This window comes from Mesorhizobium sp. B2-8-9, assembly GCF_006439475.1.
GTDB lineage: Bacteria > Pseudomonadota > Alphaproteobacteria > Rhizobiales > Rhizobiaceae > Mesorhizobium.
On sequence record NZ_VFTQ01000004.1, the window covers coordinates 54,273 to 110,223 of the forward strand.

At 62.8% G+C, this 55,951-nt stretch carries 56 protein-coding genes and 2 tRNA genes (1 of these 58 running past the window's edge); 25 read left to right on the plus strand and 33 right to left on the minus strand.

Annotation, left to right across the window (positions count from 1 at the left end; genetic code table 11):
• Positions 1-459: a RidA family protein gene (locus FJ423_RS06440; RefSeq protein WP_095765180.1), complete on the plus strand. Its 459-nt coding sequence runs from the start codon at positions 1-3 to the stop codon at positions 457-459.
• A 22-nt stretch (positions 460-481) separates the two neighbouring features.
• Here the strand turns inward: FJ423_RS06440 and sufA are convergent, their stop codons facing one another.
• The 8 genes from sufA to FJ423_RS06480 form a co-directional block, all read right to left on the minus strand.
• The gene (sufA, locus tag FJ423_RS06445) at positions 482-862 is read right to left on the minus strand and encodes a Fe-S cluster assembly scaffold SufA (RefSeq protein ID WP_140840198.1); all 381 of its coding nucleotides are present in this window, start codon (positions 860-862) and stop codon (positions 482-484) included.
• Between the two features lie 95 nt (positions 863-957).
• On the minus strand, positions 958-1,350 hold the full coding sequence (locus tag FJ423_RS06450; protein WP_140840200.1) for an SUF system Fe-S cluster assembly protein: 393 nt from the start codon (positions 1,348-1,350) through the stop codon (positions 958-960).
• A gap of 5 nt (positions 1,351-1,355) precedes the next feature.
• A complete protein-coding gene (locus tag FJ423_RS06455) occupies positions 1,356-2,597 on the minus strand; it encodes a cysteine desulfurase (RefSeq protein WP_140840202.1) in 1,242 nt (413 codons plus the stop codon).
• 104 nt (positions 2,598-2,701) lie between these two features.
• On the minus strand, positions 2,702-3,973 hold the full coding sequence (gene sufD / locus FJ423_RS06460) for a Fe-S cluster assembly protein SufD (protein WP_140840204.1): 1,272 nt from the start codon (positions 3,971-3,973) through the stop codon (positions 2,702-2,704).
• A 25-nt stretch (positions 3,974-3,998) separates the two neighbouring features.
• Positions 3,999-4,754: a Fe-S cluster assembly ATPase SufC gene (sufC, locus tag FJ423_RS06465; RefSeq protein WP_140840206.1), complete on the minus strand. Its 756-nt coding sequence runs from the start codon at positions 4,752-4,754 to the stop codon at positions 3,999-4,001.
• An 11-nt stretch (positions 4,755-4,765) separates the two neighbouring features.
• A complete protein-coding gene (locus tag FJ423_RS06470) occupies positions 4,766-5,449 on the minus strand; it encodes a hypothetical protein (RefSeq protein ID WP_140840209.1) in 684 nt (227 codons plus the stop codon).
• Positions 5,446-6,963, minus strand: coding sequence for a Fe-S cluster assembly protein SufB (gene sufB, locus FJ423_RS06475; protein ID WP_140840211.1), 1,518 nt, complete (start codon positions 6,961-6,963; stop codon positions 5,446-5,448). Before sufB ends, FJ423_RS06470 begins: the two co-directional genes overlap by 4 nt.
• A 239-nt stretch (positions 6,964-7,202) precedes the next feature.
• The gene (locus tag FJ423_RS06480) at positions 7,203-8,363 is read right to left on the minus strand and encodes a cysteine desulfurase family protein (protein WP_140840212.1); all 1,161 of its coding nucleotides are present in this window, start codon (positions 8,361-8,363) and stop codon (positions 7,203-7,205) included.
• A gap of 267 nt (positions 8,364-8,630) precedes the next feature.
• Between FJ423_RS06480 and FJ423_RS06485 the strand changes: the two genes are divergently transcribed.
• Positions 8,631-9,305, plus strand: coding sequence for an alpha/beta hydrolase (locus FJ423_RS06485; RefSeq protein WP_095765174.1), 675 nt, complete (start codon positions 8,631-8,633; stop codon positions 9,303-9,305).
• Between the two features lie 27 nt (positions 9,306-9,332).
• On the opposite strand, the gene FJ423_RS06490 is transcribed toward FJ423_RS06485, so the two are convergent.
• Positions 9,333-10,196, minus strand: coding sequence for a phosphatase PAP2 family protein (locus tag FJ423_RS06490; protein ID WP_140840213.1), 864 nt, complete (start codon positions 10,194-10,196; stop codon positions 9,333-9,335).
• A 42-nt stretch (positions 10,197-10,238) separates the two neighbouring features.
• A complete protein-coding gene (locus FJ423_RS06495) occupies positions 10,239-11,882 on the minus strand; it encodes a glycosyltransferase family 39 protein (protein ID WP_140840214.1) in 1,644 nt (547 codons plus the stop codon).
• A gap of 289 nt (positions 11,883-12,171) precedes the next feature.
• On the opposite strand from FJ423_RS06495, the gene tyrS reads away from it, so the two are divergent.
• Positions 12,172-13,425 (plus strand): tyrosine--tRNA ligase, encoded by a 1,254-nt coding sequence (tyrS, locus tag FJ423_RS06500; protein WP_140840215.1) that lies wholly within the window; start codon positions 12,172-12,174, stop codon positions 13,423-13,425.
• 11 nt (positions 13,426-13,436) lie between these two features.
• On the opposite strand, the gene FJ423_RS06505 is transcribed toward tyrS, so the two are convergent.
• Positions 13,437-16,859: a DUF3971 domain-containing protein gene (locus tag FJ423_RS06505; RefSeq protein ID WP_140840216.1), complete on the minus strand. Its 3,423-nt coding sequence runs from the start codon at positions 16,857-16,859 to the stop codon at positions 13,437-13,439.
• A 95-nt stretch (positions 16,860-16,954) separates the two neighbouring features.
• On the opposite strand from FJ423_RS06505, the gene FJ423_RS06510 reads away from it, so the two are divergent.
• Positions 16,955-17,422: a peroxiredoxin gene (locus FJ423_RS06510; protein WP_140840217.1), complete on the plus strand. Its 468-nt coding sequence runs from the start codon at positions 16,955-16,957 to the stop codon at positions 17,420-17,422.
• 41 nt (positions 17,423-17,463) lie between these two features.
• Here the strand turns inward: FJ423_RS06510 and FJ423_RS06515 are convergent, their stop codons facing one another.
• Positions 17,464-18,600 (minus strand): GNAT family N-acetyltransferase, encoded by a 1,137-nt coding sequence (locus FJ423_RS06515; RefSeq protein WP_140840218.1) that lies wholly within the window; start codon positions 18,598-18,600, stop codon positions 17,464-17,466.
• Entirely contained in the window at positions 18,597-19,598 is a 1,002-nt protein-coding gene (locus FJ423_RS06520; protein WP_140840219.1) for a sterol desaturase family protein, read from the minus strand. Before FJ423_RS06520 ends, FJ423_RS06515 begins: the two co-directional genes overlap by 4 nt.
• Positions 19,599-19,896: 298 nt before the next feature.
• On the opposite strand from FJ423_RS06520, the gene FJ423_RS06525 reads away from it, so the two are divergent.
• Entirely contained in the window at positions 19,897-21,177 is a 1,281-nt protein-coding gene (locus tag FJ423_RS06525; protein WP_140840221.1) for a M23 family metallopeptidase, read from the plus strand.
• Positions 21,178-21,266: 89 nt separating this feature from the next.
• Here the strand turns inward: FJ423_RS06525 and FJ423_RS06530 are convergent, their stop codons facing one another.
• Positions 21,267-22,445 carry a M24 family metallopeptidase gene (locus FJ423_RS06530; RefSeq protein ID WP_140840223.1) on the minus strand — a complete coding sequence of 393 codons (1,179 nt, stop codon included), beginning with the start codon at positions 22,443-22,445 and terminating at the stop codon, positions 21,267-21,269.
• Positions 22,446-22,628: 183 nt separating this feature from the next.
• Here FJ423_RS06530 and FJ423_RS06535 point away from each other — a divergent pair, with 183 nt between their 5' ends.
• From FJ423_RS06535 to FJ423_RS06565, 7 genes are all read left to right on the plus strand, one after another.
• Positions 22,629-24,065 (plus strand): FAD-binding oxidoreductase, encoded by a 1,437-nt coding sequence (locus FJ423_RS06535; RefSeq protein WP_246680099.1) that lies wholly within the window; start codon positions 22,629-22,631, stop codon positions 24,063-24,065.
• Complete coding sequence (locus FJ423_RS06540) at positions 24,062-24,796, plus strand: FadR/GntR family transcriptional regulator (protein ID WP_140840225.1); 735 nt, start codon at positions 24,062-24,064, stop codon at positions 24,794-24,796. Before FJ423_RS06535 ends, FJ423_RS06540 begins: the two co-directional genes overlap by 4 nt.
• A 2-nt stretch (positions 24,797-24,798) precedes the next feature.
• Entirely contained in the window at positions 24,799-25,233 is a 435-nt protein-coding gene (locus FJ423_RS06545; protein WP_181174733.1) for a VOC family protein, read from the plus strand.
• Positions 25,234-25,300: 67 nt separating this feature from the next.
• The gene (locus FJ423_RS06550) at positions 25,301-26,353 is read left to right on the plus strand and encodes an ABC transporter substrate-binding protein (protein WP_181174734.1); all 1,053 of its coding nucleotides are present in this window, start codon (positions 25,301-25,303) and stop codon (positions 26,351-26,353) included.
• Entirely contained in the window at positions 26,353-27,126 is a 774-nt protein-coding gene (locus FJ423_RS06555) for an ABC transporter ATP-binding protein (RefSeq protein ID WP_140840229.1), read from the plus strand. The genes FJ423_RS06550 and FJ423_RS06555 overlap by 1 nt, the downstream gene beginning before the upstream one ends.
• Positions 27,123-27,878 (plus strand): ABC transporter permease, encoded by a 756-nt coding sequence (locus FJ423_RS06560; RefSeq protein ID WP_140840231.1) that lies wholly within the window; start codon positions 27,123-27,125, stop codon positions 27,876-27,878. Before FJ423_RS06555 ends, FJ423_RS06560 begins: the two co-directional genes overlap by 4 nt.
• Before the next feature lie 129 nt (positions 27,879-28,007).
• Entirely contained in the window at positions 28,008-28,547 is a 540-nt protein-coding gene (locus FJ423_RS06565; RefSeq protein WP_140840233.1) for a hypothetical protein, read from the plus strand.
• 82 nt (positions 28,548-28,629) lie between these two features.
• Here the strand turns inward: FJ423_RS06565 and FJ423_RS06570 are convergent.
• Positions 28,630-28,705: transfer RNA gene (locus FJ423_RS06570), tRNA-Val, on the minus strand.
• A gap of 219 nt (positions 28,706-28,924) precedes the next feature.
• Between FJ423_RS06570 and FJ423_RS06575 the strand changes: the two genes are divergently transcribed.
• The 3 genes from FJ423_RS06575 (at position 28,925) to FJ423_RS06585 (ending at position 30,659) form a co-directional block, all read left to right on the plus strand.
• A tRNA-Asp gene (locus tag FJ423_RS06575) sits at positions 28,925-29,001 on the plus strand.
• Positions 29,002-29,296: 295 nt separating this feature from the next.
• Positions 29,297-30,202 (plus strand): ankyrin repeat domain-containing protein, encoded by a 906-nt coding sequence (locus FJ423_RS06580; protein WP_181174735.1) that lies wholly within the window; start codon positions 29,297-29,299, stop codon positions 30,200-30,202.
• A gap of 253 nt (positions 30,203-30,455) precedes the next feature.
• On the plus strand, positions 30,456-30,659 hold the full coding sequence (locus FJ423_RS06585; protein ID WP_042644456.1) for a hypothetical protein: 204 nt from the start codon (positions 30,456-30,458) through the stop codon (positions 30,657-30,659).
• Positions 30,660-30,675: 16 nt separating this feature from the next.
• Here FJ423_RS06585 and FJ423_RS33870 read toward each other — a convergent pair whose 3' ends face one another.
• The 4 genes from FJ423_RS33870 to ugpC all read right to left on the minus strand — a co-directional run bounded on the left by FJ423_RS33870 (position 30,676) and on the right by ugpC (position 33,371).
• Positions 30,676-30,774 carry a putative RiPP precursor gene (locus FJ423_RS33870; RefSeq protein WP_208648418.1) on the minus strand — a complete coding sequence of 33 codons (99 nt, stop codon included), beginning with the start codon at positions 30,772-30,774 and terminating at the stop codon, positions 30,676-30,678.
• A 109-nt stretch (positions 30,775-30,883) separates the two neighbouring features.
• On the minus strand, positions 30,884-31,828 hold the full coding sequence (gene rbsK / locus FJ423_RS06590; RefSeq protein ID WP_140840237.1) for a ribokinase: 945 nt from the start codon (positions 31,826-31,828) through the stop codon (positions 30,884-30,886).
• Positions 31,829-31,832: 4 nt separating this feature from the next.
• Positions 31,833-32,285: an RbsD/FucU family protein gene (locus FJ423_RS06595; RefSeq protein WP_140627511.1), complete on the minus strand. Its 453-nt coding sequence runs from the start codon at positions 32,283-32,285 to the stop codon at positions 31,833-31,835.
• A 27-nt stretch (positions 32,286-32,312) separates the two neighbouring features.
• Positions 32,313-33,371 (minus strand): sn-glycerol-3-phosphate ABC transporter ATP-binding protein UgpC, encoded by a 1,059-nt coding sequence (ugpC, locus tag FJ423_RS06600; protein ID WP_140840238.1) that lies wholly within the window; start codon positions 33,369-33,371, stop codon positions 32,313-32,315.
• Positions 33,372-33,651: 280 nt separating this feature from the next.
• On the opposite strand from ugpC, the gene FJ423_RS06605 reads away from it, so the two are divergent.
• From FJ423_RS06605 to FJ423_RS06615, 3 genes are all read left to right on the plus strand, one after another.
• Positions 33,652-35,316: a sugar ABC transporter substrate-binding protein gene (locus tag FJ423_RS06605; RefSeq protein ID WP_095765158.1), complete on the plus strand. Its 1,665-nt coding sequence runs from the start codon at positions 33,652-33,654 to the stop codon at positions 35,314-35,316.
• A gap of 194 nt (positions 35,317-35,510) precedes the next feature.
• Positions 35,511-36,626: a sugar ABC transporter permease gene (locus FJ423_RS06610; protein ID WP_140840240.1), complete on the plus strand. Its 1,116-nt coding sequence runs from the start codon at positions 35,511-35,513 to the stop codon at positions 36,624-36,626.
• Positions 36,627-36,634: 8 nt separating this feature from the next.
• Positions 36,635-37,552, plus strand: a complete 918-nt coding sequence (locus FJ423_RS06615; protein WP_095765156.1) for a carbohydrate ABC transporter permease — start codon at positions 36,635-36,637, stop codon at positions 37,550-37,552.
• Between the two features lie 45 nt (positions 37,553-37,597).
• On the opposite strand, the gene FJ423_RS06620 is transcribed toward FJ423_RS06615, so the two are convergent.
• On the minus strand, positions 37,598-38,341 hold the full coding sequence (locus FJ423_RS06620; protein ID WP_140840242.1) for a creatininase family protein: 744 nt from the start codon (positions 38,339-38,341) through the stop codon (positions 37,598-37,600).
• Between the two features lie 4 nt (positions 38,342-38,345).
• The gene (gene hxlB, locus FJ423_RS06625; protein ID WP_140840244.1) at positions 38,346-38,912 is read right to left on the minus strand and encodes a 6-phospho-3-hexuloisomerase; all 567 of its coding nucleotides are present in this window, start codon (positions 38,910-38,912) and stop codon (positions 38,346-38,348) included.
• 171 nt (positions 38,913-39,083) lie between these two features.
• Between hxlB and FJ423_RS06630 the strand changes: the two genes are divergently transcribed.
• A complete protein-coding gene (locus tag FJ423_RS06630; RefSeq protein WP_140840246.1) occupies positions 39,084-40,106 on the plus strand; it encodes an aldo/keto reductase in 1,023 nt (340 codons plus the stop codon).
• 71 nt (positions 40,107-40,177) lie between these two features.
• Here FJ423_RS06630 and hupB read toward each other — a convergent pair whose 3' ends face one another.
• The 4 genes from hupB to FJ423_RS06650 form a co-directional block, all read right to left on the minus strand.
• Complete coding sequence (hupB, locus tag FJ423_RS06635; RefSeq protein ID WP_027166452.1) at positions 40,178-40,450, minus strand: DNA-binding protein HupB; 273 nt, start codon at positions 40,448-40,450, stop codon at positions 40,178-40,180.
• 196 nt (positions 40,451-40,646) lie between these two features.
• Positions 40,647-43,058 (minus strand): endopeptidase La, encoded by a 2,412-nt coding sequence (gene lon / locus FJ423_RS06640; RefSeq protein ID WP_140840248.1) that lies wholly within the window; start codon positions 43,056-43,058, stop codon positions 40,647-40,649.
• Between the two features lie 275 nt (positions 43,059-43,333).
• The gene (gene clpX / locus FJ423_RS06645) at positions 43,334-44,608 is read right to left on the minus strand and encodes an ATP-dependent Clp protease ATP-binding subunit ClpX (protein ID WP_040981372.1); all 1,275 of its coding nucleotides are present in this window, start codon (positions 44,606-44,608) and stop codon (positions 43,334-43,336) included.
• 291 nt (positions 44,609-44,899) lie between these two features.
• Entirely contained in the window at positions 44,900-45,535 is a 636-nt protein-coding gene (locus FJ423_RS06650; protein WP_095765152.1) for an ATP-dependent Clp protease proteolytic subunit, read from the minus strand.
• Positions 45,536-45,881: 346 nt separating this feature from the next.
• On the opposite strand from FJ423_RS06650, the gene FJ423_RS06655 reads away from it, so the two are divergent.
• Entirely contained in the window at positions 45,882-46,469 is a 588-nt protein-coding gene (locus tag FJ423_RS06655; protein WP_140840249.1) for a hypothetical protein, read from the plus strand.
• 70 nt (positions 46,470-46,539) lie between these two features.
• Here FJ423_RS06655 and FJ423_RS06660 read toward each other — a convergent pair whose 3' ends face one another.
• The 3 genes from FJ423_RS06660 to FJ423_RS06670 all read right to left on the minus strand — a co-directional run bounded on the left by FJ423_RS06660 (position 46,540) and on the right by FJ423_RS06670 (position 48,586).
• Positions 46,540-46,743 (minus strand): DUF3126 family protein, encoded by a 204-nt coding sequence (locus FJ423_RS06660; protein ID WP_027166457.1) that lies wholly within the window; start codon positions 46,741-46,743, stop codon positions 46,540-46,542.
• A 149-nt stretch (positions 46,744-46,892) separates the two neighbouring features.
• Complete coding sequence (cysE, locus tag FJ423_RS06665) at positions 46,893-47,741, minus strand: serine O-acetyltransferase (protein ID WP_095765150.1); 849 nt, start codon at positions 47,739-47,741, stop codon at positions 46,893-46,895.
• Positions 47,742-47,956: 215 nt separating this feature from the next.
• Positions 47,957-48,586, minus strand: a complete 630-nt coding sequence (locus tag FJ423_RS06670) for a VOC family protein (RefSeq protein WP_140840251.1) — start codon at positions 48,584-48,586, stop codon at positions 47,957-47,959.
• 131 nt (positions 48,587-48,717) lie between these two features.
• Here FJ423_RS06670 and FJ423_RS06675 point away from each other — a divergent pair, with 131 nt between their 5' ends.
• Both FJ423_RS06675 and speB read left to right on the plus strand, forming a co-directional pair.
• Entirely contained in the window at positions 48,718-49,323 is a 606-nt protein-coding gene (locus tag FJ423_RS06675; protein WP_140840252.1) for a hypothetical protein, read from the plus strand.
• Between the two features lie 94 nt (positions 49,324-49,417).
• Positions 49,418-50,383, plus strand: a complete 966-nt coding sequence (gene speB, locus FJ423_RS06680) for an agmatinase (protein WP_140840254.1) — start codon at positions 49,418-49,420, stop codon at positions 50,381-50,383.
• Positions 50,384-50,427: 44 nt separating this feature from the next.
• On the opposite strand, the gene FJ423_RS06685 is transcribed toward speB, so the two are convergent.
• The 3 genes from FJ423_RS06685 to FJ423_RS06695 all read right to left on the minus strand — a co-directional run bounded on the left by FJ423_RS06685 (position 50,428) and on the right by FJ423_RS06695 (position 52,411).
• Complete coding sequence (locus FJ423_RS06685; protein WP_140840256.1) at positions 50,428-51,195, minus strand: alpha/beta hydrolase; 768 nt, start codon at positions 51,193-51,195, stop codon at positions 50,428-50,430.
• Positions 51,196-51,210: 15 nt separating this feature from the next.
• Entirely contained in the window at positions 51,211-51,705 is a 495-nt protein-coding gene (locus FJ423_RS06690; protein WP_140840257.1) for a DUF192 domain-containing protein, read from the minus strand.
• 112 nt (positions 51,706-51,817) lie between these two features.
• The gene (locus FJ423_RS06695) at positions 51,818-52,411 is read right to left on the minus strand and encodes a cold-shock protein (RefSeq protein ID WP_095765583.1); all 594 of its coding nucleotides are present in this window, start codon (positions 52,409-52,411) and stop codon (positions 51,818-51,820) included.
• Between the two features lie 262 nt (positions 52,412-52,673).
• Between FJ423_RS06695 and gloA the strand changes: the two genes are divergently transcribed.
• Both gloA and FJ423_RS06705 read left to right on the plus strand, forming a co-directional pair.
• A complete protein-coding gene (gene gloA / locus FJ423_RS06700; protein ID WP_095765146.1) occupies positions 52,674-53,114 on the plus strand; it encodes a lactoylglutathione lyase in 441 nt (146 codons plus the stop codon).
• A 114-nt stretch (positions 53,115-53,228) separates the two neighbouring features.
• Complete coding sequence (locus FJ423_RS06705) at positions 53,229-53,516, plus strand: DUF2218 domain-containing protein (protein ID WP_140840259.1); 288 nt, start codon at positions 53,229-53,231, stop codon at positions 53,514-53,516.
• Between the two features lie 34 nt (positions 53,517-53,550).
• Here FJ423_RS06705 and FJ423_RS06710 read toward each other — a convergent pair whose 3' ends face one another.
• On the minus strand, positions 53,551-54,102 hold the full coding sequence (locus tag FJ423_RS06710) for a DUF1697 domain-containing protein (protein ID WP_140840261.1): 552 nt from the start codon (positions 54,100-54,102) through the stop codon (positions 53,551-53,553).
• Positions 54,099-55,355, minus strand: a complete 1,257-nt coding sequence (gene ilvA, locus FJ423_RS06715) for a threonine ammonia-lyase IlvA (RefSeq protein WP_140840262.1) — start codon at positions 55,353-55,355, stop codon at positions 54,099-54,101. Before ilvA ends, FJ423_RS06710 begins: the two co-directional genes overlap by 4 nt.
• 232 nt (positions 55,356-55,587) lie before the next feature.
• Between ilvA and FJ423_RS06720 the strand changes: the two genes are divergently transcribed.
• Positions 55,588-55,951, plus strand: the start of a protein-coding gene (locus FJ423_RS06720; RefSeq protein ID WP_140840540.1) for an alpha/beta hydrolase. 713 nt of this gene lie beyond the right edge of the window; the window shows 364 of its 1,077 coding nt (coding positions 1-364); it begins with the start codon at positions 55,588-55,590; the stop codon falls past the right edge of the window.

Here is a 55,951-nt window from a genome sequence, read left to right on the forward strand (position 1 = left end):
ATGAACCTCACGACGCACAAGAAGTTCAAAGGCGATCGTTTGATGCCTTGGGGCAAGGGCACGGTCGTCTCGGACGCCAAGGGATATGTTTTTCTGTCCGGCAACACCGCCACCGTCGACGACTACGATCCCTCGAAACACCAGGGCGGCGCTGTCGGCGACGCGGCAACGCAGTGGCGCGAAATCCTGGCCAACATAAAGTCGGATCTGGAGGAACTTGGCAGCTCGCTTGACCATTTGGTCAAGGTGACGTTCTACGTCAAAGGACCTTTTCCGTCCGGCGGCGTCCTCAGCTCACCAAACTTCCGCCTGGACGTGCTGGACGAATTCTTTGCCGAACATTGCCCGAAGCACTGCAGCTACAACAACCCGCCGCCATCGGAGGTGATCGGTGTCGCCGCCCTGGCGCAGCCTGACCTCGTCGTCGAGCTTGTTGTCATCGCCGCGCTGCCGGACTGAGTGGAAGCGCTGGCGGGCCTGGTCAGGCCGAGGCGCGTGCCTCGGCAAGCGCCTTGAGATCGGCCGGCTTCAGCTCGACGGATTCGCCGCAGCCGCAGGCCGAGCTCTGGTTCGGATTCTTGAAGGTGAAGCCGGTGCGCAGCGTCGTCTGCTCGAAATCCATCTCGGTGCCGAACAGGAAGAGCGCGGCTTCCGGCGCGACATAGACATGCGCGCCGTCACGCTCGATATGGTCGTCCTTGGGATTCGGCTCGGTCACAAGGTCAACCGTGTACTCCATGCCGGCGCAACCGCCCTTCTTGATGCCGAGCCGGATGCCATGCGCGCTATCGCGCGCAGCCACGATCTCGCGCACGCGGTCGGCGGCCTTTTCGGTCATCGTGATGACGGCGAAGCGTCCCATATTTTTCCTACTCCATTCCATGCAGGTTCAAGGCCTGCCCGAATGATTCTCACCTAAAATGGTGAAGTTTTACAACTGGCGCAAGGGTATCGGCCTCAATACCACCCGACCGCGACCTGCGCCTCTTCCGACATGCGGTCGGGCGTCCATGGCGGATCGAACACCATGGCGACCTCGACGCCGGACACGCCCTCGACGGCGCCGACGGCGTTCTCGACCCAGCCAGGCATCTCGCCGGCCACCGGGCAGCCCGGCGCGGTCAGCGTCATGTCGATCTTGACTGACCGGTCGTCCTCGATATCGATCTTGTAGACGAGGCCGAGTTCATAGATGTCGGCCGGGATTTCCGGGTCGTAGACCGTCTTCAGCGCCGAAACGATGTCGTCGGTCAGCCGCGCCAACTCGTCGGCGGGAATCGCCGAGGCCGAAACGATGCCGTTGGCGACCGTTTCCGGCGCTTTTTCCGCGGTGGTGCTCACGTCGTCCATCATCGTCACCCGAAGAACTTTCGCGCCTTTTCCAGCGCCTCGGCCAAAGCGTCCACTTCGGCCCTGGTATTATACATGCCGAACGATGCCCTGCATGTGGAGGTGACGCCGAAGCGTTTCAACAGCGGCTGGGCGCAATGCGTTCCGGCCCGGACCGCGACACCTTGCCGATCGATCACCATCGACACATCATGCGCATGGATACCCTGCAATTCGAACGAGATGATGGCGCCCTTGCCGGGCGCGTCGCCGAAGATGCGCAGCGAGTTGATGGCGCGCAGCCGCTCATGCGCGTAAGCCTTGAGGTCCGCCTCGTACGCGGCGATCCGCTCACGGCCGACCTTCTCCATATAGTCGAGCGCGGCGCCCAGGCCGATCGCCTGGACGATCGGCGGCGTACCGGCCTCGAAGCGGTGCGGCGGCTCGTTGTAGGTGACGATGTCTTCCGTCACTTCCTCGATCATTTCGCCGCCGCCCATGAAAGGCCGCATCTCTTCCAGCCTGTCCTTCTTGCCGTAGAGCACGCCGATGCCCGACGGGCCATAGACCTTGTGGCCGGTGAAGACGAAGAAATCGCAGTCGAGATCCTGCACATCGATCGGCATGTGCACGGCGCTCTGGCTGCCGTCGACGAGGACAGGAATTCCACGCGCATGCGCGATGCGCACGATCTCCTTGATCGGCGTCACCGTGCCCAGCGCATTGGACATATGGGTGATGGCGACCAGCTTGGTGCGGTTGCTCAGGCGCTTTTCGAATTCCTCGATGTGGAAGGCGCCGAGATCGTCGACCGGCACCCAGACGAGCTTCGCGCCCTGCCGCTCGCGGATGAAATGCCAGGGCACGATGTTGGAGTGGTGCTCCATGATCGACAGCACGATCTCGTCGCCCTCGCCGATCCGCGGCATGCCCCAGCCATAGGCGACGGTGTTGATCGCCGATGTGGTGTTGGAGGTGAAGACGATGTTATCGGTGCTCGGCGCATTGAGAAACCGCCGCACCGACTTGCGCGCATTCTCATAGGCGTCGGTCGCGGCGTTCGACAGGAAATGCAGGCCGCGATGCACGTTGGCGTATTCCTGGGAATAGGCGTGCTGGATGGTGTCGAGCACCACCTGCGGCTTCTGCGCCGAGGCGCCGTTGTCGAGATAGACCAGCGGCTTGCCATAGATCTGGCGCGACAGGATCGGGAAGTCGCGGCGGATCGCCTCGACATCATAGGGAGTGGTTTCGATCTTCTGGTCCATTTCGAAGTCCTTGTCGGCCGAAGCCGCGATCCTTCCAACACCCCTCATCCGTCTTGGCGCTTCGCGCCAATCCACCTTCTCCCACAAGGGGAGAAGGTTAGGCGCTAGCCGTGCGTCGAAAACCAGCCGTCGAGCCGCGCTTCCAGCGCTTCGACCAGCGCCTCGTCGTCCAGTTCCTCGATCACTTCGGCGACGAACGCCTTCACCAGGAGACCCCGCGCCGACTTCTCGTCGATGCCGCGCGCCATCAGGTAGAACAGATGGTCGTGGTCAATCTCGGTGACGGTGGCGCCATGGCCGCAGACGACGTCGTCGGCGAAGATCTCCAGCTCCGGCTTGGTCGAGAACTCGCCGTCGTCCGACAGAAGCAGCGTGTTGCAGGCCATCTTGGCGTTTGTCTTCTGCGCGTATTGATGCACGTTGATGCGGCCCTGGAAGACGCCGCGCGCCTTGCCGGTTACCACGTTGCGGATCACTTCGGTCGACGTGGTGTGCGGCACGGCATGGTCGAGCACCATGGTCACATCGGTGTGGGTGTCGCCGGCGAGAAGATTGATGCCGCGCAATTTGAAGTCGGCGCCCTCGCCGGTCGTCCTGACGACGACCTCCTGGCGAACAAGCCTGCCGCCGGCGTTCATCACGAACAGCGTCAGCTTGGCGTCCTTGCCAATATGCGCCTTGAACTGGGCGAGATGCGTGGCCGTGTCCGGCTGTTCCTGCACGATCAGCCAGGTCACTTCCGCGCCGTCGCCGATCATGAGCTGGCTGACCGAAGAGGCGAGCGCCTCGTCGCCCTCGCCTGCCTGGCGCTCGACGACGACTGCCTTGGCGCCGGCCCCGACACGCGCCAGCAGCCGGACATGCGACTGGCCGCCGGCCTGCAGGTTCTGCAATTCGATCGGCATTTCCAGCTCGGCGCCGTCGGCGATATCGACGAAATAGCCGTCGGCGACGAAAGCCGTGTTCAGCGCGCCGATCGCGTCGTCGCTGCCATAGGGATCGAGCCCGGGCGCGACGCTGCCGTCGGTCAGCTTCTCCGACAGGCGCTGCACCGTCACGCCGCCGATCTCCGGTAGCTTCGTCTGCGAGACGCCGTTCAGCACCGGCAGGACCGCCGACCCTTCAAGAACGGGCGCAAGCGTCTTTGTGACGGCGCCGGCCTCGAAAGCCGGCACCGAAGTCAGCAGCCGGCGCAGGTCCGTATAATGCCAGGATTCGACGCGGCGCGTCGGCAAGCCGTGCTTGATCGCCTCGATCGCATCGTCGCGCTTGACCATCACCGCGCCGTCGCCGGGCAGCAGCGACAGCCGCTCGCCGAAGGCGTCGATCAGCGCCGTCTCGGCCAAGGTCCGCTGGGGCTGTGCATGCATGTTCATGACTTTTGCCTCGACCGCTCCCATGTCACGCGGCTTGCCCGATCACGCCGGCATAGCCATTGGCCTCGAGATCGAGCGCCAGCGACTTGTCGCCCGACTTGATCACCTGGCCCCTGTAGAGCACGTGCACCGTATCAGGCACGATGTGCTCGAGCAGGCGCTGGTAGTGGGTGATGACGACGATGGCCCGGTCCGGCGAGCGCAGTGCGTTGACGCCGTCCGAGACGATCTTCAGCGCGTCGATGTCGAGGCCGGAATCGGTCTCGTCGAGCACGCAGAGTTTTGGCTCGAGCAGCTTCATTTGCAGGATCTCGGCGCGCTTCTTCTCGCCGCCCGAGAAGCCGACATTGAGCGGCCGCTTCAGCATGTTCATGTCCATGTTGAGCGAAGCGGCGGCGTCCTTCACGCGCTTCAGGAATTCCGGGATCTTCAACGGCTCCTCGCCGCGCGCCTTGCGCTGCTCGTTCATCGCCACTTTCAGGAATTCCATGGTCGCGACGCCCGGTATCTCCATCGGATACTGGAAGGCGAGGAAGATGCCGGCGGTGGCGCGCTCGGCCGGGTCCATTTCGAGGATCGACTGGCCGTTATAGAGGATGTCGCCCTCCGTCACCTCATAGTCCTCGCGGCCGGCGAGGATATAGGAAAGCGTCGACTTGCCCGAGCCGTTCGGCCCCATGATGGCGGCGACCTCGCCGGCTTTCACCGTCAGATTCAGGCCGCGGATGATCTCGGTGCCGTCGTCGACGATGCGGGCGTGCAGGTTTCTGATCTCAAGCATTGTTCTTTTCTCTAGTTAACTCGCCAGGGGGTGAGGGCAAACTTCCCCTGATCGTCCAAGTGGATCCATTCACCGAACTCCATAGCCAAATCGATCACGTTGTGCACATAACTGTGCCGGACCTTAAGATCGGCGGATTTGCTCGCCTCAACGGGATCGACTTGGGTACGAAGCCTACGGCCATTTAGAAAAATTGATTCATCGACAAAGTAGAAGAACGTCATCCTGAAGTTGCCGGTGTAGTCACCACCAAACCGCTCTGCGGCTTGTCCGTGATCATAGTCGAAACCTAGCGATTTCAACCTATCGTACCAAGTAAGACAGGTTCCCTTTGCAGGCAGATAGTTGCTGACAAGGTGCAACGTATCCACGTCAAATCTATCTTCCCGCTTGGTAGCGGATTTGGTAGCCACGCTGGATAAACCACCCAGTGTACCGCTCACGTAGTCGGGCCATTCCCGCCATTCCCCCCACCACGAGGTGCTGTGAAAATAGCTTAGCTCAGATGCGTCTACGCCTGACCGGAAAGCGCAGAATTGACGCCAAATTTCTATGAAAATCCGTTCCCGGCCTCCGAAATCCGAGGCAGGTCTTCCAGCCAGGGACGAAAACCACGCAGCCATAGGAGATTCAACGTCTTGCTGAACCCCTTCCGAGCTTTGCAGTGCCGCCGTTTTACGGCCGAAGAGTTTCACCCCACGCTCCCCTCTAGGCTGATTCCGATCAGCTTCTGCGCCTCGACAGCGAACTCCATCGGCAGCTGCTGGATGACGTCCTTGACGAAGCCGTTGACGATCAGCGCGATCGCCTCTTCCTCGGGGATGCCGCGCTGCATGACGTAGAACTTCTGGTCCTCGGAGATCTTCGAGGTCGTCGCCTCGTGCTCAAACTGCGCCGTCGAATTCTTGGCTTCCATGTAAGGCACGGTGTGCGCGCCGCACTGGTCGCCGATCAGCAGCGAATCGCAATTGGTGAAGTTGCGCGCGTTGGTCGCCTTGCGATGCGCCGAGACTTGGCCGCGATAGGTATTCTGCGAAAAGCCGGCGGCGATGCCCTTGGAGATGATGCGGCTCGACGTGTTCTTGCCGAGATGGATCATCTTGGTGCCGCTATCGACCTGCTGATAACCGTTCGACACCGCGATCGAATAGAACTCGCCGCTGGAATCGTCGCCGCGCAGGATGCAGCTCGGATATTTCCAGGTGATGGCCGAACCGGTCTCGACCTGCGTCCACGAGATCTTCGAGCGATCGCCGCGGCAATCGCCGCGCTTGGTGACGAAATTGTAGATGCCGCCCTTGCCCTCGGCGTCGCCGGGGTACCAGTTCTGCACCGTCGAATATTTGATCTCGGCATCGTCGAGCGCGATCAGCTCGACCACCGCGGCGTGCAGCTGGTTCTCGTCGCGCTGCGGCGCCGTGCAGCCCTCGAGATACGAGACGTAAGCCCCCTCCTCGGCGATGATCAGCGTGCGCTCGAACTGGCCGGTGTTCTTCTCGTTGATGCGGAAATAGGTCGATAGCTCCATCGGGCAGCGAACGCCCTTGGGCACGAAGACGAACGAGCCGTCGGTGAACACTGCCGAATTCAGCGTCGCGTAGAAATTATCGGAGGTCGGCACGACCGAGCCGAGATATTTTTTCACCAGCTCCGGATGCTCGCGGATCGCTTCCGAGATCGAGCAGAAGATGACGCCCGCCTGCGCCAGTTCCTTCTTGAAGGTGGTGACCACCGAAACGGAATCGAACACGGCATCGACCGCGACGCGGCCCGATTTATAGACGTTGTCGCTGGCTTCCTCGAGCTCCGAGGCATCGGTCTTCTGCACGCCGGCCAGGATTTCCTGCTCCTTGAGCGGAATGCCGAGCTTCTCATAGACCTTGAGCAGTTCAGGGTCGACCTCGCTCAGCGACTTCGGCCCCGGCGTGCTCTTCGGCGCGGCGTAGTAGTGGATGTCCTGGAAGTTGATCTTCGGATAGTGGACGCGCGCCCAGGTCGGCTCTTCCAGCGTCAGCCAACGGCGATACGCCCCCAGACGCCATTCCAGCATCCAGTCCGGCTCATCCTTCTTTGCCGAGATGAAACGAATGATGTCTTCGCTAAGGCCCTTGGGGGCCTTGTCCATCTCGATCTCTGTCTGGAATCCATATTTATACTGGTCGACGTCGATCTTTCGAACCCGATCGATCGTCTCCTGCACAGCAGGCATAAGCGTTCTCCATCCACGCCGGGGTCAAGGCCCGGCAGTTTTCAAACTATGGCACCGCCGAAATCGCGTCCCAGGGAGGGACTCGCGGCGGAGTAAGTTTCATATAGTGCGTGTCCGCCGGAAATTCACCCGGCCAGGACAAAACGCACGGCTCTACCAGGCCCTAAAGCCTGAATTCGTTTTCGAGCAGCGGAAATCCGGGAAACGCGAGGCGTTTCCCGCTCCGATGCTTTGCCGCGTCAGGCGGCTTCTTCCTTGCCCGCCCGGCGCGCGACGATGCCGGCCAGCGCCGCCCGGAACGTCGCGATATGCTCGGCGCCTGTCGCATGGCCGATCGAGACGCGCAAGGCGCCCAGGCTGTCGCCATGCCCCATCGCCTTGAGCACATGGCTTGGCCCGACCTTTCCCGACGAGCAGGCTGAACCCGCAGACAGCGCGACGCCGGCGAGATCGAAAGCGATCTGCGCCGTTTCGGCCTTGACGCCGGGAATAGCGAAGAATGTCGTGTTGGCAAGCCTGGGAGCGCCATTTCCGAAGATTTCCGCGTCCGGCGCGAGGTCGCGCACGATCGCCTCGACCTCGTCGCGCCGGCTCGCGATGGCGTCCATGTCGGCGAGACTGGCCAGCGCGACACGCGCCGCGGCGCCGAAACCGGCGATCCCGGCGACGTTTTCCGTGCCGGCGCGGTGGCTCTTCTCCTGGCCGCCGCCATTGATCAGCGGGCGCGGCATCATCAGGTCGGATGCGGCCACGATCGCGCCGACACCCTTCGGGCCGCCGATCTTGTGCGAGGACAGGATCAGATAATCGGCATAAGGAATTGACATATCGAGCGGAATCCGCCCGGCAGCCTGCACGGCGTCGACGACCAGCGCCCCGCCGGCGGCCTTGACGATCTCGCCGATGCGCCCGATCGGCTGGATAACGCCGGTCTCGTTGTTGGCGGCGTGGATCGCCACCAGCGGCAGACCAGCGGCCTTGTCATGCGCGGCAAGCGCGGCGGCCAGCGCCTCGATATCGGCAATGCCGTGCCGATCGACGCCGATCTTCGTAACCTGCGCCGCCGCGAAGCGTCCACCATTCAGTATGCAGGGATGGTCGGCTTCCGAGACGTAGAGATGGCTCATGCGGATAGCCCCGCGCCCCATCTGCCAGTCGGGCGTAAGCAGCGTCGAGGCGGCTTCGGTCGCGCCGGACGTGAAGACAATATGTTCAGGCTTGGCATTGACCAGCCGCGCCACGTCGCGGCGCGCGTCCTCGACCAGCCGGCGCGAGCCGCGCCCTTCCGTATGGACCGATGACGGGTTGGCGGCATCGAGCGCGGCGACCATCGCTGCCCGCGCTTCCGCAATGAGCGGCGCGCTGGCGTTGTAGTCGAGATAGGCGCGGATTGCGGCCATTTTCGCTCAGTTCATCCTTCCGCCGACTATCCCGCGAGGATAGCGCGTTATTTCCTTGAAATTGCAAGGCAAGCCGTCCTATTTACCCGGCTTGCGGCGCGGGCGGCCGGACCATCGGGTTTCGGCCTCCCAGTTTTGAACAATTCTAAACTAGCTTCTAGGAACACGCTCGCCCGGCGTCAAGGCCACAGAAGATGTGGGGCCGCGGGTGAGTCGGGATCAGGAAAGTTCCGGGCGAGCGCATTCATATGCCATGTGGAGTATTTTATGCCTGAGGTCATTTTCGCCGGTCCGGCTGGTCGCCTGGAGGGACGTTATCAGCCTTCGAAGGAAAAGAGCGCCCCGATCGCCATCGTGCTGCATCCGCACCCGCAATTCGGCGGCACGATGAACAACAAAATCGTCTACGACCTCTTCTACATGTTCCAGAAGCGCGATTTCACCACGCTGCGTTTCAATTTCCGCGGCATCGGCCGCAGCCAGGGCGAGTTCGACCATGGCACCGGCGAATTGTCGGACGCGGCCGCCGCGCTCGACTGGGTGCAGTCGCTGCATCCGGATTCGAAGAGCTGCTGGGTCGCCGGCTATTCCTTCGGCGCATGGATCGGCATGCAGCTCCTGATGCGCCGGCCGGAGATCGAGGGTTTTATTTCGGTCGCGCCGCAGCCCAACACCTACGACTTCTCGTTCCTGGCGCCCTGTCCGTCGTCCGGCCTCATCATCCATGGCGATGCCGATAAGGTGGCGCCGCCGAAGGATGTGCAGGGCCTGGTCGACAAGCTGCACACGCAAAAGGGCATCACCATCACGCAGAAGACGATCCCAGGCGCCAACCATTTCTTCGCCAACGATTCCGAACTGCTGATCCAGGAGTGCGCCGACTATCTCGACCGTCGCCTGGCGGGCGAGCTGGCCGATCCGAGGCCGAAGCGGCTGCGCTAAGCGCGGAAGGCCGCCAGTCAGGGCGTCTTAAGGAATCTGGGTTTGATCGACTCCGGCCTCGACCGTATCGGCTGTCGAAGCCCTGCCTCTTGGCGCGCGGGACGGTACCAACCGGAACGTCCGCTTGCGCACCGGCAGCTTCGAACCGGCCTGGCCGAAGATGAAGCCGAGCCGGGCAAACACCAGCCCCGATAGCACCGCGAACGCCAGTCCGAGCCCGAAGCCCGCGACCGTGTCGCTGGGATAGTGCGCGCCGACGAAGATGCGTGTCGAAGCGATGCAGGCCGTGACCGCCAGCGCGATATACCAGCGCCGCGGGAACAACAGCAGCAGGATGCCGAAAACGGCGCCCATCGTCGTGGCATGGCCGGACGGGAAACCGGCAAAGCGCGCGTCCATGGCGAAAGGATGCAGCGACAGGACGCCAAAGCTGTCGAAATAAAGCGGCCGGGCGCGGCCGATTCCGTATTTCAGCACGTTGACCGCAAGACCGGACAGGCCGACGGCACATAGCACCAGGAACGCGAAACACGTCCAGTTGTAGACGATCATCCGGCCATGCCGGGGCAGGCCGCGCCAATCCGTCAGATTGGCGGCAACAAGGCAGAGCGCCGCTGGAATGAGATACCAGCCGCCGAGGCCGAATTGCGTGAAGAAATCGGTGAAGCGCGCAAATCCGGAGGACCATTCGCCGCGCATCTCGCCCGCGCTGATATCGAGGCGCAGGAAAGTCGCAACAGTGAGCAATATCCAGGCTATGAGCCAGACGCTCCACAGAATTCTCGGATAGCGCGCCGGCCGCACGGCAAAGCGTCGCTTCACGATCGACATCGTGTCGCGGAAATTGCCGAGCGAGCGGCGGTAGAGGGCAAGGGGCGGCGCGTCGGACATGGCTGAGCGCTTATAGGGACATTCGATGCCCGACGCTATTCATCACGGCGCCACCCGGTAAAGCCCGAGCGACAGCTTGTCTCCCGACGAATAGTTGATGCCGTCAATTTCGGTCAGCCGCTTCGCCGACTTGCCCTTGGCGGTCAGCACATCGGCAAGCTTCTGCTCGTCCTTGATCGGCGCCAGCCCAAGCGCGCAGGACGGATCGTTGAGCAGATGCCGCGCCACCCCCTCGACATCGGTGAGCACGGTCTTGGTGCCGACCAGGAAGACCAGGCTCGGCTCCTGGAATTTCGCCGAGGCGAGTACCGTGGTGTCGCACAGCCGGTTGGCGTCGACGGCGGTCTTGACGGCGGGGCTGAGCCAGATCGGTCTCAGCGACGGCGCAATGACGCCGAACAGCAGGCTGAAGGTGATGCCGGCGCCGACGGCGATAGCGGCGATGCGCGGAAGCGGCACCTGCAGCTGCCTGGGGAAAGCAAGATAGCCGGTGACCAGAGCGGCGATCGCCGCCGGCATGCTCCACCAGGAGAAGGTCTTGGCGAGGTAAAGCGGCGCGCCGACGCAGACCACGGCAAGGCCGATCGCCACCACGGCAAGGCCGAAAGCCGTCGCCCACCACAGCCATGTTTGCCAGCGCTTCAGCGGCGCGTTGGCCTTGTCCGCCGGCAAGGTGAGCAGCCAGCCGACCAGAAGCGCCATGCCCGGATAGGCCGGCATGACATAATGCGGCAGCTTGGTCGGGATCGCCTCGAAGACCAGCCAGAACGGGATGTACCAGGCCAGGCAGAAGCGCAGGCGCGGATCGTCCCAAAACCGGTTGATGGCCTGGAGCCCGGCGCCGACCGCGATCAGCCCGAAGGGCCACATGAACAGCGAATAAGTCAGCATGTAGAAGCCGGGCGGCAGGCCGTGCGATTCCTCGCCCTGCGCCACCTTGTTCAGCATGTCCTTGCCGACCGCTTCCTGGAAGAAGGCCCCGCCGCTCTTCCAGGTGATGAGGATCAGCCACGGCAGCACGATCGCCAGCACGATCAGGACGCCGCGCACCAGCTTCATCTTGAGGAGCCAGCGCCAGTCGCGGTCGAAGGCAAAGAGGGCAGCGGCGGTCAGCAGCGACAAAAGCGGCGAAACCGGGCCCTTGATGAGTATGCCGAAGCCTTGCGCGATCCAGAAGATCCACGGCAGATGCCCGGGAACCGGATCGTTGCGCTTGGCTGCCCAATACACCTGCGCCAGCGCGCCTTGCGCTATCACGCAGCAGGCGAGAAGCATGGCATCGGTCTTGGCGTCGCGCCCCTCGAAGGCGGTGGCGAAGATCGCCGCCATCATCAGGCCGGCGGCCAGCCCGGCACTGGCGCCGAAGAGTTTCGTCCCGGTCCAGCCGATGCCGACGACAGCGAGCGCGATGCCCAGCATCGAGACCAGGCGATAGACCCAGATCGGCGCCGCAGCCCCCTCGCCGCTCAACGCCACGGCGGCCGACTGCAGCCAGTAGATGCCGATCGGCTTCTTGTAGCGCGTGACATCCTGCAGGCGGATATCGACATAGTCGCCGGTCTCGACCATCTGCTTGGTCGACTGGACGAAACGGGATTCATCGCGGTCGACCGGCGGCAGGCTTGCCAGCCCGCTGACGGTCATGACGATGCTGAACAGAAAGAGGATGAGGGTGTTCCTGTTCATCGCGGGAGCTTTTCCGATCTGAAACTGCGGGATGGCCCCGTCGCGGTGCATGGCGCCGTGTCTTTGCGCGGCGCCTCATTACGCCAGCAAAAAGGGCGAAGCAAGGACGCGCCGCGCCGTATGCGATTCCAAGCAAAACCGGAAACCACTTTTGCTGATCGCGTGTTTGTTGGTTGAAGCGCGATCGGACGCAAAACCGGAAACCACTTTTGCTGATCGCGCTTGGATGCTAAACGCGCGCCTTCATATCAAGCATGGCCAAGCGCCCGGCGACCTCCAGGAAGAAAAAATGTCCGCCTTCAAATCCGATTTCCTGCGCATCATGAGCGAGCGCGGCTTCATCCATCAGATTTCGGATGAATCCGCCCTCGACCAGCTCTTCGCCAAGGAAACGGTGAGCGCCTATATCGGCTTCGACGCCACCGCCAAAAGCCTGCACGCAGGATCGCTGATCCAGATCATGATGCTGCATTGGCTGCAGCAGACCGGCCATCGGCCGATCGCGCTGATGGGCGGCGGCACCTCGATGATCGGCGACCCGTCCTTCAAGGACGAGGCGCGCAAGCTGCTCACCCCGCAGGACATCGACGACAATCTCGTCGGCATCCGCCGCAATTTCGCGCCTTACCTGAAATTCGGCAGCGGCCCGGGCGACGCGGTCATGGTCAACAACGCCGACTGGCTGATGCAGATCAACTACGTCAATTTCCTGCGCGATGTCGGCCGGCATTTCTCTGTCAACCGCATGCTTGCCTTCGATAGCGTGAAGCTGAGGCTCGACCGCGAGCAGTCGCTGTCCTTCCTCGAATTCAACTACATGATCCTGCAGGCCTACGACTTCGTCGAGCTCTACAAACGCGTCGGATGCCGGCTGCAGATGGGCGGTTCGGACCAGTGGGGCAATATCGTCAACGGCATCGATCTCGGCCACCGCATGGAGGGCGTGCAGCTCTTCGCCATGACCACGCCGCTGCTCACCACCTCCTCCGGCGCCAAGATGGGCAAGTCCGCCTCGGGCGCGGTCTGGCTCGATGGCGACATGCTCTCGCCTTACGAATTCTGGCAGTACTGGCGCAACACCGAGGACGCCGATGTCGGGCGCTTCCTGAAGCTCTACACGACCCTGCCGCTCGACGAGGTGGCGCGCCTTGAAAAGCTCGGCGGCTCGGAGATCAACGAGGCGAAGAAGATCCTCGCCACCGAGATCACCGCCATGCTGCACGGCCGCGATGCGGCCGAGACCGCAAGCGAGACGGCGCGCAAGACTTTCGAGGAAGGCGCGCTCGCAGACACTCTGCCCAGCATCGAAGTAGCCAAATCGGACCTCGAAGCCGGCATCGGCATCCTGGCGCTGTTCGTAAGCGCTGGTCTGGCCGGCTCGAACGGCGAAGCGCGTCGGCATGTCCAAGGCGGCGCCGTACGCGTCAACGACCAGCCGCTGACCGACGACCGTCGCGTCGTCACGCTTCAGGATCTCGGCCCGGAAGGCCTCGTGAAGCTTTCGCTCGGCAAGAAGAAGCACGTGCTGGTGCGGCCGAACTGATCGGCCGAACCTTACTGCGCAGTTTGGGACGGTTGCTGCCTGTACTCGAAGATCGAGCGGAATATGCCCGGCGCCACCACCGATAGCGGATTGATGTTGAGCGTCGGCTTGTTGGCATTGCCGCGCAGCCGGTAGGTGACGCCGATCAGTCCGCGGTCGCGTCCGTTGCCCAGCAACGGCCCGAACAGCGGCAGTTCGCCGAAGATGCGGTTGAGGCCATAGACCGGCATGAAGGTGCCGGTCATGTCCATGTTGTTGTTTGGATCGTAAAGCGTGCCCTGGAAGGTCGTACCGATGCGCGGGCCGCGCAGCAGGCCGTTCGCCAGTTTCAGATAGCCGGAGCCCTTGTCGATCTCGGCAAAGCCACGCTCGAACTGCACCCTGGACGTGTCGATGTTGCTTTTGACGGCTTGGTTCAGGCTGCGTGTATCGCCAGCCGGCGTCGTCGACACGATCGAGGCCAGCTTGGGCTCGTTGACGACATAGAAGTTGCGGGCATCCACCTGTCCCTTCATCGGCCCGTCGCCGGCGCCCGAGAGCGACAGCGTGATCGCGCCGCCTTCCATATGCTCGTAGACATTGAGGAAACGCAGGATCGCGCCGGCATCGGCAGACTTCACCCTGAGCACGCGGCCGCCTTCGCTGGTGGTGTTGTTGATCGTGATCGCGGCGCCCGAGCTTGCCGCGGCGGTGACGTTTAGCCCATTCACCCGCGATCCGGCGGCGCTGTATTCGAGCTTGAGATTGGAAAGCACCTCGTCATGAAAACCGGTCAGCGATGCCACATCGGCGCTCACCGAGATCGCGTCGCTGCCGGCGCCCTTCGTGGCTGTATCGACATCCGAGGTGAACTGCTTGATCAGCGAGCGGGCGTCGAGCGACGCGCCGCTGACATCGACAGCGTAGCTCTTGCCGGAACGCTTGACCGAAACGGCGATGTCGTCGCCTCTGTTCAACGCGACTTTGCTGAAGCGGGCCGCGGACAGCGAGCCGTTGACCAGCGTCACATTGCCGTCGATCGAGAAGCTTTTTCCGTCGAGAGCGAAATCGGTCAATGTGGTGGTGCTGCCGGACTTCGCCATGTCGAAAGCGACCTTGGCGGGAATGCCGGCGCCCTTGCTCCAGCCTGCCCACGGAATGTCGAGCCTGGCATTGGTCAGGTCCGCCGAAACCTGCTGGGCGCCCTCGCCGCTCTTGTCGATCGCCACCTTGATGGTTCCCGAAAGCAGGGCCGACAGTCCAGGCATGCTGGCGTTGCGCGTCTTGTCGTCGAGGACCAGCGTAACCTTGCGGCTTCGCGCCGGCCCGTCGTCGGCGAGCGGCTCGACGAGATCGAGCTCGGCCGGAATGCCGTTGAGCTTGGCCTCGGCGGAAATCACCGCCTGCTTTGGCCCGACGGTGATCGAGCCATCGGCCTCGGTCACGGTCTGGTCCTCGAAAGGCTTCGCCAGCGACAGGTCCCGGCAGTCGAGCGAAACCAGCCAATCGAGCTTCGAGGTGTCCATTCCCTTGGTCAGCGGAATGTCCGCCCTGACATGGCCGGTGACGGTGCCTGACAGGTCTTCCGGTGCCAGTCCGACATGGCGCATGGCATTGATCGGCTCATAGGAGGCCAGCTCGGCGATCGCCGGCGCCTCGCCCGCCACGTCGATGTCGAGCCCCCCGATGACAATCGGTCGGTTTGCATTCTTGACCGTCAGCGTGCCGCCGCTTGCCGCCACGGTGCGGCCGCTCGGCATATAGACGCTGCCCGAGGAGAGCGCGATATCGACATCGTTGCCATGGAACGCAACCGCGCCGACGGCGTCGCGGACCGGCGGGATGCGCCCGGCGGTATCGAAGCGCGATCCTTCGATCTGGAAACGGCCGAACACTTCGTCACCGGTAAGCGGCACGCCGTTGCCGAGGCGCCCCGGCGCGACCTGGAACTGCAGATTGGCGTCGGTCACCGTGCCGCCGAACAGGTTGCCTAGCACCCAGAGCCGCGCGTTGCGGGCCGAGAACCACGGCCACAATTGCTTGACATGCGAGACCGGCATGTCGTGCACGTTGAGCGACAGCGATACCCCTGGCGGGCCGTTGTCGATGAAGGCGACGGTGGCCGCGCCCAGTACCTCGCCCGGTCCGCCCGAGCGCACGCCGATCTGCTCGGCAACGAGCTTGCGGCTCTTCGGTTGGTAGACCCCGGCGATACGGGCCAGGAACTGAAGCGCCGGTTCCGGCGATTCCGAAGGCGCCAGCGTCGAGCCGTCGCTGGTGAGATCATAGCGGTAGGCGGGCTCCTCCCCCGCAGCTGCCGGCTTCGGCCCGATCGATCCGGCAAAGTTGAAGCTGGAGCGGCTGCTCCTGATCAGCAGCCGGTCGACCGAGATCTTGTTCGAACCGGCGACCAGCGTGGCATCGGCATCGACATCGGTCGGCAGCAGCCCGCGCTCGTCCAGGTCGAGCACCGAACCGTTGAGGGAGAGCGAAGCCGCGAGGCGCGACGGGTTGTCGCCCGACGCTTCCGAGCCCGAAAGCTTCAATGCGATCGAACCCAGCTTGGCGCCATCGGCCGGGGCGGCCTCGGTCGAACTGCCCTTGCCGGGGGCGCCTTCTATCTCGAGATTGGCGTCCAGCGACGAAATGCGCCTTGCCGTCGCATCGCGCGTCGCCGAGGCGGTCAAAGTCGCGTGCCGGCCATCGACATCGGCATCGTAGGAAACCTGCATGCGTCCCGCGCCTGTCTGCGCGACGGTCGCCGAGGCGATGGTCACGCGCTTGACCGGTCCGGCGTCCGGCAGCTTGAACTCGACATTGCGCAGATCGATCTGTCGCATCGAGTCCTCGCGCACGGCATCAAGCGCGCCGTTGACGCCTGAAAACACCGCCGCCGACACTTTCTCCGGGTCGACAAGGCCATCCGCGTTGCGCAGCGCCGCCGTCCAGTCGCTGCCTCCGGAGGGCATGGTCCCCACCACGATATGGGCATCGGAAAATCTGGCGCTCGTCAGCCGGACGTCGCCCGAAAGCAGCGGCAGAAGGCGCATGCCGAAACGTACGCGTCCGATATCGGCCATCGGCTTGCCGTCGGCCGTCTTCAGGCTGACATCGTTCACCTGCAGGGCGACGAAGCTCGACCCGTCGAGCGTCAGCCGAGCCGGGCCGACGGCGACGTTGACATCGATGCCGGCCAGCTTCTCGATGGCTGTCTCCGCCTCAGTCCGCAGGCGCTCCGTGCCGATGCCGGAGGCGCCGAGGACATAGACACCCGCCGCCGCCAGAAGCATGAGCGCGCAAAACCCGGCAAACACCCGGCCGAGGACGCGGAAACGCCGCCGCACGGCTGCCCGGCCGAGCGGCGGCACGCTGCACGCGGACGGAAGCCTCGCCAGGTCGGTGATCTCGTCACGCCTGAACCTGATCTTCTCGTGCTGCGGTTCTTCCTGATCCAAGCAATATTCCGTTGTGACGAACTCGTCGTGGACGAATCCCCGCCTCACGTTATATCGATGATTTCCCGCGCGTAACCGCAAACAAGGGCATCGATATGGCTGACCTCGAGGTGGGCGACGCAGCGCCGCAATTCGATCTTCCGCGTGACGGCGGCGGCTCTCTCAGCCTCGCGGCGTTCCTGGGCAAGCCAGTTGTACTTTACTTCTATCCGCAGGACGACACCACAAGTTGCACCGCCGAGGCCATCAGCTTCTCGCAGTTGAAGCCGGAGTTCGAGAAGGCCGGTGCCGTGGTGATCGGGCTGTCGCCTGATAGCGCGAAGAAACACGACAAATTCAAGGCGAAGCACGATCTCACGGTCGATCTCATCGCTGACGAGGAGCGCAAAGTGATCGAGGCCTACCGTTTGTGGGTCGAAAAGACGATGTATGGGCGCAAATATATGGGTGTCGAGCGCGCCACCTTCCTGATCGGGAAGGACGGGCGGATCGCCCGTATCTGGCGCAAGGTTCGCGTCAAGGGCCATGCCGAGGCCGTGCTGGAAGCCGTTCGCGCGCTCTGAGCGTCGCCAAAGCCCGCCAAAGCAATCGACAATTATGGTCGTTACTCGTCAGATGCCTCAGGCTTCGGCTGCCGCCGCGTCCTCCAGGATTTCGAACGATGGCTCACCTGATCGGCCAGCGCGGCAAGATGGCCACGCAAGCCGCGCGCGCCCATCATGGACGACAGCGTGACTGATTGCGTGGCAAAGCGCCGCTTGAAATCCTCGCCGCCGCAGAGAAAATCAATCGTGGCAAGGCCGCGGTCGAACGACCATTGGATATAGTCCATCATCAGTACCATACCCGGCGAGGCGCGCTCGTATTCGGGATCATAGGTGGTGACGAAAGCCATCATCGTGCCGTGCTGCTCGAAATTGATCGAGACGGCGACGATCGTGTCGTCAAGCTCCAGCACGAAGATGCGCAACAGCCCGAGATCGGCCAGCACCGAAATAAGCGCGGCGAGAACCGGCGAGCCCTTGTCGAACAGATCCGAGGCACGACCATGGCGAGCGAGCCAGAGGCGCTTCAGCGTCGCGACGCGCTCGAGCACCGGTTCGCGCGGGTCCTCCGCATCCAGCAGCCGGAAACGCAATGCACCGCTTTCTTCCATGAACTTGCGGCCGCGACGATAATTCTGCCGGCCCTTCTTGGACAACGTCTCGAACCATTCCGCGCCACCCTGCCAGGAGCCAGCAACACGATAGCTAAGTTCAGTGCGGTGGTTGGGCCGAAGCGCCTTGCCATGAGCCGGTTCCAGCAGGGCATGAACACCGGCATCCGGTAGCAGTCGGTTGAGATAGATCAGGTCGAAGCCACCCTGGTCAAAAACATACTGCCAGAGGCGGAAGATCGCCCGCGGGTCGCTGTCAGGTGCAACCAGCGCGTCGCCATAGTCACTGTGATCCTTCGCCGCCCATTCGAGTACGCGGATGCCGGAACGCCTGAAGGTCGCGAGCGCTATCACGCCATCGAGCCGGTCGCCGTTCCAGGCAAGCCCAATCCTGAGCGCGCGCCGCTCCTGCTGCGGGGTGGTGCGCCACCAGGCCGCGATCCAATCCGGGTGCTGGAAGACAAGCCCGCCAGCCCGGTGCCAGAGCGCGCTCCAGGCCGGTGCGATCTCGGCAAGGCGCGCCGCCGTTGTCACGACTTCGAAGGTGCGTGTCCGCGGGATTGCGAGAACAACGGGAGCGTTCATGGCCGTGTCCCCTCCGAGGCTCGCGAGGTGCGTGACCGTGGCTTTCCGGGCCGGACGCGCCTGGCGATATGTCCCCATATCCGCCTCAGCGGCATGAGGTAAAGGCCTGCGAGCGACTGATAGTCGCGCACATCGCGATCGACCAGTCCGAACTTGAAGTCCTCGTCAGGCCTCGGCACACACAATGTTCCGAAGAGCCGGTCCCAGAACGAGAAGAGCAGCCCGAAGTTCTTGTCGTAGTGGCGCGGATCGACGCTGTGATGCAACTGATGCCAGTGAGGACACAGGATCAAATTGTTGAGCGGGCCGAACGAGATCTTGAAATGCGTGTGCCTGACGAAATCCATCATCAGGATGTTACGCATGACATAGACGTTGACGCCAAAAACGGTCAGTTCGACAAGGTTCAGCGAAATCAGCGACCAGATGCCGAAGCAGAGCCCCACGACGATGCCGTCCCAAGCTCGGTTCATCAACTCGTCGAGCGGATGGACCCGGTCCTTGGTGATCCCGACCATCACCTCGGCCGAGTGATGCACCTTGTGCAGTTCCCAAAGCAGCGGATAGCGATGCTGGGCGACATGATAGAGGTAATAGGAAATGTCGTAGGCCAGGAGCATGCTGACGGTGAAGATCAGAACCGTCACCGGCCCTGCCGGCCCCTGGGTCAGAGGCGGCTGGAAGTGGAACAGTGTCGAAAACAGCCAGTTGGTCCCGTACCCCACCACCGTGACGAAGACGATTCCGGCGGGCAGCATCAGGAAAGGCATCAGGGCCTTCTTCGTGATCCAGAACAGCAGGTCGGCCTTCGCGGAAGGATGGGTGATGACCTCACGCGGAATGGCGAACTCGAAAAACTCCTTCCAGCTCTTCTCCTCGACCGCGCGCCAATAGGCCACAAGCGCGCTGACAAAGGCAGTCAGCAGCAAAAGCCCGGTCGCCAGCAGACTGGTGCCCGAAATCTTGTCGAGGATCTTGCCAACCAGATCGCCCAGCATTCCCACCGCCACGTTGAATCCCAAATACCAACACGCCTTTACTCTAAAAACGTCAACTAAACGCAATCGAAGACAGTTAAGAAACCCGAGCCTTGCTCTGCGAGCTCCAGGCTGCTCCTGGCAGAACTTTGGTGCTCATCGCCAACGCGACATGGCGTCCGCGTCCTAAAGATTTTCGCGCAACCTCGTGCCCGCACTGCGTGCATCCGGCGCCGCGCGGTCGACACGGCAAGCCTTTGTTAACCCTAATAATGTGTAATCAGGCTTGTCGTTGGTCCGTAACGAAAGCTTGGTCCCCGTGAAACCAACCGGTCAGTCAGCTGTCTTCGGCAGGCGTAAGGAACCGCACACGGTCATCATCGCCCGGGGCGACGAGATCAGGCATTTCACCATCCGCCCCTGGGTCGCGGCCTTCATCGGCTCGGCTCTGGCGGCGATCGCCATCGGCTATCTGCTCGCGACTTCCTATCTGGTGCTGCGCGACGACCTCATCGGCGCCACGACGGCAAGGCAGGCGCGCATGCAGCAGGCCTATGAGGACCGCATCTCGGCCCTGCGTGCCCAGGTCGACCGCATCACCAGCCGCCAGCTTCTCGATCAGCAGCTGATGGAGACCAAGGTCAGCGAGCTGCTGGCCAGGCAGACCCAGCTCAGCGAGCGGCACGGACGGCTTGGGCCGATCCTCGAGCGCGCCGAGAACGAGGTCGGCGACATGCCCGCGACGGGCTCAACGGCACCCAAGCCCGACGAGCACGCCGAGGTCACCGGCAGCCTTTCGCAGGCGCCGACCTATTCCGTCGCATCCTTGGACGCCGGCGATACAAGGTCCTTCTCGCTCTGGTCGACACGGTCCGATCCGCTTGACGGCGAAACGGCGGCCGATCGCGCCGACAAGCTGTTCGTCTCGATCAATGCCTCGTTGAAGGCCATCGAGGGCCAGCAGCTTTCGCGCATCGCCACGCTTGCCGACAATGCCTACAAGAATGCCGATGCCATAGCGCAGGCACTGGAAGCGGCCGGCCTGCCGGTCGACGGCGAACTGAACAAGAGCGATGTCGGCGGCCCGCTGGTTCCGCTTGATCCCTCCACGGGTTTCGACAGCAAGGTCAAGGAGTTGGACGAGGCGCTCGATGCGCTCGACCAGGTCAAGAAAGAGGCGCGCAAGCTGCCGCTCGCCAATCCCGCCCCGGGTCGCGCGGTGACCAGCCCCTTCGGCGTGCGCACCGATCCGATCCTGGGCAGCGCCGCCCTGCATACGGGAATGGATTTCAGGGCGCCGATCGGCATGCCGGCCAAGGTCACCGCCGCCGGCGTCGTCACAAGAGCCGGCTGGGCCGGCGGCTACGGCCGCATGGTCGAGGTCGACCACGGCAACGGCTTTGCCACACGCTACGGACATCTGAGCGAGATCGATGTGAGTGTCGGCCAAAAGCTCGCCGCCGGCGACGTCATCGGCAAGACCGGCAGCAGCGGCCGCTCGACGGGTCCGCACCTGCACTATGAAGTGCGCCACGATGGCGAAGCGGTCGACCCGCTGCGCTTCCTCACCGTTGGCAAGAAGGTCGCGCAGTACCTTTGACCGGCTGATCCAAACCGGCGCCGTGCCCGATCTCGATCATCCGATCGACAATCCCGGCATCGATATCGGCCGCGGCTCGCGCCGGCCAGTCAGGCTTTGACATGGATATCCCGCGGGAATCTCGTCAGCGTCTCGTTGCCGGCATCGGTCACCAGAATGGTTTCGCTGATCTCGATGCCCCAGCCGTCCATCCACATGCCCAGGATGGAATGAACGACATTGCCGGGCTGGAGCACCGTCTTGTCGCCCGGTCTCAGGCTGATCGTATGCTCGCCCCAATCCGGCGGATAGGCGACGCCGATGGAATAGCCGATACGCGATTCCTTCTTCAGCCCGTGGCGCTCTATGACCTTGCGCCATGCAGCTTCGACCGCCTCAGCGGTCGTTCCCGGACGTGCGGTTTCGAGCACCGCATCCATGCCCTCGATCACCGCCTTTGCCGTGTCTGCGACGCGGGTCGGCATCCTGCCGAGCTGCATGGTCCTGGCGAGCCCGGCGGCGTAGCGGCGGCAGACGCCGGCAAGCTCGAGCGCGATCGTTTCGTCCTTCCCGAACCGCCTGTCGCTCCACATGATGTGCGGTGCGGACGCGTTTTCGCCGCCGAGGATCGTCGGCGGCAGCGCCGTGATGTCGCCAGCGAAATCCTGGCTGCCGGCGATCTGCGCCGCCTGGATGGAAGCAATCGCGTCGCATTCACGCACGCCCGGCGCGATAACTTCGAATGCTCGCGCGACGGCTGCTTCGGCCAGCATCGAGGCCTTGCGCAGATAGGCGATTTCCGGCGCCGACTTCACCGCGCGGATCCAGTTCACGAGCAGATCGGCATCGTGCCATTTTGCATTGGGCAGCCCGGCGATGAGCCGTGCATGGGCCTTCGGCGAGAAATAATAGGCTTCGAGCTCGATGCCGATGTTGCGGCTTCCCCATCCCTTGGCGACAATCCAGGCCGCGATCCAGTCCATGGGATGACGATCGGCGCGCTGAACATGGTCCTCCGGGAAGCCGACGACGTTTTCCGGCTTCATCCAGGCCGTCAGCAAGCCGCCCGCCGCATCCATGGCGCGGCCGATCCAGACCGGCTCGGCATCCTCGATGGGAACAAGCACGACCTGCGGCGTGTAGAACGACCAGCCGTCATAACCGGTGATGTAGTGCTGGTTGGCGACGTCGTTGACGATCAGGAGCTCGATGCCGCCCTTTGCCATCTCGGCGCGGATTCTTGCGAGCCGCTGCTGGTACTCTTCGCGGGCAAAAGGCAGTTCAATCATCTTTTCTCCTAATCGGGATCGATCTGGGCGGGACGAAGCCCTGTCGTCCAACATTGCGGTGGTTTTGACCGGCGACAATCGGCCAGGACGATGCATGGGCAGGGCCTAGCAGAACGGGGAGCGATTGACTCGAAGCAAGTTGTAGGATGATATGTATCACCCGATATCCAGACATGAACCTTCATGACCGTTCATCGCCTCTCGCCGGAAATCCTCAGCGCCATGGAAGGTGCCGTCGGCCGAAACGGCATTGCCGTCGAGCCGGCTGGAATGGCGAAATATCTGGGCGACTGGGCGGGCGACTATCAGGGTGACGCTCTTGCCGTGCTGCGACCTGGTTCGGTAGCCGAGGTGCAGGCGCTGATGCGCCTGTGCAATGAGCTCGGACTCGGCGTCGTTCCACAGGGCGGCAACACCGGCCTGGTCTCAGGCGCGATCGACAGCAAAGGCGGCGGCCTGGTTGTCTTAAGCCTGGAGCGGCTGAACGCCATCCGGCAGATCGATGCGGATAATTTCACGCTGCGTGCTGATGCAGGCTGCGTGCTGCAGACGATCAAGGACGCCTGCGAGGCGCGGGATTGCCTTTTCCCGCTCGCGCTCGGTGCGCAAGGCAGCTGCCAGATCGGCGGCAATGCGGCCACCAACGCCGGCGGCGTCAACGTGCTGCGCTACGGCATGGCGCGCGACCTGATCCTGGGCCTCGAAGTGGTGCTGGCGGATGGCGAGCTGTGGAACGGCTTCTCCGGTCTGCGCAAGAACAACAGCGGCTATGATTTGAAGCAGCTTTTCATCGGCTCGGAAGGCACACTGGGCATCATCACCGGTGTCGAGGTCAAGCTGTTTCCGAAGCCGGCCAAGACAGAGACCGCCTATCTCGGCCTGGCCTCGTTCGAAGCGGCCGTCACGCTCTTCAACCGGGCACGCCGCGACTGTTCGGACCTGATCTCCGCTTTCGAGATCATCGGCGCCGAATGCATCGAGCTTGCCCGGCTGGTTGACCCCACAACGAGAGCGCCGGTCCCGGCACCCGTCCAGGTGCTGATCGAATTGTCGTCCAGCGCCGCCATCGATCTCAACGGCCTGCTGGCCGGGTTCCTCGGCGATGCGGTGGAGAGCGGCCTGGTGACCGACGCGGTTCTCGCCGCGAGCACCGCGCAGGCCAGGAGATTTTGGGCGATCCGCGAAGGCCTGGTCGAAGGCCAGGCCAAGCGCGGCTATCATGTGCGCACCGACCTGTCGGTGAAGATTTCCGACATCCCGGCCCTGATCAAGCAGGCCCGCCGCTTCGTCACAAACGATCATCCCGGCTGGCTTCCCCTCGCCTACGGCCACGCCGGCGACGGCAACATCCATTTCAACGTGCTGCCGCCGGCCGAACTTGCCGAGCACGAGGCTCGTGCGCGTGGTGCCGAGGTCATCGCCGGGCTCTATGAAATCGCCGCCGGCCTCGGCGGCTCGATCAGCGCGGAGCACGGCATCGGCCGCAGCCGCCGCAAGGAGTTCTGGGCCGGACTATCGCCGACGCATCGCCGCATGGTCGCGGCGCTGAAGAATGCCCTCGACCCCAAGGGCCTGATGAATCCCGGCTGTCTGTTGCCCGCGACGGAGACTTTTCCATGAAGCAGAGACTGGCCGCCATCGGCACCGTCGAGACATTGCCGCATCGGGTCGCGGCCTTCCTCAGCCGCGAGATCGAGTCCGGCGAATTGAACCCCGGCGCGCGCCTGCCGACCGAGCAGGAACTGTCCGAAAAATTCGGCGTCAGCCGCAACGTGGTGCGTGAGGCGATCGCCCAGCTCAGGGCCGACGGTATGATCGAGGCGCGGCAAGGCATCGGCGCTTTCGTGCTGGCGCCCGAGCAGCGAGCGGCGATCCGCATCGACCGCGAGGCGCTCAAGGACACGCACAACATGGAGCGGCTGTTCGAGCTGCGCTGCATCCTCGAGGCCGAATCGGCAGCGCTTGCCGCGGCGCGGCGCAATCAGGGCCATCTCGATTCGATCAAGGCTGCGCTCGACCGCATGGGCGGCGAGGAGCGTTGGGAAGAAGGCAGCATCGACGCCGATCTGCTCTTCCACCGTGAGATCGCGCGCGCCACCGGCAACAGCTACATCCACACCTTCATCTCGTTCGTCTGCGAGCAGATCCGCCACTCGATCCACTACGCGCGCATGACCAATCCGTTGCACGATCTCGTCGAGATCAATGTCGGCGAGCATGTGCGTATCTATGAGGCTCTGGTGGCGGGCGATCCGGCGGCGGCGGAAGCGGCGATGCGGGCGCACATCGTCGGCGCCGCCAACCGCGTCGGCGTCAAGCTGCCGCTCTCGAAAGCCAACGGAGCGAAATAGCCATGCCGGCGAGCGTCACCCGCATCTCCGATGTCTGCCTGCTGGTCGAAAACATCGAAAGGACGGTCGAGTTCTACGTTGAAAAGCTCGGCTTCCGCCTGCGCCGCCGCGCCGAAGGCTTTGCCGATTTCCATGGCGAGGGCGTGACGCTCGCCGCTTGGGAGCTCGACCACATCAACCGGCATACGGGCGTGTCCAACCTGAGATCGCCGCGCCATGCGCACAAGGTCTGCGTCGCCGTGCAGCTCGACACGCCGGCCGATATCGACCGGCTGCATGGCGAACTCAGCGCCAAGGGCGTGCCCTTCTACGGCCCGCCCGAAAACTACGTCTGGAACGCGCGCTGCGCCTATTTCACGGACCCGGACGACACGCTTTGGGAGCTTTACGCCTGGCTCGACGGCGGCCCTGGCGACTACCACGACGAACAGCCGTAGACGACGCCGAGCCGAAGGGAACGGCGCCTGGAGAAGAGACGAGAAAAGTCTGCAACAGGAGCGAAAAATGAGTGGGAACAGGGACTTCGAATTGAATCGCCGCGCTTTCGTGAAAGGCGGCATGGCTGCCGTGGCGGCCATATCTGCCGGCATGCAGCTGGTGCTGACGCCCGGCGCCAAGGCCGCCGGCAAGGTCGTCATCCAGTATGACTGGCTGATGTCCAACGGCCAGATCGGCGACATCGCGGCCGTCGCCAATGGCTACTTCAAGGACGCCGGGCTCGAGGTCGAGTTCAGCCCCGGCGGTCCGAATGCGTCGACCGTGCCGCCGGTGATCTCGGGCGCCGCGCAGCTTGGCCAGTTCTCGGAAACGCCGCAGCTCTATTCGGCCCGCGCCAGCGGCGTGCCGATCAAGATCATCGCCTGCGGCTTCCGCACCGGTCCTTATGCATTGACGTCCAAGCCCGCAAAACCGATCCGCGGCGTGGCCGATCTCAAGGGCAAGAAGATCGGCATCCAGCCGACGGCGCGCTTCGTCATCGACGAGATCCTGGCCAAGAACGGCATCGATCCGTCGGAGGTGACCATCGTCAATGTCGGCTTCGACAAGGCGCCGCTGGTTCGCGGCGATGTCGACGCGATCGGCGGCTGGATTACCAACACGCAGGCGCTCAGCGTCGTCGGCGACGACCGCATCGACCTCTTGACGCGTGACCTCGGGCTGAGCTCCTACGCCGATGTCTATTTCGCGACCGACGCGGCAATCGAAAAGGATCCTGAGACGCTGGCGAAGTTCATCGGCGCCGTCGGCAAAGGCTGGGGCTGGGTCCACGCCAATCCGCAGGAAGCGGTCAAGAAGATGGTCGCCGCTTATCCCGAAATGGATCTCGGCTGGGAGGAAAAGACAGTCAACCTGGTGCTGAAACTCTCCTTCGACGGCGCAACCGCCAAGGATGGCTGGGGGACGTTCGATCCGGCCTCGATCGAGGAGCAATTGGCGCTGCTCGACAAGGTTGGCCAATATCCGAACGGCCGCCCGGCGGCCGCCGATGTCTACACCACCAAGATACTCGAACTCTCGGCCGCCGACCGGCCCAAGCTCGACGCGCCCGCCGCGTGATGCCGGACGCGATCGAAGCGCGACAGCTGGATGTCGGCTATGGCGGCCGGCAGACAGCCGTCAAAGTGCTCGCCGGCCTCGACCTCACCGTCGCGGCCGGTTCCTTCCTGTCGATCCTGGGGCCGTCGGGCTGCGGCAAGTCGACCTTGCTCAGAGTGGTGGCCGACCTGCTCGACCCGCTTGGCGGCTCGATCAGCGTGCTGGGCGAAACGCCGCATACGGTGCGCTCGCGCCGCGATGTCGGCTTCGTGTTCCAGGATTCGACCCTCCTTCCCTGGCGCACGGTGCGCGACAATGTGCGCCTGCCGCTCGGCGTCGGTCAGGGCAGCCTGACGCGCAAGACCGAGGACCGCAGCACGGAACTGCTGGAATTGATGGGGCTCGGCGGCCTCAGTGAGCGCCTCCCGCATCAGCTCTCCGGCGGCCAGCGCCAGCGCGTGGCGATCGCGCGTGCCTTGCTCAGCGAGCCCAAATTGCTTTTGATGGACGAACCCTTCGGCGCGCTCGACGAGATCACGCGCGACCGGTTGAATGACGAACTGCTGGCGCTTTGGCGGCGCAGCGGCACGACTATCCTTTTTGTCACGCATTCGATCGCCGAAGCCGCCTATCTCGGCGAGCGCGTCATCGTGCTGGCCGCCAATCCTGGGCGCGTGGTCAAGGACCTCGACATGCGGCCCTTCAAGCAGGAGGGCAACCGCTGCAAGCGCGAGGATCCGGCGATCGTCGCCGCCATGGCCGACCTGCGCGTCGCGCTGGAGCGCGCATCGTGAGACAGGCGCCGCTCTCCCCGCAAATGACGGTCGCGCTTCCCATCCTGGGCGCGGCTTCGATCCTGCTTGCCTGGCAATATCTTTTGCCGTTGCTCGGCGTGCCGGCCTATATCGTGCCGACGCCGACAGCGATCTTCGGCGTGTTCCAAAAGAATTTTGCGCTCCTCATCGACAATCTGAGGCCGACGCTGATCGAGGCGCTGGCCGGCTTCGTCATCGGCAATTTCGCCGCCGTGCTGCTCGCCGTGCTCTTCGTCCACAGCCGCGTCCTGCAAGCCGCCTATTTCCCGATCGTGCTCTTCTTCAACACCATTCCGATCCTGGCGCTGTCGCCGATCATCATCCTGATCTTCGGACTCGGCATGACGCCGAAGATCGTGATTGCCGCGGTAATCTGCTTCTTCCCGACGCTGGTGAACATGATCCGCGGCCTCGATTCGGCGAGCGACAACGAGCACGAGCTGTTCCGCGTGCTGTCAGCGACACACTCGGAGATTTTCTGGAGCCTGCGTCTGCCCCGTGCCCTGCCGATGCTGTTCTCTTCGCTGAGGATCGCGTCGGCCACCGCCGTGATCGGCGCCATCGTCGGCGAGTGGATCGGCTCGGACAAAGGGCTCGGCGCGCTGATCATCCAGGCGACCTTCAACTATCAGTCCGATCGGCTTTATGCGGCGATCGTGCTGTCCTCGTCGCTGTCGATCGCGTTGTTTTGCCTCGTCGTCCTGATCGAGCGGCGAATCATCAAATATTGAGCAAGACGGCGGCCCCCGCGCCGTGTGCTCACGCATCGAGATAGGAACATCCTCCCGAGCAGGCATTCATCGCGCATTTATTCGGCCTGCGGTAGGATGCCGGCGTGCAACCAAACCGGGAGACAATTCGTGTCAAAAGCTTTTCACGTCTCGATCCGAACGATGCTGGCCTTCATATGTCTGGCCGGGCTGGTCGCCGTGGCGTCCGCCCTTTTCCCCGCCTCCGCCTCGGCGCAGCAACTGCGGCGATGCGCGAATGAGGGCGGCATATGCCGCTTGCCCTACCCCACCCAAGTGATCTACGGCGCCCGAGGCCGAACCACCGCACGGTTTTTCGACCGTCGGGCTGTGCCCTGCTCGAATCGCCTTTTTGGCGACCCTGCCCCCGGCCGCGAAAAGGCCTGTTATTTCGTGGCGCGTGGCGGCGGCTATGGCGATGACGACGACTACGGGGACGACGATTACGGCTCACGCCCCTACCGTGGCGAATGGGTCGCCTGCGCCAGGGAGGGTGAGTTCTGCGATTTCAGCGGCCGCGCGATGGTCAGATACGGCGCACGCGGCCAGTACACGCAGGATGTTTTCAGGAACGGCGTCAGATGCGGCAACGACGCCTTTGGCGATGACCCCGCTCCTGGCGCTCACAAGCGCTGCTACGTCAGGCAGTAGCCGTGCCTGAACCCGGCGCGCAATAAGGTGGCGGCCCCAGCAAGGGCCGTCGCCGCATTCTGCTTCAGCTTGTCCGGCAGGCTGGTGGGCGATGACGGGCTCGAACCGCCGACATCTTCGGTGTAAACGAAGCGCTCTACCAACTGAGCTAATCGCCCGCTTGAGCGCGGACCTTTAAGCAGTTAGGGCCGCATTCGCAAGGCTAAATGAACAGACGGCGCACCCGTCGGGGCGCGGATTTCCCCAGCTTCGGCGCCGCTGTCAAAAAACCTTCTCCTGATTGCTGTAATGCTTGAATGCCGCGCTTGACACCCGCAGGCGAACCCCTTATCCACCGCCCCAACGACGAACACGCCTGACACGTGCTCGTCAAGTGCGCGGGTGTAGCTCAGTCGGTTAGAGTGCCGGCCTGTCACGCCGGAGGTCGCGGGTTCGAGCCCCGTCACTCGCGCCATTTAACTTCCTGACACAGGTATATTTTCTGAAGTGGCTCTCCTGACACTTGGGGGAAGCGTCGGACCGTGTCGGCGCATCTTGCAGCAGCCGAATGAGAGTGCTTCGCCGTCACTCCTTGGTCTTTATATCAGCATCTGCTAAAATTTATTTTCCCAGGTGCCGTAATGCGAGCCAACGTTCCGCGCTTTCCCGGCAGTGATGTCGACCCGAGGCGTGATTGCACGCGGGCCAACGCTGGAACTACCGATTGATTCTGCTCGCAGATGGAGGGCCTACAACACAGGGAGGACACGATGGTCAGGCCAAGCAAGCGGGTGATAGCGGCTTTGTGGGTTCTTTGGCTTTTAAACCTGCCCGCCCAGGCAAGCAGCCTGGGCGATCTTGTCAAACATGGCGATCTCTCGGGGGTGGCTTCTGCCTTGGATAAAGGCGCTGCTGTCAACGAAGTTGACGGTGTTACGGCGCTCTATATCGCCTGCGAGGGCGGGAATGTGGAAATAGCAAAACTTCTGATAGATCGTGGGGCGGACGTTAACATGCCCGTCAGCTGGCAAAGAACGCCACTCTACGCGGCCAACAAGGGTGGCTATTCTGACGTCGTGAAGCTGCTGCTCGATAATGGCGCCGATCCAAATCAGGTGGCGAAATCGCAAACCCCGCTGCACGTGGCTGCCGAGAAAGGCTGTCTTCATTGCGTGATCCATCTTGTGGATGCTGGAGCAGACGTCAACGCGCTGACGTCGAATGGAAACCCACCCATACATTTGGCCAAGCTTAGCGGTCACGAAGACGTCGTGGCTTACTTGCGCGGTCACGGCGCGGGACAACCGGCCATCGCGCCTATTTCGGCGCGACTTGCATCGGCAAACGCCGAATCGGGCAAAGGGATTTTTGCCGAAACATGCGCTGTCTGTCATCTTTCAGCGCCGGATCGCAAGATTGCCAAACGCGTCAATCTGTGGGGCGTGGTAGGGAGACCGAAAGCAGCACAAAGCGACGTCCCGTATTCGTCGGCTCTGAAGGAAGCTGGCGGCACATGGACCTTTGAAGATCTCAATTCCTTCATCTCAAACCCGGCTTTCGCTTTGCCTGGAACAGACATGATTTTCCCGGGCCTGCCAGACGAGAACCAGCGAGCAAACCTGATCGCTTACCTACGGACCTTGAGCGACAGGCCGTTGCCGCTTCCCGAGAATTGATTGCTCCTGCGAATATGCGGCGCGACTGCGCTTCGGGGAGGCCCGCGCCCATCTGGCTGAAGAAGACCGGCCGATTGTCGTGGTCGCAGAGCTGGTCGGTATCCAACGTTGGCAAATTTCAGGCGTCAATTCGAAGCGTTGAAGGGGCCTCCGCGCGAATGCCGCAGCAGGTTTGCCGTCTGAGATCCTTGATCCCGGAACCATTCCAATCTTGTCCCGTTCAGCCAACGGGCGAAAAGACGGGAGAGATAAGATGGCTGTGAGATGTCGGATTTCCATCGACGATGAGAGGGATGTCGACGAGCTCGCCTTCCAGGAATTGCCGCGGGTTGGCGAAAGCGTGTCGATACCGGTCGAAGGGTCGAGCAGGGACCTTCGTGTGCTTCGTGTCGTGCACATGCCCGGCAGCGAGCAAGGCGCAACGACGATGCTGGAGCTGACCAGCAGGATTCTTTAGCGCTGCCCCCTCGGAATCACTCGCCCAGCACAACCCCGGAAGCGACAATCTGGGCCGTCCGTTCGGTGAGCTTCTGGCGCTTTACCAGCGTGGGCTTTTCGTAAGGCTTTTTCATCCTACCGTTCCAAATCGGCGCGCAGACAGGACGATGAACGCGCTCGCCTCAGTTGCGTTCCGCAATAAGGGGCCGCTAAAAAGCCGCAAAAAATGGAAGGCGGGAGGTCTCAGGCCCTGGCGAGCAGCGCCTCGACCTCCTGCGATGTCGGCATGGAAGGCGCGGTGCCGGGGCGGGTCACCGAGATGCCGGCGACCGCGCAGGCAAATCGCACGGCCTCCAGCGGCTCGACGCCTTTTGCCAGGGCGGCCGCGAGACCGCCGTTGAACGCGTCACCCGCTCCCGTCGTCTCGATCACCGGACCGGCATTGACCGCGTCGACATGCTCCGAACGGTTCTTGGTGTGGAGCAAAGCGCCCTCCTCGCCGAGCGTCACGATGACTGCGCCGACACCCTTGGCCAGCAGCGCGTCGGCGGCGCGGCGGGCGTCGTCGATCGAGGAAACCTTGATGCCGGTCAGCCCTTCGGCCTCCGTCTCGTTGGGTGTGACATAGTCGCAGAGCGCGTAGACGCGGTCGGGCAGGCTGGCGGCGGGGGCGGGGTTGAGGATGGTCGTCACCCCTGCCCCGCGCGCGATCTCGAGCGCCTTCAATGCTGCGCCGATCGGCTGTTCAAGCTGGGTAACGAAGACGCCGGCGGACCGGATCAGGTCGGCATGCGCCTCGATGTCGGCGGGCGAGATCAGCATCGCCGCGCCCGGGCTGACGATGATGGCGTTGTTGCCGCTGCCTTCCTCGACAAAGATGTAGGCCGCGCCCGTATAGCTGTCCGGCGTGTCGATGACGGCGCTTTTCACACCTGCGTCCTTCCAGGTCTGCTTCGCCATGTCGGCAAAGGCATCGACTCCGAGCCTGGTCAGGAAGGTGATGTCGGCGCCGAGCTTGCCTGCCGCCACTGCCTGGTTCGAGCCCTTGCCGCCCGGGCCGAGCTTGAAGGAATTGCCGAGGATCGTTTCGCCCAGGCGCGGCTGGCGGTCGGCGCGATAGGCGGTGTCGGCGACGAACACGCCCAGGATCACAACAGGCTTCATGACGACGGGCTCGCCTGTGGCCATGTCCTTACTCCGCATCCGGCGGCACGACGCCCTTACGGAAGGCAAAGCAGCCATAGAAGCGGCGCTCGCCGGTCTGGATCACGCAATAGGCTTTCTTGGAACGCTCGTAGAAGGCGTAGCGCTCGATCGAGATCATCGGCCAGGGCTTGCCCTCGGCGGCGTCGATCTCCTTCTGCACCTCCCTCTGCACCGGCGGGATTTCGTTTGGTTTGCCGACGATCTCCATGCGCGCTGCCGCATCGTCGACGAAAGTATCCAGCGGATAGAGCGAGAGCACCGCCTTCACCACCTCCGCCGCCGTCGCGTCGATACGCAACAGCTTGCCGAGCACCGTCTGCCTGGCCACGGAATCGGACGGGAAATTGGTGTCGGCGATGATCAGGTCGTCGCCATGGCCCATCGCCCGCAGCGCCTGGAGCACATCGGCATTGAGCAGCGGGTTGATCCCTTTGAGCATGGTTTCCTCTTGAAGGGTTGTGTGCGGTTAGAGACGCTTGCCGGTTGCGGCGTCGAAGAGGTGGACCTGGTCGAGACGCGGCTTGAGCTTGAGCGTGTCACCGGGCTTGAAGTCGTGTCGCTCGCGGAATAGCGCCACCATCTCGCCCTCGCCGAACCGTACGAACACCAGCGTCTCCGAGCCTGTCGGTTCGACCACCGAAATCGTGGATGCTACGCCGTCGGGATGGATTTCCAGGTGCTCGGGGCGCACGCCATAAATGACGGCCTGGCCGTCCGCCGCGGCGATATTGGTCGGCATCGGAAACGCCGAGCCTGCAATGTCGACCACGGGCTTCCCGCCCTTTTTAACGGTGCCCTTGAGCAGGTTCATCGCCGGCGAGCCGATGAAGCCGGCGACGAACAGATTGGCCGGCCGGTCGAACAGCTCCAGCGGCGCGCCGACCTGCTCGATGCGGCCGTCGCGCATCACCACGATCTTGTCGGCCATGGTCATGGCCTCGATCTGGTCGTGGGTGACGTAGATGGTTGTGGTCTTCAGCCGCTGGTGCAGCTCCTTGATCTCGGTGCGCATCTGCACGCGCAGCTTGGCGTCGAGGTTGGAAAGCGGCTCGTCGAACAGGAACACCTGCGGGTTGCGCACGATGGCGCGGCCCATGGCGACGCGCTGGCGCTGGCCGCCCGAAAGCTGGCGCGGGTAGCGCTTGAGATAAGGCGCGAGGTCGAGGATGTCGGCGGCACGCTTCACCCGTTCGGCGACGACGGCCGGATCGGTGCCGCGCAGCTTCAGCGCAAACGCCATGTTCTGCTCCACCGTCTTGTGCGGGTAAAGCGCGTAGTTCTGAAACACCATGGCGATGTCGCGCTTCGCCGGCGGCAGGTTGTTGACGACGCGGTCGCCGATCGAGATCGTGCCGCCGGAAACGGTCTCCAGCCCGGCCACCATCCTCAAGAGCGTGGACTTGCCGCACCCCGACGGACCGACCAGCACGACGAACTGTCCGTCGGCGATGTCGACACTGACCTCATGCAGGACCTTGACGGTTCCGAACGCCTTGGCCACACTGCTGATCGCGACTTGAGCCATCGTCTCCCCTTTATCGTTTGCGGTGAAGCTAGCCATTGCGAACGGCAACGGCAAGTCGGTATCTTATAGATAAAAAGCCAATCTTGTTGACAAGGTAATCGATTACGCGAATAGTGGCGAGTGCCAATCCGAGAGCAGGCCTGTTATCCTGAAATCGGAGATCCGGCGACGCAGGGTGGGGTCCCACGTCCGGTATGATCGAGGAGAACCGAGAGGCGTTTCGACGTCTGAGAGATTGGCACTTCAATTCAAGCATTGTTGTTCTGGGAGGAACCTGTAGATGAGAGTCGATCTGTATGAAAAACTGATGCGCGCCGGCGCCAGCCGCCGCGATGTGCTGAAGGGTGCGGCCAGCATGGCCGCAATCGCCGCCGCCTCCGGCGCCGGGCTCGGAGCACTGACGAAGCCTGCGGCCGCCGACGACAGTCTGCGCGCGAAAATCCTGCAGATCCCGGGCGTCGGCAAAGGCCAGCCGACGGACGCCGACTTCCAGAAGGTCGGCGAGCTCTGCCTCGAAGCGACCAAGGCCAATGTCAAGGAAGGCGAGTTTGCCGGTGTCGAGCTCACCTTCATGGGCCTCAACAATCAGAACCTCCACAACGTGCTGTTCCGCGGCTTCCTGAAGCCGTGGGAGGCCTATACGGGCGCCAAGATCAGCTGGATCGACCTTGCTCAGGCCGACTACAACGCCCGTCTGCAGCAGTCCATCGCAACCAAGACCGTCGACTTCGACATCATCGAGATGGGCGCGCCTTTCGAAGGCGACGTCTGCGGCAAGGGCCTTACCTCCGAGATGCCCGATTGGGTCAAGAAGCAGATCGATTTCGACGACCTCGTCAACTACCTGAAGCCGCCGGTCGGCACCTGGGACGGCAAGCAGTATCGCGTGACGATCGACGGCGATGCGCACAATTTCAACTACCGCACCGACGTGTTCGCGGATGCCGATCTCGCCAAAGCCTGGAAGGAAAGCGGCGCCACGACCGAATGGGGCGTGCCGAAGACCTGGCAGGAAGTGCAGGCCGTCACCAAGTTCCTCAAGGGCAAGCAGTTCAAGGGCCAGGACATCTATGGCTATCTGGACGCGCCCAAGCCCTGGGGCGGCTTCGGCTTCTATTTCCTCGGCAGCCGCGCCACCGCTTACGCCAAGCATCCCGATGACAAGGCCTGGCTGTTCGACGCCGACACGATGAAGCCGCGCATCAACAACCCGGCCTGGGTGCGCGCCATCCAGGACGTCATCGACGCCCTACCGTCCGAACCCGCCGACCAGATCAATGCCGATCCGAACACCACTGCCTTCCAGCAGTTCCTGGCCGGCACCGGCTCGATGATCCCCTGGTGGGGCGACGTCGGCTCGAATGTGAAGACCAATGACTCGTCGGTCATCGGCGATGTCACCGGCTTCTCGATCCTGCCCGGCTCCGACGACGTCTACAATTCCAAGACCGGCAAATGGGAAAAGCTCGCCAGCGGGCCGAACTATGCGCCGAACTGCGCCTATCTCGGCTGGGGCGTCTATGTCATGGCTCGCGTCGATTCCGACGAGAAGAAGAAGAAGGCCGCATGGTCGGCCGCCGCCCATCTCGGCGGCAAGGACCTGTCGATCTGGACGGCGATGTATCCGTCGGGCTTCCAGCCCTACCGCAACTCCCATTTCAACGTTCCCGAATGGGTGGCCGCCGGCTATGACGAGGCCTTCATCACCTCCTACCTGAAATCGGAAGGCGATTCCTACAACCATCCGAACGCTGCGATCGAGCCGCGCATTCCCGGCATCTTCCAGTACTACTCCGCCGCCGAGGACATCCTGGCCAACACCTTTGCCGGCAAGATGAAGGCGCAGGAAGGCGCCGACGCCATCGCCGCGGCCTGGGAAAAGCTGACCGACCAGATCGGCCGCGAGAACCAGATCAAGCTCTACAAAGCCTCGCTCGGCATGTAGGCTGGCTTATGAGACGTCGCGGCCCGGTGGCACATCGTCACCGGGCCGCATTTTTACCGGCTCGGCCGGTTTGATGCGTTTGAGCAATTCCAGGAAAAGTGTGAGCGGTTTTCCGTCCGGAATTGCGTAAAACAAAGAGATAGAGCGGTTCGCCGTTTCCGTGAAACGGTGAAGCGCTCTAGAAGGCGAGAGGCGTGGCTGAACAGACTTCGACCGTGAATGCGTGGCCGGCACATCCGGCCGACCTGATCCCGGCAGGCCGCAAGCGCCTCGGTTGGGGCCTGCTTGCCATTGCAACCCTTGGCCTGCTGGCGATCATCGTCGTGCAGATCCTCTACAAGACCGAGATGTCCACGGTCGGTTTCGACACATGGCGCCCTGTGGTCTACGCCTACATCTTGTGGGGCGCGGCGCTTGGCGCCTGGCAGGTGCTGACGCGCGGCGAGGACGGGCAGCGCGCGCTGTTCCTTTTGCCGGCCCTGCTCTTCACCATCGCCATGGTGATCTTCCCGACGCTGTTCGGCTTCTACATCGCGCTGACCGACTGGAATCTCAGCTCTTTCAGCGGACGCAGGTTCAACGGCCTCGACAATTTCTGGCAGATGCTGGCCGACCCCTATTACCGCAACGCGCTGCTCAACATGGTGCTCTATGTGCTTGCGGTGCTGGTCGAATATGTCATCGCCTTCGGCCTGGCGCTCCTGCTCAATGCGCAGATCCGCGCCCGCAAATTCTTCCGCGTCGTCTTCCTGCTGCCGCTGATGCTGTCGCCGGTCGCGGTGTCCTGGATGGTCGGCAAGTCGCTGATGGAATACCGGTTCGGACCGGCGGCGACGCTGGCGCGTCATCTTGGCTGGAACAATCCCGCCTTCTTCTCCGATCCGATCACTGCCCGCATCTCGATCATGATGCTCGACGCCTGGACCTTCATCCCGTTCATGATGATCATGCTGCTGGCCGGCCTGCAGGCGATGTCGCGCGAGGTGCTGGAAGCCGCCCGCGTCGATGGCGCGACCGCATGGCAGACATTCTGGCAGGTGACCTTTCCGCTGATGCTGCCGGTATCGGTGACAGCCGTGATCCTGCGCATCATCTTCAAGCTGAAGCTTGCCGACATCATCATCACCCTGACTTCAGGCGGCCCCGGCGGCGCCACCGATTCCGTGTCGAGCTTCATCTATCGCGAATACCGCGACCGCTCGAATGTCGGCTACGGCACCATGCTGGCCATGGCCTATCTGGTCATCATCGTCGTGTTCGTGACCTGGCTGCTGAAATTTGCCAGTCGCTTCGTGCGCAACGTCAACTGAGCGGCATCATGAGCGTCCAGACCACCGACTACACCGTTTCCGAAATCCGCTCGCCGGCGGCCTTCATCGCCAGCCGCGTCTTCATCTATGGCGCGCTTGCCTTTTGGGCATTCGTCTGCCTGTTCCCGATCTATTGGACGATCACCACCTCGTTCAAATCGGCGGTCGACGTCACCCAAGGTCATCTCATTCCCTTCGTCGACTTCACGCCTGATTGGAAGGGTTGGCGCTCGCTCGGCCTGTCGCCGGATTCGATCTCCCAGACCTCGACCGTGCGCGACGAATTCCTCAAACGCTTCATGAACTCGGTCATCACCTCGGTCGGCGCATCGAGCCTCGCCATCATCATCGGCAGCCTCGCCGCCTATGGCCTTGTCCGCTACCGCTACAAGTTCGCCTGGTTCAAGAACGAGGACATCTCCTTCTTCTTCCTGTCGCAGTTGATCCTGCCGCCGGTCGTTCTGGCGCTCCCCTTCCTGGTGCTCTACCGCGAAGTGGCCCTCCTTGATACGCGCATCGGGCTCGTGCTCCTCTACACGCTGATGGTGCTACCGATCGTCATCTGGATCATGCGCGACCAGTTCAACTCGATACCCGTTGAATTGGAGGAGGCAGCCCTTGTCGACGGGCTGTCGATCTGGGGCGCCTTTTTCCGCATCGTCATGCCGATCGCGCTGCCCGGCATGGTCGCCGCCTTCATCCTGGCGATGGTGCTGTGCTGGAACGAGTATTTCTTCGCCGCCCTTCTGACATCGACCGATGCCAAGACCATCCCAGTTATGGTGGCGAGCCAGACCGGCTCGCAAGGCATCAACTGGTGGTCGATGGCGGCCTTGGCCACCGCCGCAATCACGCCGCTGGCCATCATCGGCATCGCGCTCGAGCGCTATCTGATCATGGGCATGACGGCCGGCTCGGTGAAGTAAGCGGCGCCTTTCCTTCTCCCCTTGTGGGAGAACGAAGAACCGCGCCTATCGCACCAGAATCGACCGCAAATGGTCGAGGATCATCGCAACCCCGATCTTGCCGAGGCCCGCCGAGGCTTCCGCGGCACTTTTCGTGTACCAGCCGGTGTTGTCGGCCAAATGCTTCTCATCCACCGCCTCCGGGCACAGCGCCAGCATCAGCGAGGTTTCGCCGATGCCGGCATGGTCGAACGGATATTTGCCGTTCATCGCGGCCGGCATCAGAGGGTGCACCTGGACCCAATTGAAAACATTCTCACCCTGCGCATGGCCGGCATAGTAATCGGCCATGGCGTTCGAACCCCACCAGCCTTCGCCGCGTTCCTTCTCCAGGAAGCGGAAGATCGCCTGCCGGCCGGCGGTCTTGAAGGCGAGATCGGTCGGCATGCCCGCCGCGAAATTCTCGGTCTGGTGATGGATGATGGCGTGGATGTTGCGGAAGCCGATACGCAGCAGGCCGTAGAACAATTCCTCCGCGAAAGGCGAAAGCGCCGGGCCGCCGACCTGCACCGAGCCGCTGCCTTCCGGCGCCGCGACCGCGTAGCTTGCCGCGCCGTAGTAGAAGGGTGGCAGGATGACGAGGTCCCTCTCCTTCTCGATCAGCTCCACCGTCTTGATGACGGCCAGCGTGTCCATGCCGACTGCCATGTGCTCGCCGTGATATTCGAGCACGCCGAGCGGCAGCACCATCGGCCAGTTCTCCTCGATCGCCTTGCGGATCTGGTGCGGCAGCATAAGTTCGTAGCGCATCTCCTTACTCCATGTTGGTGTGCCTGGCGCGCATCGCTTCCGGCGTCGCATTGGTCAGCGCCTGGAGCTTCAGCACCATGATTTCGAACAGAAGAAACAGCGCGCCTTCGAACAGCGAGCCCATCGGCAGCACCGAGCTTCTTGCCTCGCCCTGGTCGCTGGCCATCGTCTGCGCCGGGATGACGAGCGTGAAGTCGGCGAGTTTGGCGGCGCTGCTTGCCGGTTCTGCCGTCAAGAGCAGCACCTTCGCGCCGGCCTCGCGGGCAACCCGCATCAAGGTCAGCACCGTGGTGGTCTCGCCGGGACCTGAGCTCGCCAGGAACACATCCCCTTGCCCCAACGGCGGCGTGGTCATGTCGCCGACGACCGAGACCGGCAGGCCGAGATGGTAGAGCCGCATGGCGAAGCCCTTGACCTGCAGCGCCTCGCGGCCGCAGCCATAGACGGCGATCCTGCCAGCGCCGGCAAGCATTTCGCAAGCGGCGTCGATGCGAGCTTCATCCGTGCGCGCCAGCACTGCGCCAAGCTCGTCCAGCGCGGTCGCGAACATGCTGGATCCGGCTTTGATCATGATGGCTCACCCTTCTGCGCAATATCGCGATTTGCGGTGCGCGCCGCGAAAGGCTTGTTTTTGTTCATGCTACCATCGCGAAAATCGCTGTCCAACGAGCCTCGGCACTTTTGCTGGGCCACGAGCGTGATAGTGTCATGTCAGACAAATCACTCCGGGACATCGTCAGACATGAAGACACGGCACTTCGACCGCATCGGCAATGGCGGCATCACCTTCACCGAACTCGGCTTCGGCACCGCGCCGCTCGGCAATCTCTATCGCGCCATCTCCGACGAGGACGCCAATGCCACGTTAGAGGCGGCATGGGCGACCGGCTGCCGCTACTTTGATACGGCACCTCTTTACGGCCTCGGCCTGTCGGAAACCCGCCTCAACCCGTTTCTGCGCGGCAGGAAGCGCGACGACTATGTGCTGTCGAGCAAGGTCGGGCGCATCATGCGCGTCGCCCCGCCGGACCAGCGCACCGGCATTGGCAAGTTCTTCGAGACGCCGTCGCGCCGGGAAGTCTACGACTACTCCTATGATGGCGTCATGCGCTCCTTCGAGGCCTCGCTGGAGCGCCTCGGGGTCGACCGTATCGACATCCTCTTCGTCCACGACGTCGACATCTTTACCCATGGCAGCAAGGAAGCCTCCGATGCCCGCATCGAGGAGTTCATGTCATCCGGCTATTACGGGCTGCTTTCGCTGCGCGACCAGGGCGTCATCAAGGCCTTCGGCGGCGGCATCAACGAGTGGCAGGTGGCACAGACCCTCGCCGAACGCGGCGATTTCGACCTGTTCCTGCTCGCCGGCCGCTACACGCTGCTCGAGCAGGAGGCGCTTGCCACCTTCCTGCCGCTTTGCCAGAAGCGCGGCATCGGCATCGTGCTGGGCGGCCCCTACAATTCCGGCGTGCTGGCGACCGGCCCGAAGCCCGGAGCCTTCTACAATTACAGCGAGGCGCCGAAGGAGATCCTGGATCGCGTGGCGCGCATCGAAACCGTCTGCAAGCGCCACAATGTGCGCCTGATCGAGGCGGCTCTGCAGTTCCCGCTGCAGCATCCTTCGGTGGTGTCGGTGATCCCTGGCGGCCAGCGGCCGGCCGAAGTCGAAAGCAACCGCGCGCTGCTCGACACCAAGATACCTGCGGCGCTGTGGGCGGATTTGAAACAGGAAGGCCTGATGCGCGCCGACGCGCCAACGGCCTGAATGGCCTGCGAACAGCCATAAAAAGAAAAGCCGGGCTTGCCCGGCTTTTCTGTTCTTAAAAGAAAAAGGTCTTAGTTGACCGCGTCCTTGAGGCCCTTGCCGGCCGAGAACTTCGGCACGGTACGCGCCGGAATCTTCACTTCCGCGCCGGTCTGCGGGTTGCGGCCGGTCGAAGCAGCGCGTTTTGACACGGTGAAATTTCCGAAGCCGACAAGCCGGACATCGCCGCCCTTCTTCAGTTCGCCAGTTATCACGGAGAACACCGCATCGACGGCGGACTGCGCATCAGCCTTCGAAATGCTTGCGGAGTCGGCGACGGCGGACACCAGTTCGTTCTTGTTCATAAAAATTCCCTTCCATGAGAAAACCGGAACTACGACTCATCCGGCAGGAGACGGACTTTAGAAAGAAGCGCTCCGGAACCCAAGCCGAAAACCGCGGAATTCCGGGCTTTTTTCCACTTTTTCGTGGCTTTTCACACGAAAAAAGCCGGGCTTGAAAGCCCGGCTCTCTCTTTGTGCGCTGCAATATTAGCAAATGCTAATGAGCAAGCGACTTTCCAGCATCGTCGCCGCTGTCGACGGGAGCCGGCGCATTGACCGGTTCGACCCACTCGATCGGCTCCGGCATCCTGACCAGCGCGTGCGCGAGCACCTCGCCGACCCGCGAGACCGGGACGATCTCCATGCCGTTCTTCACATTGTCCGGAATCTCCGCCAGATCCTTGACGTTCTCTTCCGGGATCAGCACCTTCTTGATGCCGCCGCGCAGCGCCGCGAGCAGCTTCTCCTTCAGGCCGCCAATCGGCAGAATACGGCCGCGCAGCGTGATTTCGCCGGTCATCGCCACATCGGCGCGGACCGGAATACCCGTCAGCACCGACACGATGGCCGTGGCCATGGCCGCACCGGCGGACGGACCGTCCTTCGGCGTGGCACCCTCCGGCAAATGCACGTGGATGTCGCGCTTGTCGAACAGCGGCGGCTCGACGCCGAAATCGATGGCGCGCGAGCGGACGTAGGACGCCGCCGCCGAGATCGATTCCTTCATCACGTCGCGCAGATTGCCGGTCACCGTCATGCGGCCCTTGCCGGGCATCATGACGCCTTCGACCGTCAGCAGCTCGCCGCCGACTTCCGTCCAGGCAAGACCCGTGACCACGCCGACCTGATCGTCGGCCTCGATCTGGCCGAAGCGGAAGCGCGGCACGCCGAGATAATCGGCGAGGTTGTCCGCCGTGATCTTCACCGTCTTCTTCTTGGTCCGCAGGATCTCGGTCACCGCCTTACGGCCGAGCTTCATCAGCTCGCGCTCCAGGCTGCGCACGCCGGCTTCCCGCGTGTAGGTCTGGATGATGCCGCGGATCGCGTCCTCGCCGACCGAGAATTCGTTCGGCTGCAGGGCATGGTCGCGGATCACCTTGGGCATCAGGTGACGCTTGGCGATCTCGATCTTCTCGTCCTCGGTGTAACCGGCGATACGGATGATCTCCATGCGGTCCATCAGGGGCGCAGGGATGTTCAGCGTGTTCGCGGTCGTCACGAACATCACGCTCGACAGGTCGTATTCGACCTCGAGGTAATGATCCATGAACGTCGAGTTCTGCTCCGGATCGAGCACTTCCAACAGGGCCGAGGACGGATCGCCGCGGAAGTCCTGGCCCATCTTGTCGATCTCGTCGAGCAGGAAGAGCGGGTTGGACTTCTTGGCCTTCTTCATCGACTGGATGACCTTGCCGGGCATCGAGCCGATATAGGTCCGCCTGTGGCCACGGATCTCGGCCTCGTCGCGCACGCCGCCGAGCGCCATGCGGATGAACTCGCGGCCGGTGGCCTTGGCGATCGACTTGCCGAGCGAGGTCTTGCCGACGCCGGGCGGGCCGACGAGGCACAGGATCGGCCCCTTCAGCTTCTTCTGGCGGCTCTGCACGGCGAGATACTCGACGATGCGTTCCTTGACCTTGTCGAGGCCGAAGTGATCGGCATCGAGCACGTCCTGCGCAAAGGCGAGGTCCTGCTTGACCTTGGAGTTCTTGCCCCACGGGATCGACAAGAGCCAATCGAGATAGTTGCGCACGACCGTCGATTCAGCGGACATCGGCGACATCGAGCGCAGCTTCTTCAACTCGGCCTCCGCCTTTTCGCGGGCCTCCTTGGAGAGCTTGGTCTTCTTGATGCGCGCCTCGATCTCGGCGGCCTCGTCGCGGCCATCCTCGCCCTCGCCGAGCTCCTTCTGGATCGCCTTCATCTGCTCGTTGAGGTAGTACTCGCGCTGCGTCTTCTCCATCTGGCGCTTGACGCGCGAACGGATGCGCTTTTCCACCTGGAGCACGGAGATTTCGGCTTCCATGAAGCCCATCGCCTTCTCCAGACGCTCCTTGACGGAAAGCGTTGCGAGCATCTCCTGCTTCTCGGGGATCTTGATGGCGAGATGCGATGCAACCGTATCGGCGAGCTTGGAATAGTCGTCGATCTGGCTGGCGGCACCCACCACTTCGGGCGAGATCTTCTTGTTCAGCTTGACGTAATTCTCGAAGTCGGTGACGACCGAGCGGGCAAGCGCCTCGATTTCGACCTCTTCCTCTTCCGGCTCGGCGAGCGCCGTGGCGCGGGCCTCATGGAAATCGGCACGGTCGGTGAACGAGACGATCTTGGCGCGCGAGGCGCCCTCGACCAGCACCTTCACGGTGCCGTCGGGAAGCTTCAAAAGCTGCAGCACATTGGCGAGCGTGCCGATGTCGAAAATCGCACCGGGCTCAGGATCGTCGTCGGCTGCATTCATCTGGGTGGCAAGCAGGATCTGTTTTTCCTGACCCATCACCTCTTCCAGCGCCTTGATCGACTTTTCACGCCCCACGAAGAGCGGAACGATCATATGCGGGAACACGACGATATCGCGCAGTGGGAGGACTGCGAAAACGCCGTCGCCGGAAGCCTTGGATATCTTGGCCATTGTCCAACCTTTCATGTCGCGGCCGCTTATTTTAGCCAACCGCGAATCTCATATTAACGACCGAGCGTCGTTCCGCCTACCACCGTTTGTGACGGGAATTTTACAGCACAGAATTCGGCGCCTCGGCCTTCTGCTGTTAGGTGGATGTAACCGAGGCAAAGATCAAGGGTTAACACGGTCGTTCGAGCCCTTCCACTGCTCGCCTCCCCGCCCTTGACAGCAAAACGGCGCCACGCGGGCGCCGTTCCATGAAAATTGTCGGGCGCAGTGCCATTTCAGGCGCTGACATTGCCCTTCTTTTCCTTCTGCTCGGAGTAGATGTAGAGCGGCCGGGCGTTGCCGGACACCACCTCTTCCGAAATCACCACCTCGCGCACGCCTTCCAGCGCCGGCAGCTCGAACATGGTGTCGAGCAGGATCGCTTCCATGATGGAGCGCAGGCCGCGCGCGCCTGTCTTGCGCTCGATCGCGCGCTTGGCGATCGCCGACAGCGCGTTCTCGTGGAACGTCAGGTCGACATTCTCCATCTCGAACAGCCGCTGATATTGCTTGACCAGCGCGTTCTTCGGTTCGGTCAGGATCTGGATCAGCGCCGGCTCGTCGAGGTCTTCCAGCGTCGCCAGGACCGGCAGACGACCCACGAATTCCGGGATCAGGCCGAATTTCAGGAGATCCTCCGGCTCGACCTGGCGGAACAGGTCGCCGGTGCGCCGATCCTCGGGCGAAGCCACGGTGGCGCCGAAGCCGATCGAGGTCTTGCGGCCGCGATCCGAGATGATCTTGTCCAGCCCCGCGAAGGCGCCGCCGCAGATGAACAGGATGTTGGCGGTGTCGACCTGCAGGAATTCCTGCTGCGGATGCTTGCGGCCGCCCTGCGGCGGCACGGAGGCGACCGTGCCCTCCATGATCTTCAGGAGCGCCTGCTGCACGCCCTCGCCCGACACGTCGCGGGTGATCGAGGGATTATCCGACTTGCGCGAGATCTTGTCGATTTCGTCGATATAGACAATGCCGCGCTGCGCCCGCTCGACATTGTAGTCGGCCGACTGCAACAGCTTCAGGATGATGTTCTCGACGTCCTCGCCGACATAGCCGGCCTCGGTCAGCGTCGTGGCGTCGGCCATGGTGAACGGCACGTCGATGATGCGGGCGAGCGTCTGCGCGAGAAGCGTCTTGCCGCAGCCGGTCGGGCCGATCAGAAGGATATTGGACTTGGCCAGCTCGACGTCGTTGTTCTTGCCGGCATGCGCCAGGCGCTTGTAGTGGTTGTGAACCGCCACCGACAGCACGCGCTTGGCATAGGGCTGGCCGATGACGTAGTCGTCGAGGACCTTGAGGATTTCCTGCGGTGTCGGCACGCCTTCGCGCGACTTCACCATCGAGGTCTTGTTCTCCTCGCGGATGATGTCCATGCACAGCTCGACACATTCGTCGCAGATGAAGACCGTCGGCCCCGCGATCAGCTTGCGGACCTCGTGCTGGCTCTTGCCGCAAAACGAGCAGTAGAGGGTGTTCTTTGAATCACCGCCGCCGTTGCTGACCTTGCTCATTTTTCTGTCCTTTCACCGACGCCCGCCGACCGTCTGGCTTTGAGTGACGTCTTCACCAATCTATCGCGGGAATCCGCCACCGCCAGTGTCCCGGCTCACACAGCGCATTCCGTACGAAACACAAATCAGAAAACGCGGCAATGATTCGCAGCAACCCCACGCAAAGCTAAGCCGTCGAAAATCAACATAGCCTTAACGTAGGCAATCCCAACGCCTGAGGGAACAGCCAAATGTGGCCGAAATGCCGCAAGACCCGCCAAAACCGCGTTATGCTGCCATTTGCCGTCGAGGTCAGGCTGAAGCGGTGGCTGTCTCGACCGCCTCGCGGCTGGAAATGACCTTGTCGATCAGGCCGAAGTCCCTGGCCTCGTCCGCGGTCATGAAATGGTCGCGGTCGAGCGTCTTCTCGATCTCGTCATAGCTCTTGCCGGTATGCTTGACATAGACCTCGTTCAAGCGGCGCTTCAGCTTGATGATGTCCTGCGCATGACGTTCGATGTCCGAGGCTTGGCCCTGGAAGCCGCCGGACGGCTGATGGACCATGATGCGGGCGTTCGGCGTGGCAAAACGCATGTCCTTGTGGCCGGCGGTCAGAAGCAGCGAACCCATCGAAGCAGCCTGGCCGATGCAGAGCGTCGACACCGCCGGCTTGATGAACTGCATAGTGTCGTAGATCGCCATGCCCGAGGTGACGACGCCACCCGGCGAATTGATATAGAGGTTGATTTCCTTCTTGGGATTCTCCGCCTCGAGAAACAAAAGCTGTGCACAAACCAGCGTCGCCATCCCGTCCTCGACCGGCCCGGTGATGAAGATGATGCGTTCCTTCAAGAGGCGCGAGAAAATGTCATAGGCACGCTCGCCGCGGTTGGTCTGCTCGACCACCATCGGAACGAGGTTCATGTAGGTTTCAACGGGGTTCTTCATGGACTACCCTTGTAGGAGATGGATTCCGGCACCTTGATATATCAGCAATCGCGCGGAATCGTTCTGGATTGGTTACGACCTAAATAGGATGCCGGCTCACCCTAGCGCAAGGCCGCCTCTCCTAGCCATCTGGTTAAGCCGAATCAAGCGCGGTAGGCCCGCGGAGCACGGGCGCGCTCTGGCCTAATGAGACGGGCCCAGTCCCGGCCGGCCCCGTAAGGCGCTCGCAAGGTAGCAATTCCTTAACGACGACGCTTAACGAAAAGCCTTGAAATCGCTGTCCGCCCGCGGAGCTTCCGTTACAGTCCTGCATTGTGAAGACATCCTTTTTCAACGGGGGAATGTCATGATCCGCAAAAGCTCCGCATCGCTGGCGGCAGTCGCGATGCTTGCCAGCGTCTGTGAAACCGCCGCAGGCGGCCGCGCGCTCGAATGCTACGAGCCGATCCACAGGCCGGCACTTTACGATACCCTCTACGAGGACGTGATGCTGAACCCTGGCGGACAGGTGGTCGACTACGACGCGCCGATTTACGGCACCTATCAAGGCGTGGAGCAGATCGCGCCGCCGCGCGTCACCTACGAGACCGCGCCGGCGGTCACACGCACGGTCTACCACACTGTCAAGGTCGACGATGGCGGCTATGCCTGGGAATGGCGCGTCATCCATGGCCGCAAGGTGCTGTGCAAGGTATGGCGAAAGGCCCGCTATGCGCGCGTCGCCGAGACGGTCGTGGTCCAGCCGGAGCGCGTCCGGCGCGTCGTTCAGCCGGCGGAATATGAAGCGGTTGCCCACGAAGTGCTGGTGCGGCCGCAACAAGTCCGCATCCGGGAAATCCCGCCGTCTTACGGGACGGTAGCGCGTAGGGTGGTGGTGCGGGAAGGTTCGACCAGCTGGCGGCGCGTGCACATTCCGCGGCATTGCCAGGATTAGCCGGTACTTCGCCTACGGGTTGCAGCCGGCCGGGCGGTGGTGTCGCGCGCCGGCCGGAGCTGTCCCCGGGTCAGGCGAGGTCGATGTCGAGGATCGCCATTGAGAAATTGTAGTCGCCGTCGTCCTCGTCCTTGAAGACGATGCCGAGGAATTCGTCGCCGACATAGACTTCGGCCGAGTCTTCCTTGCGCGGACGCGCCTTCACCTGCAGCTTGGGATTCTGGAAGACGCGCTTGAAATAGGCGTCCAGCTTTCTGATTTCGTCAGGCTTCAAAAGACTTCTCCGAAATGTCGGCTTAATTCATGGAACGCGCTTCTGACACGCCGACGATGGCGATGTAAAGGCAAGCCGACAGGATAACACGTGACAACCGGCACTTGAAAACCGGGGCCGGATTCCGGTCACCAGGCGGGCTGACAGTCTCAGATGTCGAAGCTGACCACGTGGTCCATGCTCTGCGACGGCAGGAGCTGGTCCATCTGTCGCGAGGGCTGGTCGCAGCCGGTTTCCCCCACGACCCGCGCCGGCACGCCGGCGACCGTCTTGTTGTGCGGCACGGGCGACAGCACCACCGAACCGGCGGCAATCTTCGAGCAATGACCGACCTCGATATTGCCGAGAATCTTGGCGCCGGCGCCGATCAGCACGCCGCGGCGGATCTTCGGATGACGGTCGCCATTGGCCTTGCCGGTGCCGCCCAGCGTCACGCCGTGCAGGATCGACACGTCATCCTCGATGACCGCCGTCTCGCCGACGACCAGCCCGGTGGCGTGATCGATAAAGATACCCTTGCCGATGCGAGCGGCCGGGTTGATATCGGTCTGGAACACCGACGACGACCTGCTCTGCAGGTAGAGCGCGAAGTCCCGGCGGCCATGGTTCCATAGCCAGTGCGCCAGACGATGCGTCTGGATGGCGTGAAAACCTTTGAAATAGAGCACCGGCATGATGAAACGGTCGCAGGCCGGGTCGCGATCGTAATAGGCCTGGATGTCGACGCGCACCGTCGTGCTCCAGTCAGGATCGTCGTCCAGCATCGCCTTGAACGTTTGGCGGATGAGATCGGAGCCGATATCCTGGTGATCAAGGCGCTCGGCAAGCCGGTGGATCACCGCTTCTTCCAGGCTCTCCTGGTTGAGGATCGTCGAATAGAGGAAGGCCGCCAGCAACGGATCGCGGTTCACCGCCTCCATCGCTTCATCGCGGATCGACCGCCAGATCGGATCGACCGGCTGCACCCTGCTGGGGCGGGCAATCGTAATGCTGTTCATCGACGCTCTCCGGCCTTCCTCATTCTCCGGCGGCACATATAGGCCACATCATAGCACGGTTGAACTCAATTTTCCTTAGTGCTTTGTCAAATGGACCTGGTTCACGCAAATTCAAGCGGCGATGGAAAACGAACCCTTGATCGGGAGCGCATTCGAAATCGCCTCGATTGTCGTCTCCCCAAACGTAGGAAACGGTCACAGTCCGGCGTCAGACCTCACTGCGGCAATGCCGTTCCGGCCTGTTCCGCCACCATGTAAGCGGCGTACCAGTCGGGCCAGTTCTTGTCGTACTGTCCGCCAGCGCGTTTCTCATGTTCGCCGTGTGCCGCCGCGGCCCGCCGCAGCGCGGCCGCGAGTTCCGGGGATGAAGTGAACGTCGTATCACCCGCATCGACGCGCCCGGGCAAGCGCTGGGTGATCTCCTGCAGCAGCCAGCCATTGCCGTCCGGATCGCTGAATGTGACGAACGAGGAATAGCTGCGCCCCTCCGGATGCCGGCCTTTGATCGGCGGCTGGCCGGGGCCGTCGCGGTGGAAGATGTCGCTTGCCTCGACGCCACGCGCCACGAGTTCAGCCCGGGCCGCTTCAATATCGGACACGATCAGATAAAGCACTTTCGCCGAACCAGGCGCGGCCGATGTGAGGCCCGTGCCGAATTGGATCGAACATGGCGAACCCGGCGGCGTGAACTGCACGACCCGGAACGCGTCGCCGACCACGAAGTCGGCATCGAGCCTCCAGCCCAAGCCGGCATAGAAGCCCTTGGCTCGATCGACATCGGCAACTGGGATGACGACCGCCTCCAATTTCATGTCGATCGTGCCAGGTTTCGTCCCGCCGGTCATGTCACGCTCCTTGGGTTCGATCTCGGCAGCTTCCCTCCGTCGCGCATTTTGGTCAATCGGATACATATGCTCTTGAAGCCGGCGGCGACTTGCGTTGTCCTGCCAGCCTTAGCCGCCCGGAAAAATTCGTCATGGAAAAAGAGACGCTGATCGATGTTGCGCTGAAAGCCGAGCTTTGCGCCCTCTATCAGGCCGGGGACCGGCACTATCACAACCTCGCCCATATCGAGGCCATGCTGGCGCTGGCTGAAGAATACCGAGACCTGCTCGACGACCCGGGCGCCGTCGAAGCGGCGATCTGGTTTCATGACGCGATCTATGACAGCCGCGCCAAGGACAATGAGGCAAAAAGCGCAGACCTGGCCGAGAAAAAGCTTGCCGGGCGCGTCGATCCTCATCGCCTAGCCCGCATAGCGGCGATGATCAACGCGACCGCCACCCATCAATTGCCGCCATTGCGCGACGAGGGCGCGCTCAACGATGCGGCCCTTTTGCTCGACATGGATCTGGCGATCCTCGGCGCCGAACCCGCGGTGTTCGATGCTTACGAGAAGGCGGTCCGGCTGGAATATGGCTGGGTGGACGAGCCGATGTGGCGCGCGGGCCGGGCGGCCGTCCTGAAGAGTTTCCTCGCCCGTCCGCACATTTTCCATACGACCGAGTTCCGGGATCGGTTCGAGGCGCAGGCCAGGGAAAATCTCGGCCGTTCACTGCAAGCCCTGCAAAATCCGCCCTGATAGGCCCATACTCCCGCGGGGCTTTGCCCCTATGCCCAAATTCAAGGCACTGCGATCACTATCGAACGTGAACCGCTCTGGGATGGCCGTCACCATGGAAAACAGCTTCCACCAACCCGTCGACGCCGCGCAGGTGCCGCGCTTTGCCGGGCTTTCCACTTTCATGCGGCTGCCGGCCGTGCCGAGCGCGAAGGGGCTCGACATCGCCCTTGTCGGAATTCCCTGGGACGGCGGCACGACCAACCGGGCCGGCGCCCGCCACGGTCCGCGCGAAATCAGGAACCAGTCGAGCCTGATGCGCCGGGTCCACCATGTCTCGGGAACCGAACCGTTCTCCATCGCCAATATTGCCGATGTCGGCGACGTCTCGGCCAATCCGATCAACCTGCTCGACGGGTTGAAGCGCATCGAGGACGGCATTGCCGCGATCGTGGCCGACGGTGCCCTGCCGCTTGCTGCGGGTGGCGATCATTTGACGACGCTGCCGGTGCTGCGCGCGGTGGCCCGCAAGCGGCCGGTCGGCATGATCCACTTCGATGCGCATTCCGACACCAACGACCGCTATTTCGGCGACAATCCCTACACGCACGGAACGCCTTTTCGTCGCGCGATCGAGGAAGGGCTGCTCGATCCGAAACGGACTGTCCAGATCGGGATCAGAGGCTCGATCTATGAACCGGGCGAACACGATTGGGCGACCGCTCAGGGCGTGCGCATCATCTATATGGAAGAATTCGTCCGGCGCGGCGTCGCTTCGGTCATGCAGGAAGCGCGCGATCTAGTCGGCAACAGCCCGACCTATGTGACGTTCGACATCGATTGCATCGACCCGTCCATGGCTCCCGGCACCGGCACGCCGGAGATCGGCGGTTTCACGACACGCGAGGCGCAGGAGTTGGTTCGATTTTTGGACGGATTGAATTTCGTCGGCGCCGATGTCGTCGAGGTCGCGCCTCCCTTCGACGTCGGCGGCATGACGGCGCTGGCCGGCGCGACGATGATGTTCGAGCTGCTGTGCGTCATGGCGAGGTCCCTCGCCGACAGGAGGGCGCAGGGCTAGCGCGACGAGCAGATCGACCATTTGTCAGCCCAGCAGCGCCGCGCTCAGAGCGGGTTTTCGGCGTAGAACTCGAGCACGCGCTGTTTGAAGCTCTTGTCGCCGACGGCAAGCATGTGGTCGCGTCCCTCGATGTGAAAGGCCCTGGCGTTAGGCATGAGGGCGGCAAGCTCGTCCGGCGAGCCGCCGATGTCATCTTTGGTGCCGACGGCGATCAGTGTCGGCTGGGCGATGCGGGCCATGTCATCCTCGCTCAGCAACTCGCGCGACTTTGCGATGCAAGCCGCAAGCGCGCGACGATCGCTGCGCGTCTGATCCGCGAAGGCGCGAAAGGAGCGCCCGCGCGGATGCGTGGTCTGGGAAGGGTCTTCCGCCAGCAGGGCCGCCGCGATAGGATCCCAGTCGCCGACCCCGTCGATCATGCCGATGCCGAGGCCGCCGAACACCAGCGTCGCCACCTTCTGCGGATCGGAGAGCGCCAGGAAAGCCGAAACGCGCGCGCCCATCGAATAACCCATGACATGCGCGCGCTCGATGCCGAGATTATCAAGCAGCGCGGCCGCATCGGACGCCATCTTGGCCGGCGTGTAATCGGCCTCGTCATAGCTCTTCGACGACGAGCCATGGCCGCGATGGTCGAAAGCGATCGCCCGGTGGCCGGCGTCGTTCAGCGTCTTGAACCAGCCCGGCGAGACCCAGTTGACGTAGTGGCTCGAGGCAAAGCCATGGATCATCAGCACCGGGTCGCCCTGCCCCGAGGCCGGTTGGCGATCGAGATAGGCAAGTTCGAAACCGTCATGGGAAAAGAACTGCATCGGCAGATTTGCTTTTCAGTTGGCGCCAGTACCGATAGCCGGGTGGCGCAACAGATCGCCTTCCTTGATGCCGTCCCTGGCGGCTGTGCCGGCCTTGAGCTCAAGCACGAAGCGCACAGGTTGTCCCGGCGAGATGATCGCTTCGGATTCGGGCTCGCCGCGCTTGATGGCTTTGATCCTGCCATCCTCACCGATGAAGATCAGGTCGAGCGCCATCGGCGTGTTCTTCATCCAGAAGTCCACCTCGTCCGTTCTTTCGAAGACGAACAGCATGCCGTGATCGTCGGCCATGGTCTGGCGAAACATCAGTCCCGCCTCGCGTTCGGCAGAGGTATCGGCGATCTCGATGGAGAAGGAACGCTCTCCCGAACCGGTCGACACCACAAGCGGCGTCCGGTCGATCGGCAGCAGCATCGCATCCGCCGAACTTGGCTTCGCAGCGATGAAACAGGCGGCGAAAACGATCGCGGCGCAGAATATGCCCGCAGTCAGCCATTTGCGATGAACCATGCGTACCTCGTCCAGACGCTCGTCCTAAACCATCGTCCGGACAAGTGGAACCGGTTTTCGGACAAGATGGTCGCGCCGCGGCAAAGGGACCTCTCGACTGAGTCGAGAGACCTCAGTGCGAGACCGACAAGGTGCCCATATCGGGGTGGATTTCGGCGGCCATAAGGCCTTTGTCGCCGCGCCCGAACCGAACGAGCACGACTTGGCCGGGCCGGAGCTCGGTTATGCCATAGCGCCGCAGCGTCTCCATGTGGACGAAGATGTCTTCCGTCCCCTCGCCCCGCGTCAGGAAGCCGAAACCCTTGGTACGGTTGAACCACTTGACCAAGGCTCGCTCAAGGCCGCTCTCCGGGTTGACGGTGACGTGGGTGCGCTGTTCCTGCTCTGCCGGGTGGACGGCCGTCGAAGCATCCATGGAAAGGACGCGGAAAGCTTGCAAGCCGCGCTCGCCCTGTTTGACCAGGCAGACGACCCGCGCGCCCTCGAGCGCCGTCTGGAAACCGTCCCTTCGAAGACATGTCACATGGAGGAGAATATCACCCGAGACGCCGTCGTCCGGAAGAATGAAGCCGTAGCCCTTGGCCACGTCGAACCATTTGATAGCGCCGGCGATTTCGACAAGCTCGGCGGAGTCGCCGCCATTGTCCCGCTGCAAGGCGTCGTCAAGGCTTCCGTCCCGCCTCGTGAAAGAGGCTTTTTCCCCCATAAGAATGCCCCCTTTTTTCCAACTGAACTGCAACTGATTCTTGCCAAGAGATTAACACTGCGGCTTCCGGGGTGTGCAAGGGCTGACGTGCCTTTTTTCACCGTTCAGCACCGGAAAGGCTGAAATGTCCTTTGCCGGCGCTTCCGGAAGCCGAAATCGCAAGGCCTGAAGTCGACCGTGCCGCCGCTATTGTCGGACGATTGCCCTTTCCCCGGACGGCTCCTATGGTGCCTTCCAACCCCAACACTTTGAGGAAGCCGCCATGCGCTATCTGCACACAATGGTCCGCGTCGCCGATATCGACCAGTCGCTCGATTTCTACTGCAACAAGCTCGGCCTCAAGGAGGTGCGCCGCTACGAGAACGAGCAGGGCCGCTACACGTTGATCTTCCTCGCCGCGCCGGAAGACGAGCAAAGCGGCATCCATGAGAAGGCGCCGCTGATCGAATTGACCTACAATTGGGACCCGGAGGACTATAAGGGCGGCCGCAATTTCGGCCACCTCGCCTATGAGGTCGACGACATCTACGCAACCTGCCAGAAGCTGATGGACAATGGCGTGACCATCAATCGTCCGCCGCGCGACGGCAACATGGCTTTTGTCCGCTCGCCGGACGGCATCTCGATCGAGCTGCTGCAGAAAGGCCCGGCCAAGGCGAAGGCCGAACCATGGGCCTCGATGCCGAACACGGGCGTCTGGTAAATCCACCCCGATTTGACCGGGGGCAGCTAGCGTTTCGCCCGGCGCTGCCTATCTATCCGCGATTGGCGCCAGCCTCATCCAGGCTGGCGTCTCTTCATCCGCCAGGAGAATTTCATGCTGACCAGCCGCGCCGATGTCGCCACCGAACATGCCAGCCGCTACCTGCAGCAGCTCTGCAAGCACTGGTCGCATAAATTCCCGGTCGAGTTCGACCCGCAGCACGGCGCTATCCAGCTCTCGATCGGCCGCACCGTGATGGATGCCGACGATCGTGCCCTGCACATCGCTGTGGCCGCCGACGATGAAGCGTCGCTGAAGCGGCTGGAGAGCGTGGTCGCCGACCATATCAAGCGCTTCGCCTTCCGCGAGGAATTGAGCTTCGACTGGCAAAAGGCCGCCTGAGCCGGAGCAATTCCCGGAAAAGTGCCTTGGACAGTCAGCCGCCGGCCTTGCCGGCCATGTCGAGCAGGGCCAGCACGCTGCGCCAGTTGCGTGCCGTGCCCGGCACCTTCAAGGTACGCGGGATGAGGTTGGCGAACACCGATTTGCCGAGCCCGTCCGGCGCATGGAGGTAAAGCACGTCGCCCTTGATCTCGAAGCGCTCGGGGCCGGAGCATTTGTCGGCGAGCCGCTTCGTCTCCTCGGCGGTCGGCTCCCGTTCCAGCGCATAAGCGTGCAGCTTGGTCGGCTCGCCGGCGACCTCGGGATAGGGATTGTCCTTCACCAGCCGCTCGAACCAGCCGGCATCACGCACCATGATGCGCGAATGAAAACCCCACGTCTTCTCGAAGGCAGCCTCGATCTCCTTGGTCAGCGCCCCCACGTCCCCCTTCTTCGCCCGGAACACGACATTGCCGCTCTGCACATAAGTCGCGACATCGCCGAAGCCGAGACTTTCGAAGAAGGCTTTGAGCTCCTCCATTTTGACGATGCGGTTGCCGCCGACATTGATGCCGGAAAATAGCGCGACGAAAACGGGGCCCTTCATATGATGAACCCCGCCAGCGTCTCGTTGTCGGTGATATCCTGATATTGCACGCCTTCGGCGTCAAAATTGGCTTTCAGCAGGTCGAAATTGCGCCGGTCCTTGGTCTCGATGCCGATCAGCACCGAGCCGAAATTGCGCGCCGACTTTTTCAAATACTCGAAGCGGGCGATGTCGTCGTCGGGACCGAGCATTTCGAGGAAATCGCGCAGCGCGCCCGGCCGTTGCGGGAAGCGGATGATGAAATACTTCTTCAACCCCTCGAAGCGCAGCGCCCTCTCCTTCACGTCCGGCAGCCGCTCGAAGTCGAAATTGCCGCCGGAGACGACCGCGACGATGGTCTTGCCCCTGATCTCTTTGCGCGAAAAATCCTTGAGCGCGTCGATCGCCAGCGCGCCGGCCGGCTCCAGCACGACGCCCTCGACATTGAGCATCTCGATCATGGTGGCGCAGAGCCGGTTCTCCGGAACCAGCCGCACGGCATCGGCGGTGAAGTCCTTGAGATGGCGCAACGGCTCGCGTCCGATCTCGGCCACCGCGGCACCGTCGACAAAATTGTCGACCTTGGCGAGCTTGACCCGCTTGCCGCCGGCAAGGCTCTCGCGCAGGCTCGGCGCGCCCGCCGGCTCGCAGAACACGAAACGCGGATCGCGATGCTGGTCGGCGAAATAGTGGGTCACACCGGCGGCGAGGCCGCCGCCGCCCACCGGCAGCATGACGATGTCGGGCACGCGCCCGCCCGGCATCTGGGCCGCGATCTCGTAGGCAACCGTCGCCTGGCCCTCGATTATGTCCTTGTGGTCGAAGGGCGGCACCATATGCGCGCCGGCGGTTTCGGTGAATTCGAAGGCGGCGCGGTAGCAATCGTCGAAGAAGTCGCCGACCAGCCTGATCTCGACGAAATCGCCGCCGAACAGCCGCGTCTTGTCGATCTTCTGCTGCGGCGTCGTCACCGGCATGAAGACAACGCCTCGTCTGCCGAAATGGCGGCAGACGAAGGCAAAGCCTTGGGCGTGATTGCCTGCCGAGGCGCAGACGAACAGCTCGGCATTGTTGCCGGCGGCGAGCGCCTTGCGGAAGAAGTTGAACGCGCCCCTGATCTTGTAGGAGCGCACCGGCGTCAGGTCCTCACGCTTCAAAAGGATGCGCGCGCCTGTCTTCTTCGACAGGTAATCGTTCTCCTGCAGCGGCGTTTCCGGAAAGATTTCGCGGATCGCCTCGGCGGCAGCGGCGACGCGAGAAGAGAAGCTGTTCAATAGAAGTCCCTCATTTGGTCTCGGCGGTACGCCAGGACAGCCATATCCCGCGCCTGCAATCTTCCTGCCGCCGTTTTGGCTTTCGCGCAACAGTGCGATGGCCGTCGCCCGACGCTGAGCCAATTTCCGCTGGACACGACTTACTTTAGCCGCACTTCGGCTGTCCGGGAGATTTCCGCGGAGGTTGGACGGCCAATCGTGGCCGGAGTGGAATGCCAGTGAAAGTGTCGACGTGCGGTTGAAGACAATTCTGATCATTGCCTTTGCCCTGCTGATAGCAGGCTGCGCGGGCCAGCAGACGCAGGAAATCCTGGGCAGCGTCGTCGTGCCGACGACGGCGACCGAGATCGCCGGCAACCACTCGATCTTCATCGCCACGACCCGCAAGCGCTCCGACGACCCGAACAAGGTTTTTGACGGCGAACGCTCGGCGACCCTCAACTATGCGCGTGTCAACGTCACCGTTCCCCCCATTCACCAGACCGGCCAGATCGAGCGCCGTTCGCGCGGCAAGTCGAACGACCCGACGAAATACTTCATGGCCTCCGAAGTCGTCGGCTACGACACGCAGCCGAAATTCGCCAGCGCCCTCAACA

Bases quoted from the DNA above. Each gene is read 5' to 3' on its own strand.
- FJ423_RS06440 (WP_095765180.1), top strand. From the start codon at position 1: ATGAACCTCACGACGCACAAGAAGTTCAAAGGCGATCGTTTGATGCCT.
- sufA (WP_140840198.1), bottom strand. From the start codon at position 862: ATGGGACGCTTCGCCGTCATCACGATGACCGAAAAGGCCGCCGACCGC.
- FJ423_RS06450 (WP_140840200.1), bottom strand. From the start codon at position 1,350: ATGGACGACGTGAGCACCACCGCGGAAAAAGCGCCGGAAACGGTCGCC.
- FJ423_RS06455 (WP_140840202.1), bottom strand. From the start codon at position 2,597: ATGGACCAGAAGATCGAAACCACTCCCTATGATGTCGAGGCGATCCGC.
- sufD (WP_140840204.1), bottom strand. From the start codon at position 3,973: ATGAACATGCATGCACAGCCCCAGCGGACCTTGGCCGAGACGGCGCTG.
- sufC (WP_140840206.1), bottom strand. From the start codon at position 4,754: ATGCTTGAGATCAGAAACCTGCACGCCCGCATCGTCGACGACGGCACC.
- sufB (WP_140840211.1), bottom strand. From the start codon at position 6,963: ATGCCTGCTGTGCAGGAGACGATCGATCGGGTTCGAAAGATCGACGTC.
- FJ423_RS06480 (WP_140840212.1), bottom strand. From the start codon at position 8,363: ATGGCCGCAATCCGCGCCTATCTCGACTACAACGCCAGCGCGCCGCTC.
- FJ423_RS06485 (WP_095765174.1), top strand. From the start codon at position 8,631: ATGCCTGAGGTCATTTTCGCCGGTCCGGCTGGTCGCCTGGAGGGACGT.
- FJ423_RS06490 (WP_140840213.1), bottom strand. From the start codon at position 10,196: ATGTCCGACGCGCCGCCCCTTGCCCTCTACCGCCGCTCGCTCGGCAAT.
- FJ423_RS06495 (WP_140840214.1), bottom strand. From the start codon at position 11,882: ATGAACAGGAACACCCTCATCCTCTTTCTGTTCAGCATCGTCATGACC.
- tyrS (WP_140840215.1), top strand. From the start codon at position 12,172: ATGTCCGCCTTCAAATCCGATTTCCTGCGCATCATGAGCGAGCGCGGC.
- FJ423_RS06510 (WP_140840217.1), top strand. From the start codon at position 16,955: ATGGCTGACCTCGAGGTGGGCGACGCAGCGCCGCAATTCGATCTTCCG.
- FJ423_RS06515 (WP_140840218.1), bottom strand. From the start codon at position 18,600: ATGAACGCTCCCGTTGTTCTCGCAATCCCGCGGACACGCACCTTCGAA.
- FJ423_RS06520 (WP_140840219.1), bottom strand. From the start codon at position 19,598: ATGCTGGGCGATCTGGTTGGCAAGATCCTCGACAAGATTTCGGGCACC.
- FJ423_RS06530 (WP_140840223.1), bottom strand. From the start codon at position 22,445: ATGATTGAACTGCCTTTTGCCCGCGAAGAGTACCAGCAGCGGCTCGCA.
- FJ423_RS06535 (WP_246680099.1), top strand. From the start codon at position 22,629: ATGACCGTTCATCGCCTCTCGCCGGAAATCCTCAGCGCCATGGAAGGT.
- FJ423_RS06540 (WP_140840225.1), top strand. From the start codon at position 24,062: ATGAAGCAGAGACTGGCCGCCATCGGCACCGTCGAGACATTGCCGCAT.
- FJ423_RS06545 (WP_181174733.1), top strand. From the start codon at position 24,799: ATGCCGGCGAGCGTCACCCGCATCTCCGATGTCTGCCTGCTGGTCGAA.
- FJ423_RS06550 (WP_181174734.1), top strand. From the start codon at position 25,301: ATGAGTGGGAACAGGGACTTCGAATTGAATCGCCGCGCTTTCGTGAAA.
- FJ423_RS06555 (WP_140840229.1), top strand. From the start codon at position 26,353: ATGCCGGACGCGATCGAAGCGCGACAGCTGGATGTCGGCTATGGCGGC.
- FJ423_RS06580 (WP_181174735.1), top strand. From the start codon at position 29,297: ATGGTCAGGCCAAGCAAGCGGGTGATAGCGGCTTTGTGGGTTCTTTGG.
- FJ423_RS06585 (WP_042644456.1), top strand. From the start codon at position 30,456: ATGGCTGTGAGATGTCGGATTTCCATCGACGATGAGAGGGATGTCGAC.
- FJ423_RS33870 (WP_208648418.1), bottom strand. From the start codon at position 30,774: ATGAAAAAGCCTTACGAAAAGCCCACGCTGGTAAAGCGCCAGAAGCTC.
- rbsK (WP_140840237.1), bottom strand. From the start codon at position 31,828: ATGGCCACAGGCGAGCCCGTCGTCATGAAGCCTGTTGTGATCCTGGGC.
- FJ423_RS06595 (WP_140627511.1), bottom strand. From the start codon at position 32,285: ATGCTCAAAGGGATCAACCCGCTGCTCAATGCCGATGTGCTCCAGGCG.
- ugpC (WP_140840238.1), bottom strand. From the start codon at position 33,371: ATGGCTCAAGTCGCGATCAGCAGTGTGGCCAAGGCGTTCGGAACCGTC.
- FJ423_RS06605 (WP_095765158.1), top strand. From the start codon at position 33,652: ATGAGAGTCGATCTGTATGAAAAACTGATGCGCGCCGGCGCCAGCCGC.
- FJ423_RS06615 (WP_095765156.1), top strand. From the start codon at position 36,635: ATGAGCGTCCAGACCACCGACTACACCGTTTCCGAAATCCGCTCGCCG.
- FJ423_RS06620 (WP_140840242.1), bottom strand. From the start codon at position 38,341: ATGCGCTACGAACTTATGCTGCCGCACCAGATCCGCAAGGCGATCGAG.
- hxlB (WP_140840244.1), bottom strand. From the start codon at position 38,912: ATGATCAAAGCCGGATCCAGCATGTTCGCGACCGCGCTGGACGAGCTT.
- FJ423_RS06630 (WP_140840246.1), top strand. From the start codon at position 39,084: ATGAAGACACGGCACTTCGACCGCATCGGCAATGGCGGCATCACCTTC.
- hupB (WP_027166452.1), bottom strand. From the start codon at position 40,450: ATGAACAAGAACGAACTGGTGTCCGCCGTCGCCGACTCCGCAAGCATT.
- lon (WP_140840248.1), bottom strand. From the start codon at position 43,058: ATGGCCAAGATATCCAAGGCTTCCGGCGACGGCGTTTTCGCAGTCCTC.
- clpX (WP_040981372.1), bottom strand. From the start codon at position 44,608: ATGAGCAAGGTCAGCAACGGCGGCGGTGATTCAAAGAACACCCTCTAC.
- FJ423_RS06650 (WP_095765152.1), bottom strand. From the start codon at position 45,535: ATGAAGAACCCCGTTGAAACCTACATGAACCTCGTTCCGATGGTGGTC.
- FJ423_RS06655 (WP_140840249.1), top strand. From the start codon at position 45,882: ATGATCCGCAAAAGCTCCGCATCGCTGGCGGCAGTCGCGATGCTTGCC.
- cysE (WP_095765150.1), bottom strand. From the start codon at position 47,741: ATGAACAGCATTACGATTGCCCGCCCCAGCAGGGTGCAGCCGGTCGAT.
- FJ423_RS06670 (WP_140840251.1), bottom strand. From the start codon at position 48,586: ATGACCGGCGGGACGAAACCTGGCACGATCGACATGAAATTGGAGGCG.
- FJ423_RS06675 (WP_140840252.1), top strand. From the start codon at position 48,718: ATGGAAAAAGAGACGCTGATCGATGTTGCGCTGAAAGCCGAGCTTTGC.
- speB (WP_140840254.1), top strand. From the start codon at position 49,418: ATGGAAAACAGCTTCCACCAACCCGTCGACGCCGCGCAGGTGCCGCGC.
- FJ423_RS06685 (WP_140840256.1), bottom strand. From the start codon at position 51,195: ATGCAGTTCTTTTCCCATGACGGTTTCGAACTTGCCTATCTCGATCGC.
- FJ423_RS06690 (WP_140840257.1), bottom strand. From the start codon at position 51,705: ATGGTTCATCGCAAATGGCTGACTGCGGGCATATTCTGCGCCGCGATC.
- FJ423_RS06695 (WP_095765583.1), bottom strand. From the start codon at position 52,411: ATGGGGGAAAAAGCCTCTTTCACGAGGCGGGACGGAAGCCTTGACGAC.
- gloA (WP_095765146.1), top strand. From the start codon at position 52,674: ATGCGCTATCTGCACACAATGGTCCGCGTCGCCGATATCGACCAGTCG.
- FJ423_RS06705 (WP_140840259.1), top strand. From the start codon at position 53,229: ATGCTGACCAGCCGCGCCGATGTCGCCACCGAACATGCCAGCCGCTAC.
- FJ423_RS06710 (WP_140840261.1), bottom strand. From the start codon at position 54,102: ATGAAGGGCCCCGTTTTCGTCGCGCTATTTTCCGGCATCAATGTCGGC.